Below are 57,671 nucleotides of genomic sequence, written 5' to 3'. Positions count from 1 at the left end.
CATCCGTTCCTTTGATATTCCCTTCATAATCACCTGTAGTAGGAATAAACTCCACATCCAGCTTCCAGTAATCCCTCACCAGCAATTTCAATAATGCCACTGAAGACCGGCTCTGATAATCCAGATAAATCCGCTTAATGTCATGCAAAGGAACATCCGAGAACAAACACACCGATGCAACCGGCCCTTCCGCTCCAATACAATAATCTGAAATAATGTGGTACTCCTTCATCTTCGGTATCACTGCCACTGGTACAAGTCCAACGTCTACACCCCCATCTATAAGCTGCTGGCCTATCTTAGCCGGATAATCCACACTCAACTCCATCATGTCCATCACCGGATGATTCCTAAATCCAAATAATAATGGCTTGGTATTCAAATAACTTACTGCCGCTACTTTTACTTTCCGTTCCAATTTCAGTAATTTTGCCGGCTAAATTAGGACATTTTAGCTATATGTATCCTGTAATGGGTGAAAACCACCTATTACTAAACAATAAAATTATAGTATGCAATTACAATCATTGACCGCCATTTCCCCGCTGGATGGGCGTTATCGCAAGCAACTGGAAGAACTGGCCCCTTATTTCTCTGAATTTGCACTCATCCGCTACCGCGTATTGGTAGAGATTGAATACTTCATCGCCCTCGGCGAACAGAAGTTATTCACCCTCCCCAAAAACCAGGTAGGGGCCCTGCGTAAGATCTATCAGGAATTTACGGTAGAAAATGCCCAGCTGATCAAGGAAACGGAGAAAGTGACGAATCATGATGTAAAAGCTGTAGAATACTTCGTTAAAAACGAGCTGAAAGGCTTAGGCCTGGAAGATAAACTGGAGTGGGTACACTTCGGTCTGACATCCCAGGATGTCAACAACACCGCTACCCCCCTGTTCTGGAAGGAAGCAATTGAACATGTATATATGCCAGCTATCGCTAACCTGGTTCTGCAGCTGAAAAAGTTCGGCAAACAATGGATCAGGATCCCCATGCTGGCACGTACACATGGCCAACCCGCATCTCCGACCATCCTGGGTAAAGAGATCCTGGTATTTGCTGAAAGACTGGAAGGTCAGATAAAACTGCTGGGAGATATTCCTTTTGCAGCTAAATTCGGCGGTGCTACCGGCAACTTTAATGCACACCACGTAGCATTCCCTAAGATCAACTGGGAAAAGTTCGGTGACAAGTTCGTGAACAATACCCTGGGCTTACAGCGTATGAAGTACACGACCCAGATCGAACATTATGACAACATTGCTGCGCAATTCGATACCTTAAAACGTATCAATACTATCCTCATAGATTTCAGCCGCGATATCTGGCAGTATATCTCTATGGATTATTTCAAACAGAAGATCAAGGCGAATGAAGTAGGCTCTTCTGCCATGCCGCACAAAGTAAATCCGATCGATTTCGAAAATGCAGAAGGTAACCTGGGTCTGGCAAATGCGCTGTTTGAGCACCTGAGTGCAAAACTGCCTATTTCACGTTTACAACGTGACCTCACTGACTCTACCGTATTGAGGAATGTAGGTGTGCCTTTCAGCCACTCTATCCTCGCATTGAAGTCCCTCGCAAAAGGCATGGAAAAGCTGATCCTGAACGAAGCGAAACTGCACGATGATCTGGAAAATAACTGGGCCGTAGTAGCTGAAGCTATTCAGACAGTACTGCGCAGGGAAAATTATCCTCAGCCTTACGAAGCACTGAAAGCGTTGACGCGTGGTGGTGAACAGATCACACAGAAGACGATGCATAAATTTATCGATGGGCTGAAAATAAGCGCAAGCCTAAAGAAAGAATTAAAGGCTATCACGCCTCACAATTACACCGGCATTTGGTAGCCGGCCGCAGGCCAACCGCCCGACCACAAATTTCTTTTGCCAAAGCCAAAAGAAATTTGTGGTCCTTTTTTAAAAACCACCTTCACCCCCACCCCTCAAAAACAATCCTCAAAATGCACCAACTCATGACTCCCATCCCTCCTAAAAGTAATCGCCACAATATCAAATCTTATCCGTTTCGGTAATTCCCTCATCCTATCCATATACCCATTCGCTACCGCCCGAATATGCCTGATCTTCCTCTCAGTCACATTCTTCTCAGGAAAACCCCAAATATCAGAAGCCAACGTCTTCACCTCCACAAAAACCAAACAATCCCCCTTCCTTACAATCAAATCAATCTCCTTCCGCCCCAACTTCCAATTGGCATGCAAAATGATATAATCCTGTGCTAAAAAATGCGCCCTCGCAATTTCCTCGCCTTTTTTACCTAAATCAAGGTAGGTTAACATTGGATTTTGAATATTTTTTAACTTCCTTTGGGGAAATTTTTTAGGTTCACTGTTATTGAAAATAAACAATTATAACGCATAACGTATGAGTGAGAAGAAACTATTCAGACTGGAAGGTAAGGTTCAAAATTATGCATGGGGAGGATTCCACTATATCCCATCCCTCCTGGGCATCCCCGAAACAAACAATCCCAGCGCGGAATACTGGATGGGTGCACACCAAAGCGCACCTTCAAAAATTGATACAGACGGTCAGACCACTGCACTCGACCAACTGATCAAAGCCAATCCTACCGCTGCCCTGGGCCAGAAAGTATGGGATCGCTTCGGTGAACTGCCTTTCCTGTTCAAAATCCTCGACGTAAAAGACATGTTATCTATCCAGGTGCATCCTACCAAAGTGGAAGCTGAAAAAGGGTTTGCCCGTGAAAACGAAGCTGGTATTCCTTTGAACGCATCGCACCGTAATTATAAAGATGCCAATCACAAACCTGAAATCATGGTAGCCCTCAGCGAATTCTGGCTGCTCCATGGCTTCCTGCCTGAAGATAAACTGAAGAATGTACTGACTACCGTACCTGAATTTGCTACTCTCGCACCTATCTTCGAAAAAGAAGGTTATTATGGGCTGTACAAAGCAGTGATGGAACTGCCACAGGAAGAAGTGAACAAATTCCTTCGTCCGCTGGCAGAAAGAGTATTGCCTGCTTACCAGGCAGGTACCCTGCACAAATCAGATCCTGCTTTCTGGACAGGTCGTGCCATCGCAAATGATCCTCAGGGTCTCGACAGACTGGATAGAGGTATCTTCTCTATTTACTTCTTTAATATTATGGAAGTACATGAAGGCGATGCAGTATTCCAGGATGCAGGTATTCCTCACGCTTACCTCGAAGGCCAGAATGTGGAACTGATGGCAAATTCTGACAATGTGCTGCGTGGTGGGCTGACACCTAAACATATTGATGTACCTGAATTGCTGAAACATACCCGTTTCGAAGCAGTACATCCTAAGATCCTGAAAGGAGATGCAGTAAAGGGCGGTATGGAAAGTATTTATGCCAGTCCAGCTCCTGACTTCGTGGTAACCCGTATCGGGCTGAAAGCGGGTCAGAAATATGAGCAGCATACCACTTCTACAGAAATTCTGCTGGTGCTGCAGGGCAATGCGACCGTTACCGGTGAAGGTGGTGTGAACCTGCCAGTGGTGAAAGGTCAGTCTGTAGTAGCATTGTATGATACCACTTACCAGATTGAATCTAAAGATGGAGTTGTTATTTACAAAGCTGGCGTTCCGGCATAATAGATTTGGCATTCCGGCCTAACAGATAACCGGCCTTCCAACCTAATCACTAATAAACGTTTTCCTGGCCGACCGTATGCCAGCTTCCCTAATCGTTAATAAACGTTTTTCCAGCCGGCCACAGGCCAACCCATACGAAAAAATCGCTTCTGCCAAAGGTGGAAGCGATTTTTTCGCTTGTTTCCCTATCTTTGCACAAATAAACTGATCAAATGAAGAAGGATACCCGTGAAAATATTATGATCGCTGTGCTGATCTTCCTGGCTATCATCAGCCGTGTCATCACCAACAATCTTCAGTTATGGAACTTTAACGCAATCGGCGCCGCCGCTCTTTTTGGTGGTATGATGATCCGCAATAAACGCCTGGCTTATCTTTTACCGGTCCTCACCCTTTTCCTGAGTGATCTTTTCCTCCAGTTCTTTACCAATGTACAGACCTTCTATGGCGCTTACATAGGCCAACTGTTCTTTGTATATGGTGCATTCCTGTTTATCACCTGGATCGCCACCCGTATCAAAAAGGCAGATGCACTCACCATTCTGATTGCCAGCATCGGCAGCGGTGTGGTGTTCTTCATGATCACCAACCTTGGTACTTTCCTCACTACTAATCTGTATCCGCATACACTCAGTGGCCTCATCGCCTGCTACGCAGCTGGTATTCCTTTTTACAAAGAAGGTGACCTGTTCAGCAGCTTTGCCCTGAATGGCATTCTTGGAAACGTATTCTTTAGTGCAGTACTGTTTGGTGCATTGTCGCTGATCAAACAGATTTCGTTCCAACCGAAGAAACAGCAATTAGCTTAAAAGATATGCTTATAAAACATCCATGAAAGAGGTTATTCACCAACAGGGATGAAAACCATTTTCAGAGAAAAAAGCCGGTAGCGACATTCGTTACCGGCTTTTTTATGCCTTTAAAAAACAGCATTTAATCTGTCAAAAGACTTGTTTTCGTACAAATTAAATAGGCTGTGTTGTTGCAACACAGCCTATCAATTATTTTAATACCTATTTTAGGAGACTCACTTAGTCATCCAGTTTCAACACCGCCAGGAATGCTTCCTGTGGCACCTCTACGTTTCCGATCTGTCTCATTCTCTTCTTACCTTCCTTCTGTTTCTCCAACAACTTACGCTTACGTGAGATATCACCACCATAACACTTCGCAGTCACATCTTTACGCATCGCACTGATCGTTTCACGCGCCAGGATCTTCGCACCGATCGCCGCCTGAATCGCAATCATAAACTGCTGACGTGGCAGCAATTCTCTCAGCTTTTCACACAACTTACGACCAAAATCCTGTGCACGGCCACGGTGAATCAACGCACTCAGCGCATCTACTTTATCACCATTCAACAGGATATCCATCTTCGCAATATCAGAATCCCTCATTCCGATTGGAGTATAATCAAATGATGCATAACCACGGGTCTGGCTCTTCAGCTTATCATAGAAGTCAAACACGATTTCTGTTAGTGGCAGTTCAAAGATCAGCTCTACACGGCTAGGCGTCAGATAACTCTGATTGATGAGCAAACCTCTCTTACCCAGACAGAGGGTCATGATATTACCAATATAATCTGGTTTTGTAATGATCTGTGCACGGATGAAAGGCTCTTCAATCCTTTCAATACGGCTTGGATCAGGCATTTCGGAAGGGTTGTTTACCTGGATCACTTCGTTCCTGGTCGTATACGCAATAAAGCTTACGTTCGGTACGGTAGTGATCACCGTTTGGTTAAACTCTCTTTCCAGCCTTTCCTGGATGATCTCCATATGCAGCATACCCAGGAATCCGCATCGGAAACCAAAGCCCAGCGCCTGGGATGTTTCCAGTTCGAAAGTCAGGGAAGCATCGTTTAGCTGCAGTTTCTCCATACAGTCACGCAGCTCTTCGAAGTCTTCAGTGTTTACCGGGAAAATACCGGCAAATACCATTGGCTTTACTTCCTCGAAACCTTTGATACTTTCGAGGGAAGGGTTTGCCATGCTGGTGATGGTATCACCCACCTTTACCTCTTTGGCGTTCTTAATACCGGTGATGATATAACCCACATCACCTGTTTTCACTTCCTTTTGAGGAGAAAGGCCCAGTTTCAGTACACCTACCTCATCGGCAAAGTATTCCTGACCGGTATTTACGAAACGGATTTTCTCACCTTTCTTGATGATTCCGTTATAAATTCTATAATAAGCAATGATACCTCGGAAGGAGTTGAACACGCTATCAAAGATCAGCGCCTGTAACGGAGCTTCCGGATTGCCTTTCGGAGCTGGAATACGGGTTACGATGGCCTGCAGAATTTCTTCGATACCGATACCGGACTTACCGGAGGCCAGTAGAATTTCTTCTTCCTTACAGCCGATCAGCTCGATGATCTGGTCCTTTACTTCGGGGATCATAGCCCCTTCCATATCGATTTTATTAATAACCGGGATGATTTCCAGGTCGTTTTCCAGTGCCAGATACAGGTTAGAGATTGTCTGTGCCTGAATACCCTGGGCAGCGTCTACGAGCAACAGAGCGCCTTCGCAGGCAGCCAGTGCGCGGGATACTTCGTAAGAGAAGTCCACGTGACCGGGGGTATCAATGAGGTTAAATACATATTGCTGTCCATTGGACGTATAGTTCATCTGGATGGCATGACTCTTAATAGTAATACCCTTTTCTCTTTCGAGATCCATATCATCCAGGACCTGCGCCTGCATATCCCTTTCGGAAATGGTCTTGGTATGCTCTAATAGCCTGTCGGCCAATGTACTTTTACCGTGGTCAATGTGCGCAATGATGCAAAAATTCCTGATATTCTTCATATATGCTTATAAAACAAGACGTTTCTTCCGCCCCGCGTCAAGCCGCAAAGGTATTTAAATTTTGCTATTCCTGAATATGTCGGGCCCGGGTATTTCATACTATTTTGGCTATATTTAATACAAACATATAATATGGACCTCAAAGCACAATTCGAAACCGCCGTTGCCGACAGCAAAACATTGTCTGAAAAGCCCTCCAATGAGGTATTATTACAATTATATTCCCTATATAAGCAGGCAACGGAGGGCGATAATACGGCTGAGCCACCAGCAAACCCTTTTGACTTTGTCGCAAAAGCAAAGTATCAGGCATGGGAGGAATTGAGAGGAAAAACTTCAGATGCCGCTATGGAAGAATACATCCAATTGGTAACAAAACTCAAAAACTAATAGCCGCTTTTTAGCCAGCCACTTTATTTGACTTTAGCCGGTCGCAGGCCAATGTGCACCGCGAAAAAAATCGCTTCTGCCAAAGGTTGAAGGGATTTTTTCGCCAACCCTTCTCTATAAACCGTACTTTTGTAATGTATGTTACAATCATTCAAGATAAGTGAAAAGACCCGGCATTACCTGGACCTGGAAGAACAATACGGCGCACACAATTACCACCCGCTACCTGTGGTACTGGATCGCGGCGAAGGCGTATTCCTCTACGATGTAGACGGAAAAAGATATTATGATTTCCTCTCCGGCTACTCCGCTGTCAACCAGGGGCACTGCCACCCGATACTTGTACAGGCACTCATTGATCAGGCGCAGAAACTGACCCTGACCTCCCGTGCCTTTCACAATGACGTGCTGGGTGAATATGCAGCATTTATCACCAACTACTTTGGCTATGACAAAGTCCTCCCCATGAACACGGGGGTGGAAGCTGTCGAAACAGCCCTCAAGCTGACCCGCCGCTGGGGATATGTCGTAAAAGGCATTCCTGAAAACAAAGCAAAGATCATCGTATGTGCCAACAATTTCCACGGCCGTACCCTGAATGTCATTTCTTTCAGCACTGATCCCGGTTCGCGTACAGACTTTGGTCCCTTCATGCCCGGCTATGAAGTGATTCCATATAATAACCTGCCTGCTCTTGAAAAAGCGCTGCAGGATAAAAACGTGGCTGGATTCTTATTAGAACCCATCCAGGGTGAAGCAGGTGTAGTAGTACCTGATGAAGGCTACCTTTCCAAAGCCCGCCAGTACTGCGAAGATGCCCAGGTGCTCTTTATTGCCGATGAAATCCAGACCGGCCTTGCCCGAACCGGCAAAATGCTGGCTTGTGATCATGAAAATGTACATCCGGATATCCTCATTCTTGGCAAAGCCCTTTCCGGAGGTTTATTGCCCGTAGCTGCCGTACTGGCCAATGATGAGATCATGTTGACTATTAAACCAGGAGAGCATGGTAGTACCTATGGCGGTAACCCTCTTGCCTGCAAAGTAGCGATCGCTGCCCTTACCGTGCTCAAAACGGAAAAAATGGCGGAGAATGCCGCTGCCATGGGAGAATTGTTAAGAACGGAACTGGCCGCATTGGCCTCCCCACATATCGGAACTATCAGGGGGAAAGGTCTCCTCAATGCCATTGTCATCAATCATCCAAATCCGGAAGCTGCATGGGATCTATGCCTGACGCTGAAAGAGAATGGCTTGCTGGCAAAACCAACTCATGGAGATAAGATTCGGTTTGCACCGCCTTTGTTGATTACCGCCGCACAGGTCATGGAAAGCGTGGAGATCATCGGTAAGAGCCTGGAAATCTTATAGGAGCTGAGTGAATGAGGAAAGAAAAGGTTTACTTCCACCATGATTATAAAATCAGGTGGGTTCCTGAAATTTCATAACGTCAGGCACATTCCTTGATAACTTATTTCATTAAGTCATGCTCCCGAAATTTCGTAACGTCAGGCACATTCCTTGATAAATTATTTCATTAAGTCATGCTCCTGAAATAATACCATCAGGCATGGTAGCAAACGACTCATCTACAATCCTACATAACTGCATGTCCGAAAATATTAAAACTATCCGAAGCACCGGTTGGAAAACGGATTTCATCATCGGCTTTCCGGAAGGCCTGCTATTACTGTTTTTCACCACCTTCCTGTCACACGACCTGAACATTACTATACAGCGATTCTATACCATCAATACCCTGATCTGGCTCGTTGGCAGTCTACTCGTAATGATCACTGCTTTTTATGCTAACAAAGGCGACACCCAGCATGACGTTGGCACCCTCTCTGCCAAAGAGCGCCAGAAACTCGAAGACCTGGAAATAGGCCATCACATCATCGCCGACATTGCCAGCGAAATGGAAAAAGATGCAAATGACTGGGAAAATACTTTACAGGAGGAACAGGTGCAAGTGACCCATTTCAATCTGGGACGTGCACTGATGAGTGCAGTGATTACAGGGGTCTTCTTTCTGGTTGGAGGTATTCTGCCCCTGCTGCCTTATCTGAAAAATGAGAATTTCTATCGGGCAGCACAGAACAGTGTTACTTTCTGTTTCGTACTGATGATAGTATTTAGTTTTATAAAGTCCAAAATGACCAGCCAGCCGGCATTGCCAGTTATCTTACGGAATATCGGCTACACAAGTGCAGTGTATTTTGGCGCATGGATCATGGCCATGATCTTCCGCTAGTCTTTGATTTCAATGGTATCGGTAACGGAAATAATCTACTACGATAATTCCGTTACCGATACCAATATGAATCTTTCTTTTAATCGGAATTCCCTGCCGATAATTTTGGGCCTTCACTAAAGCTTTACCTAAGCATCTTTCTTTTCCGCCTTCCCATCAGTGGTAAACAACACACAGACAAACGCTCCCAATGCCGCTACAAAACACAGGAACAAAGCAATATGCCTGTCCGGACACACCCCCATCTCACATCGGCTAAACAACAACAGGTTCCTAAACGTCCATGCCGCCAGAAACGCCGCCAAAAACAAATTGAACCTTGGAGGCATTTTCCCCTTTATCATAAACAATATCCCTATCACCACCGCAAAAAAAACATTCACTTTCCCCGGCTCACCGAAATTAGAACCATAGGTCCGCAACCCGGTAAAAACAAGTTCCTTGCCCTCCCCCACAACTGTGATCCATGGCAGGAATGTGCACACAATAACGACAACGACTGATAACAGTCCAAAGATTTTACTTCTTGACATAAATTAAATTACCTGGCGCCCGGCGCACAATGTTCTTTCAAATAATTAGTATACAAAGTAGATAAATGTCTTCTGGTACCTTCCCCTTCACTGATACCATGCGTACGATTTGGATACGCCATGAACTGGAAGATCTTATCGTATTTGATCAGCTCATTCAGCAGCATCTCCGCATTTTGATAATGAACGTTGTCATCACCTGTACCATGTATATACAACAGGTTACCACGCAGGTTTTTCGCATAGGTGATCGGTGATCCCTTTACAAAATCTTCCCTGTTTTCTTCAGGCAATCCCATGTAACGCTCCTGGTAAATATTATCGTAAGTCAGCTGATTACCAACTGCCGCAATCGCGATACCTGTTTTATAAATTTCAGGATACTGGAACATGAGGTTCAGTGTCATTGAACCACCACCACTCCAACCCCATACGGCTACACGGGAAGTGTCCATATAACGGTGTTCTTTGAACAACTCCTTCGCTCCCATGGCCTGATCCCGGGCATTCAGCATACCGACCTTACGATAGATTGACTTGCGCCAGGTTCTGCCTTTTGGTTGAGGAGTACCCCTGTTGTCCATAGACACATAGATGTAACCATCTGCCGCCATATCGCCATTGTACAGGTGATTGTAACCCGCACCATATTGATCCAGCGTAGTAGCACCAGCCGGTTCACCGTATACATAAAATACAACAGGATATTTTTTCGTAGAGTCAAAGTTGTTAGGCTTCGCCATCCAACCGGTCATCGTCACGCCATCTTCGGTAGTGACATTGAAGAACTCCTGTTTATTGATACGACGGGAGCTGATAATATCTTTATAGATTGTTTCTCCTTCACCGGTATTGTGTGTGGCCAGTTTCACCACTTCTTCCTGGTTACGATAGTAGTGGTTTGAGAAACCATGTAATGCATATTGTGCATCAGGAGAAACTTCATAAGTATGCATACCTTCTTCAGACAACGGAGAGATCCTTTCTGGCGCACCTTTACCATCCAGCGATACCTTGTACAGGTACTGCTGGGTAGCATTGTCAGGAGATGCGAGGATGTAGGCCACTTTGTGGGCTTCATCTACTTTCAGCAGGTTAATCACATCGTAGTTACCCGGAGTGATCAGTTGCTCTTTCCCTTTCAGGTCTACCTTGTAGAGGTGACGCCAACCGTCTTTTTCACTTACCCATACAAAAGATTGTCCGTTGGACAACCAGTCCCAGCCACTGATATCGCGGTCATCCCAGCGGGATTTTACATCGATCCAGGCAGAGTCGTTTTCTTTATAGAAAGATGTGGCTTTGCCGGTAGCAGCGTTAGCGAGAAATAGGATGCTTTCATTCTGCTTGCGGTTCAGCTGTTGCAGGATGAGCTCATTTTTGCCAGGCACCCATTCCATACGGGGAATGTAGTGTTGTTGCGCATCGCCGGGCACCTGCAGCCAGGTGGTCTTTGCGGTGACAATATCTACTACACCAACACGACAGGCAGAAGGACTTTCGCCTGCCTTTGGATATTCTACCGGAATGGTATATGAATAAATAGAGTCTGTATTATCGATCATAAGGAAGTCCCTGATCCTGGTCGCGTCAATCTGCCAGTAGGCGATAGACTTACTATCAGGACTCCAGCGAAAACCATCGCGGCAGCTAAATTCCTCTTCGTATGCCCAGTCGAAAGTACCATTGATCAGGCGGCGGGTTCCGTCGGTAGTGAGGGCTTTGCGCTTGCCGGTAGCGATATCTTCTACATACAGGTTATGACCACTTACATAGGCAACCTGCTTTGCATCAGGAGAAAGTTTGGCGAACATCAATGAAGATTCTGGCAAACCTGTGCCCACTTTCTTCAGACTATTGTTGCTGAGGTCCAGTACATAATAGTCGCCGCGGGTATCGTAGCGCCATACACGTTTGGCATTGGTGTAAATAAGGAGTTTCTTTTCATCAGCAGAGAAGTCAAAATCGCGGATCCTGAGTGGGTAACCGCCCTGGGTTAATAATCGGGCAGGGATTTTTTCTGACTGGGAACCGTCCGAGAGTTTTACCGCAACGATAGAACTGGTAGATGGCTGATAGATATATTGCCCGTCACGGCTCCATTTTGTTGATTGCCCGGGCTGCGCCACTGCTGTGACAGCTGTGAGGCAGGTCAGCACCAGGAATAGATTTGTGTAACGAAGTTTGCGCATCTGCTATGTTTGAGGCGGCAAGATAACGATATTCAAATTTATATTGATGCCATCCATACCAGAATCAATGCATTCTTACGGATTGCCGGCTAAAAGCATCGCCTTAATAAAAGGAATCATTTTCATAGATGGAAAGCTATTTTACCCCTCCTTTGAGAGCTAAATTTCACTTATGGATAGCAGATTGTGGAAAAGTTTTATAAAAGTGAAATACAACTAGTTATTAATAAAATTTATATATTTACACAGGCATTCCAACATGGTTTGATTTTTGCCATTCAATGGGGACATATAATATAAATCATCCAATGAAAACTTTTTATTATCCTTTGTAAACGGGGATAGTCATGTACCCAACATTAAGAAGAAAGAAGAAGTCATTAATAATTTTATCATCCTTTGAAAATCTTAAACACTATGATCCAGGTTATCTATTCTTACAAAAACCGTGAATTCCATCAACTGGAAGATGCTGTCATGAACCAGCTTGCACAAATGGGCGTAAGACAAATGCATGCATTACTGGAGCCCTTTTCCGACACTTTGGTAAACGAAAATGGAAGGATTAAGATCAATCTTGACCAGCATCCAAAAATTGAAGTTGAAGGATTTAGTAATCCTGTGAAGGAGCATATTGAAATGGTACTGAGAGGTGAGGCGTAAGTGTTGCACTTGTAATAAAATACAACACTTCACATGCTGTACTACCGGGAGGTTATCATATCAATAGTACTTATACAGTGATTGCCCTGCAAAAAACTCAAATAACATCTTTTCACACTTCTACATCCGCAAGTTCGTAAAACGTAGCATTACGCAAAGGCTGAATGGGTCGTTGTTTAAACTCACTCCAGGCTTTTGTAAATGCTGCCCCATAGTAGAAGATAATAGAACTGTAAAAGATGAACAGCATCAATAATACAGCTGAAGCTGAGGCGCCGTATAAAATTCCTATATTTCCTCCGTACAGTAACCTTCTCAATGCAAATTTGCCAATTCCGAACAGTATCCCCGTAAGGAACGCTCCGGAAAAAGCCACTTTCCAGTCAGGCCGGGCATCAGGCAGGTAACGGAACAAAACCGCAAACCAGGCAGTGACAATACACAGCGATACCAGCTGTCCGAATACTTCGTTGAAGATCAGGTCTGCATTGGGAAAAAGGTCATGGATATAACTGCCCACAAAGGCATGTGCACTCTCTGTCAGTACACTGGCAAGGAGCAGAATACCCGCTGCTCCAATCACAATCAGGGAACGTAACCTCCCCATCAATGACATTACAAAACCCTCCCGCTCAGGCAGGCGGATCTGCCACAACTGATTGAGGGAACTACGAATCACTTTCAATAAGGTAGTCGCAACAAACAACAGGAATATAAACAGCAATGTCGCCACCGGCCAGGTTTTACCAAGGTTACGGAACCCCCTCAGGGTCACGATCACCTGTTCCGCACTGTCCGTCCCCACCAGCTCACCCAGGCGCTGAAATAACTGCTTGCCCAAATGTTTCCGATCGAATAACAGGCCCATCACCTGCAGGAGAATTAATAAAATAGGAGGTAGCGCAAAACTGGCAAAGAACGCGGTCGCGCCTGCCAGCCTCAGTGGGTCGTTACTTTGTAAAGTCCGGAACGCAGTCCGGAATGTGCTAAAAAAGTCTCTTGACATCGGGAATCATATGGTCAGGTTAAAAGCATAAAAAATCATGCCCTTTATCCCCTCCCATCATTCGTTTATTTGCTTGGTATAAAAATTCATAGCTGGTATCACAGACCAATCACCTGCCATTATAATAGAAATCCGCTTCTACCAGCCAACTATCCAGCCTAAAATCTCATCACCTGCCAGTATAAAGAAATCAGCTTCAGCCAACTATCTATCCTAAAATCCCCTCTCCTGCCAGTATAATAGAAATCCTATTCTACCAGCCAACTATCCATCCTAAAATCCCAATCACCTGCCAGTATAAAGAAATCCTATTCTACCACCATCCTATTTCTTCATAATAAAGTAATCCTGCGAAACCAACACCCTATCCGGTATCACATCCCCTTCATAAGACAACGTATTAAACTGAAAAGCAGAATCACTCAATGAAGTCACCACACACAACGTACTATCCAGCTTGAAATACTCCTGCGTCATATACTCATAACTCAAAGAATCCAGCTGGTTATTCATATACAGAACAGCCTTACCCGTCGTATAATCTGTCAGCTTGATTTCCAGGTAGGCAGTACTATCTGCATACGTGCTGGTTTCATTACGATAGAAAACAGTATCCCCATTGGTATCCGTGTAATACTGCTTACTTACCGTTTGCGTAATGAACCATTTGCCCGTATATTTGATAGACGTTCTGGTATCATCATTTTTCTTACAGGCTATCATCATAGCCAGCAAAACGATTGGCAGTAGTTTCCTCATGGATGTTAAAAATAATTAAGGCCGCAAAAATAGTTTATTTTCCCTTCCCTCAAACGCCGGCTATCCCTAATTTGTTACATCCTTAGCCTCTTCTTTCTTCTTACTCGCTAATTTTATTTTCACTTTGCCATTCCCATCGTCTGTAGCGTGTAGGTGCACCACGATCCCTTTGGTTCTCCGTTTAATTTTTAGTTCCTTGTCATCTATGCCTTCGTCTTTTTTGGGATTGCGCAGCGGCACATCTATGTAAAGGTCCGTACCGGAAGTCATTCCGTAAACCCCTGAAACGTCCATGTAAAGTACACTGGAATTAATTTGCATGGGTGGTACAAGCACCTTGTCTCCTTGTATGGTGAAGTTATTTTTTACATTTTCAAAAGTGATATTGCCCATGTCGCGCTTTCTGAAAGCGATATTGCCGATATCTTCCAGCAGCGAAACATGCACCAGCGCACCCTGTTTCAATTCAAAGCCCATAGTACCATACAGGGATTTGGGAGCAACTTTCCCATTGTCAAATATATTTCCGGAAAGGTTCGCTTTCGCAGTCAGGATCCCTCTCAGGTTTTTCGAATTTAAGGTCTGCATACCGAAATCATCAAAAGCGTAAAACAACTGATCTATGTGTACGTTGTTAATATCCGTATTGATCTTAAAACGGTTATTGTTCCCATCCTGGCGAATGTCTCCGCTCAGCCGGATGGATCCCCCGGCGTGAGACAGGGAGATCTGATTGAGTTTAATATCAGTTTGGGTCAATGAAAGGTCCGCTTTTACCTGTTGAGCTATAAAGCGCTGGTAGATTAACTTATCCACCAGTACATTCAGGTTCACATTACAGGCATTCAGCATCACATCCAGCTGACTGGTGATGCGGGTCATCTTTTTCCGCGCAGCCGCCCTGGTTTGTACCACCTTGTTTCGCCGCGCCAGGAAACCCCGGAATTCATTCAGGTCCACGATAGGACTACGTATTTTCCAGTCGAGCTGTAACTTTTCAGGAGCAGTAAAAAAGAGATTGGTTATATTCAGCACACTGCCCTCCATAAAGAGTTTGCTTTTGGCAGTTTGCACACTGATATTTTTAAGATAAAGGTCCTGCCCGGTAAAATCCAGCCTGGCATTGCAATCAGTAAACTGCAGGTTACGCGGAATGTAGGCCAGGGCACCGTGTAATACTTCTACAGTTCCCTTCAGGAAAGGTTTAATAGTATCGCCGGCAGTGATGCCACCCCTGTAAAAGAGGTTCGCTTTCGCTGTACCGCTGGTAAAATTGAAAACCCCGTCAGCATTGAGATCGGTCAGGGGAAAGTTAGCCCGGAAATAACCGGTCAGCGCCGGGTGTTGCAGATTGGAAATATGTACAGTATCTGCTGTCACCGGAATACTGAAGCAGCGGGTATTCAGGTCGTATAAACTAATAATAGAATTATCATCTCCATGCCCATTGCCCCGTATCCAATCATTGCTGTAACTACCACCGAAACTACATTCCGTTAATTCCAGCCCTTTGGTAGTGACATTGTTATTGGTTGTTTTCCAGATCACTTTCAGTAGCGGAGTTCCTTTTTCTGCCAACCCACCTTTTATCACACATTCTGCATCCAGTGGCTTTTCCATATGAATGCTGTCCAGCCTTTCTTTGATATTCGGTGTGAGCATGGTGGCGACATGCGCCAGAGATAGTTTCTCTGCTATGATATGGATCGTGAAAGCTTTATCATCGCCAAATGAAAAATTCGCACCTACATTCAGGTCCTGTTGATCATCTATCCGCAGTATTTGCTGAGGAATATCCAATACTTTTTTCTTTGTATTGAAATGTAATTCCAAATCTGTAGATAGGTCTTTACCTTTTAAGAAACTTCCCCTGTCTGTATTAAAAGCAAAAGAGTTCACCTTCAGATTCATATCCACATTAGCGGTCCAGCCGGAATCGTTGGTGAGCATACTCCCCTTCAGACGGGCGATATCGAAGTCAAAAGATTTGCCTTTGAGCTGATTATCCAGCACCAGTCTTACATTCTCTAAATTCAGACGGGTAATGTCTGTATTCGTGCTGCTACCTTTAGAGGTCTTTACCGTTTCGTCTTTTTTCTTTAGTACACTGGCATTGGAGTAACCTGTACTATCAGTATATAAATAGATTGTTCCTTTTTTAAGACTGATCTGTTTAATATCGAGTTGTTTTCTCAGCAACGCGAGGGTATTTACCTGTACAAAAAGACGAGACACCTTTACCAGTTCATGATTGTGCTGTGCAAAGAGACTATCCTTCACACTGACGTCATTTAATGAAACTGATACATCAGGGAAACTTTGTACGAGTGAAGGTTCCATATCTCCAATGGACAGCACTCCCCCGTGGAGGCGATCGTTCAGCTGGTCACTGATTTGCTTTAAAATATACGCCTTATGCGTATAAATATAAGCTGCAACGGCCAGCCAAAGCAATAGCAACAGACCTATGAGGCCACTGAAAACAATGATGGTTATACGAAGCCATTTGCGCATATATTCTTTAATATACGAAAAAAAATGCCAAACAGACTGCTTCATTGAATTCTTTACCAATACGATTTAGTTAAAAGCCCTGTCTGCCGGGCAATTTCGCCTCCTAAGCTAATCCGGAAATCCATTGTGGCCAATTCTGTTTCCTCTATTCCTCAATTGTGGAACAGCTTTTGTGTAAAGTAGGATCAATCAGTCAAGAAAGATGTAATTGAATATTATAATACTAAGCCGGAAAAGGAATAAGACTTATGGAAAAACACACCTATCAAACAGGTCTGATCGGTAACTGCGCCTTCCTGGCGCACGTGAACATCAACACCAATATCGACTGGCTTTGCTGGCCTCAGATGGATAGTACCTTCGTGTTCGGAGGCATGCTTGACAAGAAAAAAGGAGGGGAATTCTCGATCCTGCCCGAGGGTGAATACAATAGCCGCCAGTATTATCTTGAAAACACCAACATCCTGGTCACTGAAATTACCAGTGGCGATGGCAAATACAGGATCACTGACTTTGCACCCCGTTTTTATCAGTATGAAAGGTATTTCAAACCACTGATGCTGATCCGTAAGATCACACCACTGGAAGGTAATCCCCGTATCCGGGTCAAATGTGAACCTGTATGCGATTATGGTGGCCGCAAACTCAAAGCACAACGAGGCAGTAACCACATCGAATTCCTTGGATGCGATGAACATATCCGCCTGACCACCAATATTCCGGTGAGCTATCTTTTTGAAGAGGAGTTCTTTGTTTTAAATGAAGAAAAATACCTGCTCCTCTCCTATGGTCAGCCACTGGAGGCACCACTCAATAGTACTGCTGAACGTTTCCTTCGCGAAACAACTGTATACTGGCGTACCTGGATAAAACACTCCAATATCGCCAACTTCTACCAGCCGGCTGTGATCCGTTCCGCGCTGGCACTAAAGATTCACCAATATGAAGATACCGGCGCTATTATCGCCGCCAGTACCACCAGTTTGCCGGAATCTCCGGGCAGCGGGCGTAACTGGGATTACCGTTATTGCTGGCTCAGAGACACATTTTATGTGATAACCGCGCTCAACCATATCGGTCACTTCGAAGAGATGGAAAAATACTTTAGCTATGTGGCAGATATTTCTTTCTCAGGTGATTATCGGTACCAACCTCTTTATGGGATCACAGGCAAAAAGAACCTGATTGAGCAAATACTTCCCCACCTGGACGGTTATCTGGGCAATCAGCCTGTAAGGATCGGCAACCAGGCGTATGAGCATATACAGAACGATATTTATGGTCAGGTGCTCATTTCCATGTTGCCTTTGTATACGGACCACCGGTTTATCTTTTCAGAAAGAAAAGATTCTGCCTGGTGGATAGAATACCTGCTGAAAAAGATAGAGCGGACGATTGATGAAAAGGATGCAGGGATATGGGAGTTCCGCAACTTCGCAAACATCCATTGTTATAGTAATCTCTTCCAGTGGGCGGGTTGTTCTGCGGCAGAAAAGATGGCACGCATCATTGGCAGTAATGATCTCGCCGCACAGGCCACTGCGTTGAAGAATAGAGCTGCGGCGCATATAGAGAGTTGTTATGATCCGATTCGTAAAGTATATACAAATGCAACAGGCAGTTTGCACCTGGATGCAAGTACTTTACAGCTGATTATGATGAACTACCTTGATCCGGCTTCGGACAGGGCAAAAGATCACCTGGCGGCGTTGGAGAAAGAGTTGAAAACACCGAATGGATTATTTTACCGGTATTTGCATTCAGATGATTTTGGGAAACCCAAGACTACGTTCCTCGTATGTGCGTTCTGGTATGTGGAGGCGCTTGCGTGTGTGGGAAGAATAGATGATGCGGTACGGGAGTTTGAAAAGCTGATGCAGTATTCGAATCACTTGTTATTGTTCAGTGAGGATGTGGATGAGACGAATGGTAGTCAGTGGGGAAATTTCCCGCAGGCGTATAGTCATGTAGGGTTGATGAATGCAGCATACAGGATATCGATGAAGTTGGACACACCAATATTTAAATAGTTTATCTTAAGGTTTACAATAATGAAAAAGGCTACAGAGTTCTCTCAGTAGCCTTCTTTATTTTGGGAGCAAATCAGTAGTCTTTTTATTTGAAGCAATCAATAGCCTTCTTTATTTTGAAAGCGGCATTAAAGGGTTGGTGTTGCCAACCCTTTAATGCCGCTCCGCAAGTTTTATTTTTTTGGCGGGCTAATGCCGCAAAAATAATAAAACCTAAATATTTAAACTAGAATCAATGATTTCAAAAACGCTCTCACCTCCCTATGATTCCTCAAATAAAACCTCGCCGACGACACCTGACTACCTACCTTTATCGTCACTGCATCATGTGACAATGCCTTAAAGATATCTTCATCCGTATGATCATCACCAATAGCCAATGTGAAATCAAAATGCCTGTTTGCCAACCATGACATAGTAGCCTTGCCCTTATTGATCTCTACATTCTTTACTTCAATCACTTTATCCCCTGGCAATAATTGCAACCCTTTATCTGCTGCAAAATACCGCAGGGTATTCATCAACTCATTCGCACGCAATTCACCCAAACCAGCTTCCGCCTTGCGATAATGCCACACCAGCGAGAAGCTTTTCTCTTCTATGAACGAACCGGGTGTACGATCTGTAAACGTCTCCAGGATCGGCGCGATATCCCCCTTCCATTGATCCGTCAATCCGGGTAATTGCTGCCATTCCTCACCATATTTCTTCTGAAACGCACCATGTTCTGCAATGAGATCTAATCTCAGATGTCCCAGCCATTCTTCCAGCGTTTGGTATTTACGCCCACTCACCATCACCACCTGATTCAATGGATCAGCTGTCAGTTCTGTCAATAACTGAATGAGGTCCTGATCAGGAGAAGCCAGATCAATATTCGTCTGGAATCCTACCAGTGTACCATCATAGTCGAGGAAGATCACTCTTTCCTTCGCTGCTTTATAATCTTTCCTTACATGCACCTGCATTTCTAGGCTCATTCTTCTCGCCAGCATAGACTGCTGTAGCTGTTTCACTTCCTGTAATCTTGCCATAAATAATTTTACCCAATGTGAAATATTGAACTTAGATACAATCTGCTGCATCTGTTTCATTCTTCTCCGTTGCTCACCTTCCGGCATGTTTAATGCTTCATGAATCGCGCGTGCGATTGCACCGATATTGTTAGGGTTCACAATGAGTGCATCAATGAGCTCTTTGCTGGCGCCTGCCATTTCACTCAGGATCAATACACCATTGCTATCCTTACGGCTGGCAACATATTCCTTACTCACAAGGTTCATACCATCCCGCATCGGAGTCACCAGTCCTACATCTGAAAAGCTGTACAAAGCAGACAGTGTCTCTACCGGGAAACTGCGATAAAAATAATTGATCGGATGCCAGTTCAGTGTACGGAAGCGGGCGTTGATACCGCCTGCCAGCATATCGATAGCGTCTCTCAGTTCTTTGTATTGTGCCACCGAATCTCTCGATGGTACTACGATCATATACAATACGACTTTCTCAATATATTCGGGATACAATTGCAGGAATAATTCAAATGCCTGCAAGCGTTGTAGAATTCCTTTGCTGTAATCCAGTCTGTCAATAGAGAGGACCATGTGTGTACTCTGGAAATTCTCGCGCAGGCTTTCTACCTGTTTGAGTACTTCAGGGTCGAGTGATAACTCTTCAAATTTATTGTTGTCAATACCCATGGGGAATGTCTCTGCCACTACTGCACGGTCGTTCACCGTCACAATATTTGCAGTAGCATTCAATGGAAGCAAACGTGTCACTGCATTGAGGAAATGATGGCTGTCATCAAAGGTATGGAAGCCTAAGAGGTCAGCCCCCAGCATCCCTTCGAGCAGTTCTACACGCCATGGAATAAGACGGAATAATTCAAAAGAAGGGAAAGGAATATGCTGGAAATAACCAATGGCTACATCCGGCGCAGCGGCGCGGATCATGCCTGGAAGTAGTAGTAACTGGTAGTCATGAATCCAGATAATATCTCCGGGTTCTGCAACTTCTAAAACGGCGTCCCTGAATTTTGTATTTACCTGATAATAGTAATCCCAGTATACCTGTTCATAGCGTGCATAAACGGACATATAGTGGAAAACCGGCCACAGTACCTCATTCGAAAATCCTTCATAATAGTTGTTGATTTCATCCTGGGTCAGGTATACCGGCATAAGGTTCATGGTCCCCAGTTGTTGTTTGATTTGCCCCTGTGCTACTTCGTTTACGTCCACGCCGGGCCATCCAATCCAGATGTTATAGCCTTGTCTGTAAATGGACCCCAGCCCTGTAGCCAAACCGCCTTCACTCGGATTCAACACATATTCGCCATCTTTCTCAGTGATCTTTACCGGTAGCCTGTTCGATACAATAATGGTTTTACTCATAATACAGTTTTAGTCAAAAAAATCAATGCCGATTGAAGTATGGAATTCCACACATCAAAAAACGCACCTGAATAGTACGGGAAAATTGAAACCTGTCACAAATGTCAAATAAATGAAGGCCCCGGAGATTGCTAAGTAGAAGCAAGTAAAATGTATGTATGGGGATGTGATAGGTGAGGCGAAGGTACGAATAAATTATTTAATGGGTTTTGCTATAGGTTTTGTTGTAGGTTTTGCTATAGATTTTGCTATGGATTTGGTTGTAGGTTTTCCTCTTACGAAAAAATCGCTTCTGTCTTCTTCAGAAGCGATTTTTTCGCGCCGGCTTATCTGCATTACCTTTGGTCAGCCTGATAAGCTACTAAAGGATAGCGTATATCTATTATAGTTATTATTATAGTTATAATTCTAATTATAGTTATAGTAAACTATAGAATCAGAATTAAAGTTAAATCTTTGATACTTTAGATCTATAATACTATAATCGTTTTCCCCTTACTATTCAGCTTTTTTATCTCAGCCAATGCTGCCGGTGTTTCTTCCAATGTAATTTCCTTTTCAACAGGAATTTTCAATACCCCATTATCTGCCGCATCTGACAATGTATCTAACAATGCGCGATTCCCCTTCAATTCAAAATTACCACCCTGCAATCCCTTCTTCTTCAAATCCTCCTCATTCGCTACAAACGCAGTAGTTAATGCTACACCTCCTTTCTTCACAAGTGATGTCATCTCTTTAAAAGCATCCGGGGAACTGACCATATCAATCAATCCATCTACACCATCCGGATATTTACGCCTGATTTCATCTGCTACTGATACTTTTTTATAATTGATGGTTTCTTTTGCCCCCAGTTCTTTCACTTTGCTCGCGCCAGTTTCATCACTTGCAGTAGCAATTATATAAATCCCCTGCATAGCAGCTAACTGAATTAAAAATAATCCAACACCACCGGTAGCTCCTACTACAAGTAGGATCTGTTCATGCTTCAGACCAGATTTTTCCAACATCTGCAACGCGGTCATACCTGCAGTCGGTATAGCTGCCGCCTGCTTCAAAGGAATGTTCTTAGGGGCTAGTGCCAGCGCCGCTTTTTCAGGCACCACTACATATTCTGCAAAAGTCCCTTCACCTACAGGTGCATGTAAAAACTGACCATAGATGTGATCACCTACCTTGAAGAGTGTCACACCTTCTCCAACTTCTTCCACAATACCCACCGCATCTACGCCAGGTATCATAGGAAAATGATGCGGCATATGCCCATCCAGTATACCATCAATCATCTTGGTATCAAAAGGATTAATACCCGCTGCTACTATCCGTACAACCATACTACCGGGCTTTACGACCGGCTTGGGTTGTTCTGTCAATTCAGGTGTTGCTTTAAATTGGGGAATTGTAATGGCCTTCATATGTTGATTTTAATATGCTGATTTTAGATAGTAATATGCAACAAAAACTCTGCCGGGCCTATATCTTATTCCCATTTCTTTGAAACTCATAATCCCTGCTCAATATAGATCACTGCCGGACAAACACATTATTCCAATCTCTTACAAACTCATAATCCCTGCGCACTATAAATCACTCCCAAACAAACACATTACTCCCATTTCTTTGAAACTCCTACTCGCTGCGCACTATAAATACCTGCATGGCCACTGAAATAATAAGCTGTAAAACATGCCACTGCAAAATACAATGCATTGCTGGTGCCGAATAATTCCACCCCCATGAGGGTACAGGCAATCGGGGTATTGGTAGCCCCTGCAAATACAGCAATAAAACCCAGGCCTGCAAAAAGATCTACAGGTGCACCGATCAATACCGCTATAGTATGCCCTAAGGCCGCTCCTATAAAGAACAACGGTGTCACCTCTCCTCCTTTAAACCCCATGGCCAGTGTGACAGCAGTAAATAACAACTTCCACAACCACGCCCAGTTAGACATTTCCATATCTTTAAATGCATTGACTATGCTCACTCCACCGGGGTCTTTGCTATTTACCCCCAGACCAGTATAATCATCTGTGCCCAGTATCCAGCACATGGCAATGATAATAATACCACCTGCTACTGGTATCAACCAGGCAGGGCGAATAAATTGTGTACTGTATTTTTTGATCTGGTGCATACAGTTGGAGAAAGCAAAACTGGCGAGGCCAAAGGCGATACCAGCCAAAATCACTTTTGCCAGCAACAAATAATCGAATAGCGTTTCTGCCCTGGATAAGATCTGATAATGTGTATGATGAATACCCCAGGCACTGCATACCCAGTCTGCAAATACAGCCGCGATCAGGCAGGGCACCAATGCATCGTATCGGATCACACCTATTGCCAGCACTTCCAGCGCGAAAACGGTACCTGTCAGCGGTGTACCGAATACCGCCCCAAAACCCGCGGCAATCCCTGTCATCAAAAGAATACGCAGGTCTGCCTGTGACAACCGCATCCATTTGCCCAACAAACCAGCCATGCTACCGCCTATCTGTACAGCTGTACCTTCACGGCCTGCAGAGCCGCCGAATAAATGTGTAAGAATTGTTGTGATCAATACCAGTGGCGCCATTCTGGCTGGTACCCCACCGCCTGGTTCATGGATTTCATCCATAATGAGGTTATTCCCTTTTTCTGAAGTACCGCCGAGCTTATTGTACAGGAAATAGATCCCGATACCCGCAATAGGCAGTAAGTACAATAACCATGGATGTTCCCAGCGAAAATGTGTAACATAGTCTAATAGCCAGAGGAATAGAGCTACCAGTGAACCGACTACCAGTGCAACAGGAATAATAATAACAGTCCAGCGAATGAGCTGGTAAGCAATTGTGAATTGTTCTAAAGATTTGTTAAATTTCATCATGTTCCTACAAATATATAAATAGAACTGCTCGCTTGTATCGGCAGAATTATACACTATTTGTAGGCGCCATCAGACCCGAAGAATACGGGACAGTTCTGTGCAGGAAGACACCATTTCCTGGTTGTGCATGCAAATATACAAAAATTATTCAAACGTTTGTTTAGCAAAACCAGCCACGAACGTGTGATCCATGTGATTAAAATATTTTTTACCTTCAGAATCTCTACAGAATCTTTTTTTTGTTTTGTAGTATATATTCAACATTACGTTACTACCGCTAATCTGTATTGGATGAAAGTGAATTCTTTATGCCTACAACTGTTATTGCCGTTCGTTATAATAACCGGGGCCCACGCCCAACAAATTACAGTCGACTCGGCTGCTATACAAGTTAAAAAGGATACGTCCTTTTTAAAGCTCTTCAGGGGAACAAAAAAATATCAATGCTCCATCGCCAGCGTAGTTGTACCGGCAGCTATGCTTGGCTATGGAATCGCTACTTTTGAATATGGACCGCTCCGTAGCCTCGATCATACCACCAAAAACGAAATCAGGGAGGATAATTCTACTTTCCATACCAAAATAGACGACTGGTTGCGATATACACCAGCACTGAGCGTATACGCACTGAATGCAATGGGCATCCAGGGTGCACATAATTTCCGTGACCGGACTATCATTCTCGGTATTTCCAGCCTCCTGATGATGGGAACCGTAGGTGGGGTGAAAACATTATCTCACCGGCAGCGTCCGGATGGAAGTACTTTTAACTCCTTTCCTTCCGGTCATACCGCCACTTCATTTATGGGAGCAGAATTTATGAGACAGGAGTACAAAGATGTCAGTCCGTGGTATGGGGTCTATGGATATGCTGTAGCGACTGCCACCGGCGTACTTCGTATGTATAATAACCGCCACTGGCTCAGCGATGTTGTAGCAGGGGCTGGTCTCGGTATATTAAGTGCAAAGGCTGCTTATTGGGTATTCCCGAAAATGGAAAAGGTTTGGGCTAAGAAAGAGGGCAAAAATAGTATGCATCCTATTGCGATGCCTACTTACAGCCCGGATACGAAATCTGTTGGGATAAGTGTGGTGTTCTTTCCGGGTAGTTAAATGTGATTGCGGAGCTGAAGCCCATGAGCCTTCTATCCTTACGGGTATCTTAACAGGTACTATCAGCCATAAGCCTTGTAGCTTTACAGGTTTTCTAAAAATAATCCAGGTGCTACCAGCCCATGAGCCAGTAACAAAATTTCTTACTTAGAGTTAGAAATTTACCTGCATACACCAGACAAACAACTTAGTCGTTTCAAATCCGCCAATAATCCAAAAAACAAAAAGGGAGCCACTGTCAGGCCCCCTTTTTTTTTTCTCATCAGCGATATCTTTCTGATCATACTCACTCTCGTCATATCCTTCCAGCAAGTGGTTCTGATCATCATCATAATCCTTTTTTGCGGTTGTCTTTGCTTTTGGCGCCACTTCTACATTTTCTCTCTTCACTTCTTTAATCTTCCGCTTCAGGTTTGTTGATTTTTTCATAATACACCTTTTAGGAAGTATATCACAAAAATGCTGCCTACCTGATATTCATCCCCCAACCTGTTGATCATTTCCTTCCTGACATACATCTCTGGCTATTCATCCCCAACTTGTTGATCTTCTCCTTCCTGACATACATCTCCTCCTATTCACTTCCTACCTATTGATCATCTCCTTCTTGACATACATCTCCTGCTATTCACTTCCAACCTGTTAATCATCTCCTTCCTGACATACATCTCCTGCTATTCATCCCCAACCTGTTAATCATCTCCTTCCTGACATACATCTCCTGCTATTCACTTCCTACCCGTTGATCATCTCCTTCCTGACATACATCTCCTCCTATTCACTTCCTACCTGTTGATCATCTCCTTCCTGACATACATCTCCTGCTATTCACTTCCTACCCGTTGATCATTTCCTTCCTGACATACATCTCCTCCTATTCATCCCCAACCTGTTAATCATCTCCTGCTATTCATCTCATACATAACAACACTTCTTATTGTCATCCCAATACCGCCGATGAGCCCACTAATCAATACTCGTATTCTCCTTTATATCATCCGTAGCCGGTGCAATCACCTTATCCCCCGCCTGCAGCGAACCAAACACTTCCGTAGAATCATTGTGATGATTCCCCTCCTGCACATCTACCCAATGTGTAATCCCACTCCTCACCGCAATCACATACTTCTTTTCTGTAGAAGTTACAATCGCCGTAGCAGGCACGACCATCGCCTGTCGGCTCCCACTCACCGGAATCGTAATCTCTGCATACATCCCCGGTTTCAAGGTATGATTCGGATTATATACATCCACTTCCACCGCCTCTGAACGGAAACGATCATTTAATGACCCCGCCTGACGACTAATGCTACCTGTAAACTCCTTGCCTGGCAAAGCATTTACACGGAATGTAACGTTCTGCCCATCTGTCAGCTGTGCACTATAAATTTCTGGTACCTGTACGATCAGACGCAAACGATCTTCCTGCTCCAACATCAGCATAGGCCGGCCATCAATACTGGTCGTAGGCCCCACCAGTGCACCCGGGTGTACATTACGCTCGGTGATCACCCCATCAAAAGGAGCTGTCACCTGCAGATAACTCCTCGTTGCTTCCAGTGCCCTGAAATTCGCCAGCTGACTATTCACAATAGCACTATCCGCCATCATTTTTGCCCCGGACACTTCCAGATCATGTGGAGAAATTGTACCCGGTGTAGCACTTACTGCCATCGTACGTTCGTAGTTATCTTTCGATGCAGCATAGTCTGCTTTTGCCTGCAACCATTTCGCCTGTGCCGCATAGTATTGCTGTATCACCTCCGGTGCATCCAGCTCCAGCAGCATCTGTCCTTTCCTCACCACAGATCCTCTATCTACCATTACACTCTTCACAAATCCATTTGCACGTGGATAGATACTCACTTTCTGATAAGCATCCAGTACAGCAGGCAGCTGGATACTGGATGATAACGGCTCTTGTACCACCGTTGAAAAAGTATATTGACTACCGTGATGATTCTCTTCTTTCTTCTTTTTCGATGCAGCCTCCCGGCAAGCTGCCAGCATGGTGACTGCGGTACATATGATAACGATTCTATGTTGATTATTCATGGTCTGTAGTTTAGTGTTTTGTAATTGTAGTTTGCATCATGTGTGCTGTAGTTTTAGTTTGCGCTGAGTGTTATTCACTTCCCTCCGGCATCAGCGAAACCGCCTCAAAAGTCGTCCTGCGTTGCATACGCGCATACACCAATGGCAATATGAATAACGCTGCTATCGTAGAAGCAATCAATCCCCCAATCACCGCTCTCCCCAAAGGCGCCGTCTGATCTCCTGACTCCCCCATACCAGATGCCATCGGTACCATACCCGCGATCATAGCAAGACTCGTCATCAAAATCGGACGCAAACGAATTCCCGCACTCACAATCCCCGCCTTATACGCATCCCTGTAATCAATACGCAACTTCTCTGCATTCGTTACTATCAGGATCGCATTCGCTACAGATACACCTGTAGACATGATCATCCCCATATAAGATTGCAAATTCAGTGTAGACCCTGTAAGCAACAACATCAGCAGTGCTCCTGCTATTACCGCTGGCACCGTCACCAATACCACAAAGCTCAGTCTGAACGACTGATAATTAGCCGCCAGCAAAAGGAAGATCACCAGGACCGCCAGCATTAACCCATTCTGCAAACCATTCAATGTATCTGTCAGCAAACTCGAACTACCCTGTACATCCGCTATCAGACCACGTGGCGGAGGTCCCATCTCATCGATCTCATGCTGCACCGCTTTAGTCGCAGCCCCCAGATCAATGTTGGATATATTCGCACTCACCGTCAGGTAACGACGGGGACCAGAACGATCATATTCCCCCGGCACTTCGCTGGTACTAAAACTCGCCACATCTCCCAATACAGGTCTCGCCTGCCCGCGTACCAGTGGAATCTCCTGCAGGTCACTGATCGCCTGCATACTATATTCCGGGATCTGCACCTGCACCTGATACGTGTAAGCACCTTTCTCATCCAGCCACTGGTTCTTTTCAGAGAACCGGCTACTGGATGTAGACGCTGTTACAGAGCGGGCTACCTGATACACATTCAATCCCATCTGCGCCACTTTGAACCTGTCTACATTGATCTTGATCACAGGATAATGCAGGGGTTGTACTATCTGCACATCACGCAAAAACGAAATATTCTTCAATCTGTTCGTAAGCGTAGTCGCATACTTCTGGATCTGCTGCATATCCTTGCCTGCTACTCTTACTTCAATCGGTGTTGAAGCACCCTGCGCCATGATCTTCTCCGTCATATCGATCGGCTCAAATGATAACCGCAATTGCGGAAACTTCGCTGTTATCCGCTCACGCAACGTATCTTTCAGCGCTTCTATGTTTACTTTATAATCCTCATTCAGGTTCACCTGCAATACAGCTTCGTGTGTACCTGCATTAAATACATACAGGTTACTGGAACCATAGCTGGAAGGGATCAGCCCTACATAAGCAGAACTGATTTCCACATTACCATCCGTGACCTGATCAATGATGTTAAGCACCTGGTGTACCTTTTCTTCTGTTCTTTCCAGTCGGGTACCATCTGGCTCTTTGATACGGAGCTGGAATTGTCCTGTATTAATATGTGGCATCAGGTCTTTACCAATTACCACATAGGCAGTACCCGCTGCGCCAAAGGCAATTACTAAATACAAACCGATCACCAATGATGAACGTTTTCCAAGCCATTCCAACACCCGCATAAACCACGCTTTGAATTTCTCAAAGCCACTCAGTTTTTCAGGATGCGATTGCTGCTCCTGCATATGATCATTCACTTCTTTCACCTCTTCCTTATCCAATGCCAGCCCCGCATGTGCATGCTGGTACTTCTCCGCCCTGAGCCACCAGTTGGAAATAACAGGTACCAATGTTTGCGCTATAAAGAACGAGGCAATCATTGCAAAACCAATGGACAACGACAGTGGCAGGAACATGGCCTTCGGCACACCCGACATTATAAAGGAAGGCGCAAACACGGCGAGGATACACAACAGGATCAACAGCAAAGGAAACGCGATCTCTTCACAAGCCTCATATATCGCCTGCTTCTTTGGCTTGCCCATTTCCAGGTGCTGGTGAATATTCTCAATCGTCACCGTGGCCTGATCCACGAGTACCCCGATGGCCAGCGCCAATCCAGACAATGTCATCAGGTTAATGGTTTGTCCGGTGAGATATAAACCAAACACCGCAGACAATATTGCTATAGGTATCGTGATCACTACAACCATACAACTCCTTAAATCACGCAGAAAGAGCAATACCATCAGGCCTGTTAGTATCGCACCCAGTATACCTTCTGTCATCAGGCCTTTCACGGCATTGATCACGGCTACTGACTGGTCAAATTCATAGGTGATTTTTGTATCTTCCGGCAAGAGGTTCTGCATCTCCGGCAACTTTGCTTTCAGTTGTTTTACCACTTCCCAGGTAGACGCATCCGGGGTCTTTACAACCGGCATGTATACAGAACGTTTTCCATTCACCAGTGCATAATCCACCGTTACATCCGCACCATCTGATACCGTCGCTATATCCTTTACAAACACAGTGGAGTTACCATTCGTCGATATAGGAATATCTCCAAAATCAGTCACCTGTTCTTCCAGTGAGTTGATGGTAGTGAGGAACATTTTATTATTAATACGGATATTTCCTGAAGGGCTCATCGCATTGTTACGCGCAATGGCTTCCACCACCTGATCCGCACTCAGATTGTAACTACGCAGCCTGTCAGGATTTACGTTCACAACTACAGAACGGGCATTCGCACCAAATGGTGGCGAGGCAGACAAACCCGGTACGGTGGCAAACATCGGCCTGATACGGGTGGTCGCCATATCGTAAATATCTTTTAGCGGACGTGTCTGAGAACTGAATACCAGTTCACCCACAGGCAGTGAAGACGCATCGAAACGAATGACCTGTGGCGGTGCAGCACCCGGAGGAAAGAAGTTCATAGCACGGCTTACCTGCAGCGCTACCTGTGCCGAAGCCTCCCCCATGTCAGTACCTTCGTAAAAGGTGAGCTTGATCATGCTGAGACCCTGGATATTTTTACTGCTGATATTTTTAATACCATTCACATACAGAAACTGATCCTGTAAGCGGGTGGCAAAGAAACCTTCCATCTGCTGGGCTGACATACCTCCATATGGTTCTATCACATAGATAGTCGGCTGGTTCAGCTTCGGGAAGATATCGATGGGAATATTGATAACTGCCAGTATAGAAAAAAGGAACACGCCCAGTGTCAGTACGACAACCGAGATTGGCTTTTTTAAGGCAGTAGAGACTAATGACATATGTTACATTTTAGGTGTAGCCCTCTTAAGAGGGTGATAAAAATTTTGGCCTTTTCAGTGCGGAAATAAAAGTTTCACATTCTCAATACTGAATCAGGAGTTTCTTTCTTCTCAGACCAGAATAAAACCTTTCACTTCTCAACCCGAAATCAAAAGTTCTCCCTTCTCACAACATTAAAACCCTTCCCCTCCTCAATTCGAAAATGAGTCTTATTCCACCCTCGCCGCTTCCAGCTGCTGTACCAGCACTTGTATTGAATTCGTCGCAAACGCCTCCATAAAAAGCGATTGCCATGCATCATGGCGCGTCTGTATCAGATCATTCTCCGCACGGTTCAACACATAAAGTGCATTCGTCACATCAATAATGTTTGTCAACCCACCCTTATACAACGCCATTTTCTGAGCCGCCGCTGCTCTTGCCGCATTCAGCTGTGCCGGCATTTCATTCAATTTGTCTACCGCCGTATGAATATTCACCCTGGCCTGATTCAGCTGGTTATCCAACAGCGCATGCGACGATTCGAGCTGATTGGCCGCAGCCCGGGTACGTACATATTGCTCTCTCATTTTATCCCTTGTATGAAAAATGTCCGTCACATTATAAGTGATCCCGATCCCTGCCAGGTAGTTGTAACGATTGTACCCAAAACCACTGGCTAAATTCTGGTACTCATCATTGCTATTAATACTGGAACCTCTGGCCCATCCCGCTGCCATCACTATCACTTTTGGCATAGCCGTTTTACGGATCACCTGTTCGTGTTTTTGATTTTGTGTAAGCAGCGCATTGTAATAAACCAGTGCCGGATGTGTTTGCTCTACGGTAGCCGTATCGGACTGAGCCAGCAATATCTGCGGCAATCCTTTGTCATACAGGGTGTCTGGTACAATGGCCGTGCTGTCCAAACCTGTCAGACTGGCCAGGTGCATGCGCACCTTATTATACCCATTCTGGAAATCGATATAGTTCAGCCTGGCTTTTGACAGCTCTGCTGCTGCAATTGCACTATCCACCCCCGGTTTCAAACCATGCAATACAATCGAAGTCACCGCCTTTGACACCGATCTTGTACGTTCTATATTGTCTGCCTGAATACGCATCAGGTTATAATATTCTAACATAGACAGGTAGTCCTGGATCACTGACACAGTCAGATCGTTTGCCGTGATACCGGCATCGGCACCTGCTACCTGTTGTTGTTGCCTGGCTTCGTCCTTCCGTACTTTGTACAACCCGAAGTTGTAGACCTCCCATTGCAGTTGTGCCATACCTACATTGCCGGATACCGCCTGTAAGCTGTTGGCATCCCGGATACCGCCGGATGTAGAAGGAATAATGCTCATGGGAAAATAAGAACCATACACACCATTGTCAGTGCCCACGGTGGCTTCTTCCACCAGCTTCAGGTTAGGCCACCATTCATGCTTTACATCAGTTGTGTGCGCGGCCGCTGCATTGGAGATGGTATTCTTGACCTTCAGTGAAGGATAATTCTGCAGGGTCATATCAATGGCCTGCTTCAACGGTAATGTTTGTGCAAAGCAATGCGTGCCTATGCCAGCCAACAGGCATAGCAAAACCGCACATCGCCTTACAGTAATGTTCACATACATAACTGCGCGAAATGTTAATGCGCTGCAATAGCGCGTCAATAAGTAATTAAAGGAAATGCGTTATATGGAAATTATGCCATTGGAGGCCCTCGCCAGTCGCTGAGCGAAACGGAAACACTGATGATAGATGCAGCGAATCCTTTGTAGTGGGGATGTATATAAACAAACAGTGGCTTGATCCTGATACTGGAAACGATCAGGAAAAATTCATTAAAATCAATCAACCCACGGTTGCGTAAATTGAATTTATTGCCAGTAGCTGCCTTGTAATGCTGATTCCTGCAAAGGGAATGAAAATGACTGGTAGTAGTATAACTGAGTAACTGCGGCTGATCATGCGGAGAAGTGTATTCCCCGGATATTCCCCCGTATACGAACGGAAGAAATATGCATGATAATATAAGGATGAGCCTTTGCAGCTGTTTCAATTGAGACCTGATTTAGAATATGCAAGATATTTATTACATTTTAATTATAATAATCTCTCATCAAGTTTTAAGCAAATTATAATATAGCCTGTACTATTGAAAGCCCTTATATTTGCCCAATGAATTGCCTTATTGTAGACGACAATAAGCTGGCCCGCACTGCAATGAAACAATTGGCCAGCCACGTTGAACAACTGCATGTACTGGGCGAATGTGCCAGTGCCATCGAAGCCTATAATGTACTGCAAAAAGAAAAAGTAGACCTGCTCCTCCTCGACATCGAAATGCCGGGCATGAGCGGATTGGAACTAACCCGTAACCTGGGTAAGAAAGGTCCGATCATCATCTTTACCACTGTCAAGAAAGATTATGCCGTAGAAGCATTTGAACTGAACGTTGCAGACTACCTAATCAAACCGGTAAGTCCTGCCCGTTTCATTCAGGCCATCGACAAGGCGAAGGAGATCTGTGAAAGCACGGTACAGGAAGTCCAGAGCACAGACAATGAATTTGTCTTTATCCGGGACAATGGGGTGCTCAAAAGGATCCGCATAGATGAGATCCTCTACCTCGAAGCCATGGGCGATTATGTAAAACTACATACCGTTCAGAAGTTTCACGCCATCCATACCACCCTCAAAGCGGTAGAAGAGAAACTGCCCGCCGGCAAATTTATGCGTGTGCATCGCTCCTACATAGTGGCGCTGGACAAAATAGAGTCGATTGAAGACGGTACCATCATCATACATAAAAACGCTGTACCCGTGGCAGATGCCTACAGATCAGCGCTTAACAGTAAATTAAACCTGTTGTAAATACCTCCACCGACAGTTTTTCCTTTTTGACCGACGGCTAATGCCTGTTAACCCAAATCGAAATGACAGGTGGTCATCCCGGATGTACCTTTAGGTCATCAAACAAATTGATCACAAATAATAAAAACAACTGTCATGAAAAAGATAACAATGCTGATGGCCGCTGCCATGATGCTGGTAGGTACCGCCACTTTTGCAAACAACACTGTTAAAACTGCAAAAGCTACAAAGACTGCTCAACAGGCTGAAAAACCTGCTACTGAAAAGAAAGCGCACAAAGGTCATAAGAAACATCACCACAAGAAAGCAGCAGGTGCAGCAGCTAAGCCAGCTCCAGCTACCAAATAGTTTTTTAGTGGACATCTTTACAATACGATCGCTTCTGCCCAAGGCAGAAGCGATCGTTTGTGGAGAAAAATTGTACCTTGTATCATCAACGATATATGCAGCCTAAACATCTGAAATACTATTTACTTGGCGTGTTTATTTCAGGGATGATCCTGTTTATAGTACTCCAGTTCAATTCCTCGCAGAACATCCGCAAGCTGATCTCAGGAAATGAACAGTTGCTGAATGAACTGAACGTAAAGAATGAGCTGCAAAAACTCCAGACCAGTATAGCAAGGACCGACAGTAAAGTAAGAGGTACCGTTATCTCCCAGGACACATTGAATATTACCGGCATAGAAGCCGACGTAGCCCTTATCAAAGCCGACCTCAACGAAATTAATAAGCTCGTCATCAGCGACAGTACAGAGAAACTGCTGACCCAGCTAAACTACCTGGTAGAAGAAAAAAACCGTTTCAACGTCACCGTACTCGACTCTTTTTATACACACGGCAAATGGTCTGCTGAACGGCTCATCAACGCGCAGAAAGGAAAACGCCTTGGCGAAGCCATCGGCGTTATTTTGCATCAACTGGACAGTACCCGGCAGACAGAAGTAAACCGTACCGTACGACTCATCGATACCAGCGGACAGCGTGCGCAAAACTGGGGCTCGGTCATGATGATCTTTGCCTGCATCAGCAGCCTGCTCGCTTTTTTATATATTACCACACGCATTCATAAACAGGAACAACTCATCGAAGCACTGGACAAATCACAGCAACAGGAAAAGAAACTGGCTGCTATCAAAGAACAGTTCCTCGCTAACATGAGCCATGAGATCCGAACGCCCATGAATGCCGTACTTGGTTTTACACACCTGCTACAACAGCAACCCCTGAATGAAAAAGGAAGGGAATATGTCGCCGCCATCGAAAATGCCGGCGAAAACCTGTTGGAAATCATCAACGACATTCTCGATATTTCTAAAATAGAATCAGGCATGATGCGGCTGGAACCAGTCTCGTTCAGCCTGCGCGGGGTATTGCACGGCGTGCAGACCATGTTCCGCCTGAAAGCTGAAGAGAAGAAACTGGCCTTTAATGTAACCATCGATGACAATGTACCTGATATTCTGTACGGCGACGTCGTTCGGCTTACACAGGTATTGGTGAACCTCGCTAACAACGCGATCAAGTTCACCAACCAGGGGCATGTAAATATCATGATCAATCGGCTGGGAGAAAATGAACACACAGTACGTGTACTGTTTGCAGTGAGTGATACCGGTATTGGTATTGCCCCCGATAAACTACCCGCTATCTTTGACCGCTTTAACCAGGCAGAAGCCGATACGACCCGTAAATATGGTGGTACCGGCCTGGGATTGACCATCGTAAAACAACTGGTAGAACTGCAACATGGCGCACTCACCGTAGAAAGTGAACCCGGCAAAGGCAGCACCTTTATGGTAGAACTACCTTATGCACACGGAGAATTACTGCCTGAAAACGGGGAATCCATTAATGAGAATTTTTTCTCTTCTCTGCATGCAGATGTAAAACTGCTGGTAGCAGAAGACAATAAAATGAATCAGGACCTGCTGAAACACCTGCTGGGCAACCGGCAGCTGCATTATCAACTGGTCACAAACGGACAGGATGTGCTAAATGCCCTGACCAAAGGACATTATGATATGGTGCTGATGGATATCCAGATGCCGGAGATGGATGGGTACACCGCTGCCCGCAAAATCAGGCAGGAACTGCATTCCAACATTCCCATCATTGCCATGACAGCACATGCTATGGCTGGGGAAAGGGAGAAATGCCTGCAGGCAGGGATGAATGAATACCTCTCTAAACCGATCCGGGAAGAAGAATTATTCAGATTGATCCAGATCTTTACGGGTAAGTTCAGTCCTCCTGAGGTACATACTGCCCTTAACGGCCATTTCCAACCGCATGACGGACCTTTGGTACAATTACAATATCTGAAGACGCTGAGTAAGGGAGATACGGAATTTGAGCATGCTATGCTGCAACAATTCGTGACACAATTACCTGAAGATCTCGGGGCATTGAAAAAAGCCATTCAGGCTGAGGATGTGGCGGCCATCCGGAGTACGGCGCATAACCTGAAGACAACCATTTCCTTTATCGGATTGGATGGTATTTTATATCCTATTTTGGACCCATTGGAGTCACTGGACACTAACTCCTATCAGCCCGCGCTGGTAGCAGAAAAATTTGCCACACTGCGCGAGCTGAGTCTGAAGGCCATGGAAGAAACCATGGCTATCCTGTTATAGATGATTTTAACCTTTCCATCAGGGGTAATATCTCCACGATTACGATCCCGCACCATCCGGCCAGCAAGAAATTTTAACTGCAAAACAGGGTAATATCTCCCTCCATATAGTCACAGGTAAGCTTAGCTCCCTGTTTATCGTCTATTGTCTTATGAAGCCACGCCTGACCAGGTCTTGCTCGTACCATCGTAGGTGACATGAGCCAGGTAACGGTAAGTCCTGTTTTGATTAGGTATAGCATCAAAGGAACGCTCCTGTATAATATATAAGGAGAGCAAAATAGCAATGGTGAGGCCCATAGCCAGACCAAAGATATTTAAGACGCTAAACAGCCTGTTATGAGCCAGATTGAGCCAGGCAATTTTAATGGAATTTGTAATCATAGTCATGTGGAAAATGGCGTGTAATAAGTATCACGAACTACGCCAAAATCACAAACTACTGATATACAAAAGATTGAAAACGGGTACTACAGGAAAAGTATTCAACTTCGAACACCTGTTGTAATAATGCGAACACGTTAACACCCAATTTCCCTTTTTCAACGACACTTCGGCCTCATTCACCGAAACCGAAGGTTAAAGCGGGTCTATCAGGCTTAATTTTACGTCAGAAACTACAAACAAACAATTCAAAATTATTTAAAAACAAAGATCATGAACATCAAGAAAAGTCTTATTGTAGCTGCAGTATTTATGAGTGTTAGCGCTATCACTTTTGCACAGACTCCAGCTGCAAAACCAGCTAAGAAAGAAAAAGCAAAAACTGAAAAGCCAGCTGCTGACACTACAAAAGCTCACAAAGCACACAAAGCAGCTGCTACTGCAACTCCTAAAAAAGGTGCATAATCTAGCCAAGACACAAAAAGTCTTTCAGGGAGCTGGCCTTAGGGCCAGCTTTTTGTATTTTATAGCTACCCTAAGGGTAGATTAGTTCCCCAACCACCCTGATTCACTTGCACCGAAATTCCTCCTAATCTTACGTTTACCCCCCTTTTTCCTACGTTGATCGGTATTATTTCCTGAAAATTTCAGTTCGTATTTCCTTTACATAAAGATTATTACTAACTTAAATTTTTACCGCATGAAAACTAAGTGGATTTTCCTCGTTATAATACTGTTCTTTGCAGTGGTCATTTTTCAGGGATGCATTGCTTCCCTCCATCCGTTGTATACTGACAAAGACCTCGTCTTTGATAAGCGCCTGCTGGGTACATGGCATACCAGCGACCGTAATGAATCATGGACACTGGAAAACCTGATGGAAAAAGAACTGGCTCCTTATAAAGACCCTAAGGAGAGAAAGGAGAAGGAAACCTTCAAAAGCGTCTTTATCAATAAGAATAGTTACGCCCTTACATATATTCAAAATGGCGAAAAAGCCGAATTCCTGTTTAATCTCGTCAAACTGGGCACCCACTACTTCGTAGACCTCTATCCCGGCGAATTGCATGAAAAGAACGAGTTGCTGAAGAATCATTATTTGCCGGTGCACTCTTATGCTAAGATTCAGATTGACAATAATGGTTTTGAGTTGAATTATCTCAATACGGACCTGATTTATAAATTACTGAATGAGAATAAGATCAGGATTAAACATGAGTCTTTAGAATTTGAGAATGTAATCACCGCATCTACGGATGAATTGCAAAAATTCGTAGTCAAGTTCGCGGATAATAAAGAGTTCTTTAATGATCCGATAAAATTTAAGCACTAGGATGATTCTCATGATTTAATGACCCAATAAACCTAAACACTGGCATGATCGTCATGAAGAACTTAATCCTTCGCATTTTTCAAAACAGGATATTACAGCATATCCTGTTTTGGTGCTTATCTTACTATTGCCTGTTAATCTTCTTTTCCCCCGGCCCTCCGGAACGAATAGACATGATCTATACAGCCGCTTTCCATTTGCCATTAGTAATAGCTGTCTATATCAATCTCGGACTGCTCATTCCAATATTATTAAGAAAGGGAAGATATGTAATTTACCTCCTGTCTTTAGTAGCTTTAATGGGTGTCGCGGCTGGTTTGAATATCTTTCTTTTTAATGTGGTGATTGACTACCTTGTTCCCAGCTACTTCTTTGTTGCTTATTATAATTTCCCCGAACTGCTCCTTTTCGCAATTATACACCTTGGACTCACTACTTTAATTAAATTATCAAGGGGATGGTTCAGGTTACTCGAATCAGAAAACCAGCTGATTCGCCTGCAAAATGAAAAATCAGATACGGAACTGAAGTTTCTTAAAACACAGGTGAATCCGCATTTTTTATTCAATAGCCTGAATAGTATCTATTCCTTGTCGCTAAAAAAAGACAATCAGGCGCCTGCGGCTATCCTGAAACTGGCGGAAGTAATGCGGTATATGATTTATGAAACAGATGGAGATTTTGTACTGTTGGAAAATGAAATCAATTACCTGAAGAATTACATTGCATTGCAACAATTAAGGAATGGGGGTAATGTAAATGTTACATTTGAAATAAAGGGCGATCCGGCTCAACAACAGGTGGCCCCGTTTATATTTATTGTATTCGTGGAGAATGCATTTAAGCATGGAAAGGCATTTATAAAAATTGAGATTGAAATAAACCTGAACGATCATTTGTTGCTGTTGAATGTAACAAATGATAAAGGAATGCTGGATGATCCGGAACCGTTTGATTTTAAAGGGTTGGGGTTGGATAATGTAAAGAAAAGATTGGAGTTATTGTACCCAAAAGATCATCGCCTGCTGATTAGGGAGGAAACAGATTTGTATCATGTACAACTACGGATAGATTTATTAAATTCCTGACAGCATGAAAACAAAGCAGCTCATTACAAATAGCAAAGCCAATCTACAGAATGCCCACTTATACTTTGACTTTAAATCTATGACAGCATGAAAATCAGATGCCTTGTTACAATCTACATAACACCCACTTATATACTTTGACCCTTTAAAATCCTGACAGCATGAAAATCAGATGCCTCATTATAGATGACGAAACACTGGCACAGGACATCATTGAATCCTACATCAGGGAATTCCCCCTCATTGACCTCGTCAAAAAATGCAACAACGCCATCGAAGCGCTGGAAGCCCTCCAACAGGAAGATAATATCCAACTACTCTTCCTCGATATCAAAATGCCAGGTTTGTCAGGCATCAACATGTTAAAATCCATCCCCTATCCACCGTGCATTATATTCACCACCGCCTACCCACAGCATGCGGTTGAAGGGTTTGAACTCAATGCCGTAGATTACCTTGTAAAACCCTTCTCCTTTGAACGGTTTATGCTCGCTGTAAACAAAGTAAGGCATAAGATCGAACTGGAAAACCGATCTGGTACCGCACAGGGGTACTTTACAGTAAAAGCTGATAAAAGGATCCACAAATTAAACTTTGAAGACGTCACTTATTTTAATTCTATCGGGGATTATCTGAAGATATTTCTAAAAAACGGGAAGGTGATCATCACCAGTGAAACCCTGAAAAATATAGCTGAAAGCCTGCCTTCCAACCTGTTTTTAAGGATTCATAAATCCTACCTTGTGGCGGTCAGGTCCATCCTGTATATAGAAGGAAATCAACTGGTGATAGAAGGCGCCAGCCTGCCCATTGGGTTAAAATATAAAGATCAGGTGATCGATAGATTTGCCTGATGCAAAGGGAATGGGTTAATTCTTTTAAACCAACAAATGATCGGTCATTTAATCGAAATGATTGGCAAACTTGCTTAATACAAGGTTTTGTCTCCCTTTGCCTGCCAATCCTGGAATACCTTTATCGCAGCAGCCGAAGGAAATGCAATAAACGGAATACGCTTGTCTTCGTGGGCTATTCCTATTTCATTGTAAATAAAAGAATCGTCGAAATCAATTGCAGCTGCATCTTCTTTTGTATTCGCAAAGTACACGCGTTGCGGGCGGGCCCAGTAAATAGCGCCAAGACACATAGGGCAGGGTTCGCAGGAAGTGTAAATTTCACAGTCGTGCAATTGGAAAGTGCCAAGACGCTCACAGGCATCCCGAATAGCACTTACTTCTGCATGGGCAGTGGGGTCGTTGGTACAGAGTACCTTGTTCCAGCCACGTCCTACTATTTCATCACCACGTACTACAATTGCACCAAATGGACCTCCGTCGCCATGCTCCATACCTTCGCGGGATAAATTTATCGCAATGGACATGAAGTGTTTTTCTCTTTCTCCTATCATAATATCAATATCATTTTAACCCAATTTACTGAAAAAAAACCAGCAAAAGTTTTTGCAGACAGCACACACTGCCCGCAAAAACTTTTGCATGCGCGCGTTTGAATTGAATACCGCGAAAAGCGCCCTGCAATTTAAACGCGCACACCTTTATATAATTCAAACGCTGGTAGCATTCAATAATAACCACATTTAATAATGGCTACACTCAATGATAACCACAAAAAACCCGGGCAAAGAATTGCCCGGGTATTCGTAACTGTATATCGTCGTATTTGAATAAACTTATAATCTCTTACACTTAAGCCGAAACCGTCACCTGATTCCTGATCACCACTACCCCATCAAACACATCTACCAGCACAGGCTTACTCTTATCAATATCTCCCGCCAGTATCTTCTTACTCAACAAATTGATAATCTCCTTCTGTATCAATCTCTTCAACGGCCTCGCACCAAACGTAGGGTCATAACCCTGCACCGCCAGGTACTCAAGTGCATAGTCAGAGAATTCCAATATCATGCCATTCTGTGCTACCATCTCTTTCAACTGCTGCAACTGAATGTTAATTATTCCCTTAATTTCACTTCTTAACAACGGCTGGAACATAATCACCTCATCCACACGGTTTAAGAACTCCGGCCTGATGGTCTGCTTTAACAAATTCATCACTTCCGCCTTTGTTCCATCTACCACACTCTCCCTGTTCCGCTCATCGATCTTCTCAAAATTCTCCTGGATAATATGACTACCCATATTGCTCGTCATGATGATAATAGTGTTCTTAAAGTTCACCACACGGCCCTTATTATCGGTCAACCGTCCATCATCCAGCACCTGCAACAGGATATTGAATACATCCGGATGCGCTTTCTCTATTTCATCCAGCAATACTACGGAATATGGCTTACGTCTCACCGCTTCGGTCAACTGACCTCCTTCATCATATCCCACATATCCCGGAGGCGCTCCTACCAGTCTGCTTACCGCATGTTTCTCCTGGTATTCACTCATATCTATCCGCGTCATCATGTTGTCATCGTCGAACAGGTATTCTGCCAGTGCCTTTGCCAACTCAGTCTTACCCACCCCGGTTGTACCCAGGAAGATAAAGGAACCGATCGGCTTCTTAGGATCCTGCAACCCTGCACGGCTACGACGAATGGCATCGGATACCGCGATAATCGCTTCTTCCTGTCCTACCACCCGTTTGTGCAATTCATCTTCCAGTTTCAGTAATTTATCCCTTTCACTCTGCATCATCCGGTGTACCGGAATACCCGTCGCTTTCGCCACATTTTCTGCTATATCTTCTGCATCTACTTCTTCCTTCAGCAAGCGCTTGTGGTCAGTAGACATTTCATTCAGCTCTGCGGTATATTTCTCAATCAGTTCTTCCTGCTCTTTCACTTTACCATAGCGGATCTCTGCCACACGTCCATATTCTCCGTTCCTTTCTGCCTGCTCTGCTTCCTGCTTCAGGTTTTCAATCGCAGCCTTTGCATTCTGCAGTTTGTCTACCACCTCTTTCTCTTCCTGCCACTTTGCCTTGAAAGTACTCCGCTGCTCACCCAGTCTGGCGATTTCACCATTCAGTTCCCGCAGTTTATCTTCATCATTCTCTCTCTTGATCGCTTCTCTCTCTATTTCCAGCTGACGGATCCTTCTTTCCAGTTCATCCAGCTCTTCCGGCATAGAGTTCATTTCCAGCCTTAATTTCGCCGCACTCTCATCGATCAGGTCAATTGCCTTATCAGGCAGGAAACGGTCTGTAATGTACCTGTGAGACAATTCTACGGCTGCAATGATCGCCTCATCCTTAATCAGTACATGGTGATGGCTTTCGTAACGCTCTTTCAAACCACGTAGAATGGAAATCGCATCTTCTACTCCAGGCTCATTGACCATTACCTTCTGGAAACGACGTTCCAGGGCCTTATCTTTTTCAAAATATTTCTGGTATTCATTCAGGGTGGTGGCACCTATTGCGCGCAATTCACCACGGGCCAAAGCTGGTTTCAGGATGTTCGCTGCGTCCATTGCACCTTCCATCGCACCGGCACCTACCAGGGTATGGATCTCATCGATAAAGAGGATCAGCTGTCCATCGCTCTCAGTTACTTCCTTGATCACCGCTTTCAGCCTTTCTTCGAATTCACCCCTGTATTTGGCACCTGCCATCAGGCTACCCATATCCAGTGCATAGATGATCTTTGACTTCAGGTTGTCTGGCACGTCACCATTGATAATACGGTGTGCCAGCCCTTCTACGATCGCAGTTTTACCTACACCCGGTTCACCTACTAAGATCGGGTTGTTTTTAGACCTGCGTGACAGGATGTGCAGGGTACGCCTGATCTCCTCGTCACGACCAATCACAGGATCCAGTTTCCCGGCCTGTGCAAGTTCGTTCAGGTTCTTCGCATATTTCTGCAACGAGTTAAACTGGGTATCAGCAGTCTGTGAATTGACAGTACTTCCTTTTCTCAGTTCGGTGATCGCAGCTTTCAGTCCTTTCTCGGTCAGGCCTGCATCTTTCAGCACCTTGGCAGTCTCATCGCTGCCACCCAGCAGTCCGAGCAACAGGTGCTCTACGCTTACAAACTCGTCTTTAAATTCTTTGATGCTGGAACCCGCTCTCAGCATAGCATTATTTGCATCACGGCTTAGAACCTGTCCGGCATCGCCGCTTGCTTTTGCGTATTTATTAATCTGGTCGTCTACTTTAGACGCCAGGAAATTAGTATTGACATTGTTTTTCTTCAACAGGTAATCTATCGCACTATCCTCATCATTAAGCAATGCCTTCAGCAAATGCCCTGTTTCGATGGCCTGCTGCTGGTTATTAAACGCCAGCTGTTGGGCCTTTTGCAGTATTTCCTGCGATTTAATGGTGAAATTGTTCAAATTCATATCGTTATAATTTCTCCGGTTAGTGTTTTCATGCGTTTCACATGCAAAAAATATATATCAAAACCTGCTCCAAGTCTGCGAATGCGATATTTTGGCATAAAAAAATGCCCGGGACTGCTCTTTTAACAGCTTCCCGGGCATTCGACTGCTATTATTACAGGTTTACTGCTTCACAAGCACGATTTTCGCCCTGTCTACTTTGTAAACCGCATTATTAAACGCTGCAAAGTTTACCCACTCACTGGCTGGAAAAACTCCCGCCTTATGGCAGTAACTCCGGATATAGATGACCTGGTTGTCTTTTACCTGTATGTTAGAAGTATACTCCCCAAAGTTACTCTTCAGGATCACAGGCTGCGGCACTGACTCTGATGTATAGCCTGCCGGAATATTAATCACAACAGTATCTACCTTTTTATAAGGAGAATAGACATTTACTGTTGAAACCCTGGGCTCCGTTGTTTCCAGTTTTGAACCTGCCTTGCTCAGTAAATTTGGCTCCAGGAACATCCGCTTCCCACTCACTGTTGCATAGTTATGTGCATTGATTTCCATCTCTTCGTCCATCGCGGGCACTAATCCCGCTATTTCTTTCGCCTCGTATTTATTTACATCATAGCTGGGCATCAGGTGATCTTCCCGTAACTTCTCCATAATTTTGTCATGAGAAAGGGCATGATTCATGCCATGCGCATAGTCTTGTTGCAACGCAGTAGAATGCGTATTGATTTTCACCAGCATATCGCCCGTCTCTGAAACTGTCGCTGTAATACGACGGACTTTCAAATTCTGATCCATGGTATATGCCGGGGTGCGTACCAGTTTGCTCCCCTGGTCTGCAATCACCAGCACCGGCCTGTTGGCCGTAAAACTACTCAGGTAACCCGCAGGCAGCGTACTGTTTGTACATTCCAGCCAGGTGGTATCACCATTGCAGGGTACGCAGGCGATCACATGGTTAAACTGGGTAGACGGGAAATCCTCAACCAGTTCTAAATTCGTATCACCTGACCGCACCAGCACAGAATTGGCCGGTATACCCGCTTCCTTCAGCAGCGCTACCATGTAATTGGACAAAGCTTTACAATCGCCATATCCTTTTGCTGCCACAAAATTGGCATCAAACGTCTGCCAGCCACCTATACCCAGTACAATCAGGATATAACGGGTATGCTGCTGTAAATAGCGATAAAGGATATCTATCTTCTCCTTCTGAGACTTGCCATCTGTCAGTTCATGCACCGTCTGCTTTATATGATCAGGCAGTACATCGCGACCCTGGTTGAGGGTATAAAAAAAGTGCCCCAGTTCTTCCCAGCTATCCATATTGCCTTTAAAATCCTGCAATTCAAAGTTGGAAGGCGCCAGCATTACCGTGGTCGTTCTATCATAAGGTTCCGGAATATAATCTTCTTCCGGCAGTGCTACCATACCTTTTACTTCCCAGGTGTAGTTCAGGTTTTCCTTCCCATTTGCCACTACTGGCTCCCCATTATAATGGAAGGACTTAAAGCGCAGTTTATAACCGGCAGGTACGCTTACTGTCAGTTTCGCCTGTTCTACCGCATAGTTTTCAGCTTCCTGTGGCGTCCAGGCAGGCAGGTAAAAGGCATGGTTGTATTTTACCTCTGTCTCTACATCTATCGTATAAGGATATACTTTATAACCAAAGCCGAAGATCTTATAACGGGTATCCGACATCAATGCCTCATCGCCTACCCCGCTCACATCAGAGAGATCACTTTGCCTGAACCTATATACCTCCACCCCTTCTGCACTTAACAGGCGGCCTTTGATAGACCGCACATCTCTTAACTTATTATAATACTCGTAGACGCTGGCGTATTTATCGCCTTTGGCATCCAGTATAGTCAATACATAATGCCTGGTCACACGTACTTCACCAGGATTAACCAACCGTACCGTGACTTCTTCCATGCGCTTTACTACATGGGCTTTTTCTTTCAGGTTCGCGGGTATAGCGGATGCCGGATACTCCGGATCTTTTGCCTGCGATGTTAACAGGTATCCCATGAATAACAGGGCCAGTCCGATTGATTTGTTAATCATGGGTTATGCTTTCTTTTTCAGTACAATTTGTTCAGATTGTTTTTTCACAATCAAATCGAAGAAGTCACGCAGGGTGGAATAATCATCCGGCGTAAATGTCGCTTTATTCAATTGAACCCTGCAGCGGAATTGAATGGTATTTTCATTTTTCTGTATCAGGTACTGGAACTGGCCTTCATCTTCATTCAGTTTTACCATGGTTGATTTTGGCAGCTCTTCTATTACATAGCCTTCAGGTACGATCAGGTTCAGCGTATACACCTCGTCCATCAGGTACGGCATTTCCACAGGGTAACGACGCTCCAGTGATTTAAACGGATTACTTTTATAAGCTTCCATCAGCATCGGGTTCAGATACAACATACCCGCATCGTCCGGGGTCATTTCAAAATCATACTTTACCGATAATGGCACTTCGTAATCATCCATGTCACTGATCTCTGCATTGGATATGGTAGTTTCCATAGAGAAGTTTTTAGCAATCGGCTTAAAGTACGCATCCTTGCCATTCTTCACGATATCTGCTCTCATTTTGCAGGACTCATAGTAAGTCGGCTTCTGGGAAAAAGAGCCTTTGATCTTACCACTATCGCCCACCAGCGTCACATAAGTGCTCTTGGCTTCCAACAGGGTATTGGGATCCAGTGAAACCGGGATGACTTCAGGAGACATAATTCTTGCATGCCCGTTATAGCAGGTATAATCCAGATGGCCAAAGCCCAGGTAAGGCTCGGAAGCATCCAGGAAATACCACTCCTCACCGGTATTCAGGGCCGCAATCGTATAATTGAAACGGCCTACCATTGGGTACATTTCATAAGTAACACCATTGTCGCGGGTGCTCAATATGAGGGGATACACGTTCAGACCCGCTCTGCGCAACATAGCTACCAGCAACAGGTTGATGTCGGCATCATTCCCGCTGTGAGAGGAATAAATGGCTTTTAATGATTGGGACAAATACAGGTCGTCGTGACTGGTGCAGGTAAAATTACTTCTTACATAATTATAAATGCGGCGAGCTTTGGCTGTATCATCGGTAAGCCCTTTGATCAGCTCATCTACTTTATCACCCAGGAAACCGTTGTTTTTGTCCAGACCATCGCCAAAGTATTCAGACTTCTTCAGCTCCTCATACAGTTTACCCCAGGTACCCAGTACCGGTTTTACAGGTTGATCCGGATACCTGTAGGCAGAAAGCTGGAACTGGATCATAGATACGTGGTTCCAGATACTGGTAGTGAATTCCTCTTCACGCAGTGCAGGCACATTCTCCGCCTCCCATTTATAGATATTGGTAACGGAGTTGATGGTGTAATACTGGGTATGACCTGTTTTACCGCCATAAGCGTTCTCTTCATCATAAGCGATGGTAAGGGACTGATGCCCCTGCGACTTATTTTCCTTAACAGGGATATAACCAGATCGCAGGAAGATGTATTCGTAAAACTCCGGCACTGTTACCTCATACCTGTTATAGATCGTAGGGTAATTGGTGCTCTGGAACTGCCAGGGGTGCAGGCGCATCTTATAAGGAGTGGCGAGGGTGTAAGTGTATTCAATGATACTGCCTTCTTTTACAGCAGGCAACGTGAACTTCTGCACGACATCGCCTTTTTTGTCAATTTTATCTGTGAAGATGCTTTTGCTGTCCATCTTCGTTTCTACCACCTTTGTCCCTTCCAGGTTATAGGTAGTCGCTTTGATGTCTTTGAGTTTGTTTTCGTCTGTTTCTCCTTTGTAATAATGGATCTTTACAGTGGCGGCATCATAACCGTTTTTGTCCAGAATGCGGATACGGGTGTGACGTTTAAATACCAATACCAGGCCATTGACCCTTTCTGATTCGAACGAAGCTTCGCCGATATCAGAGATAATCACCGCATGGGCACCGGTATCCTGCTCAAAACCAGTTTTGCTGAAATCTTTTGGATCAACTTTCCCAAATTTAATTTTGTCCTGGGAAAACACATTCAATGACAATACAATGCCCATAAACAGGGCAAAGGGGAACATTCCGACTTGTTGTGGTCGCATACTCGAAGTAACTAAGGTAATAGGATTGATTTACGTAAATGAAGATATGCAAAAAGTAGGTTTTCCATAAAAAATTTCATTTTTCTTTACCTTGCAGGTCACATGCAATTGGCAGAGACACATACAGCATTTATAAAAGCGCAGGCAGCGGATCTGGGATTTGATCACTGTGGAATAGCCCGTGCCGTACAGCTGGATGACGATGCCCGAAGACTGGAAACGTGGCTGAACAAGGGTATGCATGGAAATATGAAGTACATGGAGAATCATTTTGACAAGCGGATTGACCCCAGGAAACTGGTGGATAACGCCCGGTCGGTGATTACGCTATTATTAAACTACTACCCCTCGGAACAGCAGGTGCCCGATGCCCCCCGGATCTCCAAATATGCTTATGGAAAAGATTACCATGAGGTGATCAAAGCGAAACTGAATACCTTGCTGGCCAGGATGCAGGAGACCATGGGCGAAGTGAGCGGACGGGGATTTGTCGATTCGGCACCGGTATTGGAAAGGGCCTGGGCGCAAAAGAGTGGGTTGGGATGGCTCGGTAAAAACGGGAATCTCATCCACAAGCAGGCAGGGTCGTTCTTTTTTATTGCTACACTCATTACGGATGTGGAGCTGGTATACGATAATCCTGTAGGAGATTATTGCGGGTCCTGTACCAAATGCCTGGATGCCTGCCCTACAGGGGCGCTGGTAGCACCGGGCGTGGTAGATGGTAGCAGGTGCATCTCTTATTATACCATAGAACTGAAGGAATTGCTGATTCCTGAAAAGATGCAGGGGCAATTTGATAACTGGATGTTTGGGTGTGATACCTGTCAGGATGTATGCCCCTGGAACAGGTTTTCAAAACCGAATCAAACGGCAGAGTTTACGCCTATACCTGAAATACTGAATTTTTCCACAAAGGATTGGGAGGAGCTAACGGAGGAAGAGTTTAGAAGGATTTTTAAACATTCACCCATGAAACGATCGAAATACGCCGGCATCAGGAGGAATCTGAACTTTTTGGAATTTTGAGGAATTTACTAATGCTGGCAGCAGAAGGAATCTGAACTTTGGGAATACTAAAGAGTTCACTAATGCTGGCAGCAGAAGGAATCTGAACTTTTTGGAATACTAAAGAGTTCACTAATGCTGGCAGCAGAAGGAATCTGAACTTTTTGGGAATACTAAAGAGTTCACTAACGCTGGCAGCAGAAGGAATCTGAACTTTGGGAATACTAAAGAGTTCACTAACGAAGTCTTCTAAATTTCCTGAAATTTTAAAACATTCACCCGGCCCACAGGCCAATCCCCCATTTATTTTAACGTTATTTTATCTTTTCTTTTCCGTAAATTGTATGACTTGCCAACAAACTTACTCTATCGGGGGTTACTAAAAAGAGTCTTATTTTATTATGGAAGAAGTACAGGTTTTAACTGCTCCGGGATTGTACGGATCGGGGCCGCAACACTGGCAGACAATATGGGAAAACCTGCCGGGTGTAAAGAGAATAGAACAGAACAACTGGGATCAACCCGAACTAAACGACTGGATCAACAGCATAGAAGATGCGGTATCCAAAGCAGGTCCTGATGTAGTGATCGCAGCACATTCCCTGGGATGCCTCGCCCTTGCCCACTGGGCACAGCACACAAAATTGAAGATCCGCGGCGCGCTGCTGGTGGCTCCACCAGATGCTGACCGAACGGGATTTCCAACAGTAGCGAAAAGCTTTGCGCCTACGCCGTTACAGCCATTACCTTTCAGGAGCATTGTGGTTTCGAGTACCAATGATGAATATGCTAGCCTGCAACGGGCAAAGACATTTGCGAGTGCATGGGGAAGCAGGTTTGTGAATGTAGGGGAAGCGGGCCATATTAATGCGGAGAGTAATTTAGGGGAATGGGAAAATGGGCAGACGTTGGTGGAGGAGTTAGTGAGGAATTGGGAAACGCTGTAAAGTTTAAATGCAGACTAATACAGGCAAATCACTAAAACCATCAAATTATTTAAAAAATGAAAGGCTGGAAGATTCCAGCCTTTGTTATTCCACGTCATCTATGGCGTTATGCCAATTCTTTTATCGCTGACCTTTTAACAGGTAGATAGCTTCATTCCATCTCAGCTCATTCCTGAACTGGTATAAATCAGTGCCCTTACCAATCTTCACATACTCGATACCCGCCATGTCGGCAAAGTCCTGCATATGTGCACTACCCAGGTTCTGGCTATATACGGTATGGTGTGCGCCACCAGCCTGAATCCATGCGGCACAACCTGTACGCATATCTGGCAGTGGTTTCCACAACACTCTCGCTACCGGCAGTTTAGGCAGGTCCTGTACAGGTTTCACGGCTTCCACTTCATTTACCAGCAAACGGAAACGGTTGCCCATATCAATCAAAGATGCATTGATGGCAGGTCCCGCGTCTACATTGAATACCAGTCTTACAGGATCGGCTTTGCCGCCGATACCCAGTGGATGGATTTCGCAGCTTGGCTTACCATCTGCAATAGAGGAACAGATTTCGAGCATATGTGCGCCCAGTACGAGCCTGTTAGCCGGATCGAAATGGTAAGTATAGTCTTCCATGAAGGAGTTACCACCAGGCAGTCCACTACCCATTACTTTCGCCGCTCTTACCAGTGCAGAAGTTTTCCAGTCGCCTTCACCGCCAAAACCGTAACCATCTGCCATCAGGCGCTGTACAGCGATACCTGGCAGTTGTTCCATACCATGGAGGTCCTGGAAAGTATCTGTAAATCCTTTGAAGTTTCCATCTTCCAGGAATGCACGCAGCCCTAGTTCGATCTTAGCAGCTGTACGCAGAGAAGCATGTTGTGCACCACCTTTTACAAGGGTAGCACCCAGTTTATATACATCTGCATATTCAGCCACCAGCTTGTCGATGCTGGCGTCGGAAACCTGGTTCACGAAAGCCACCACATCGCCGATACCATAACCATTTACGGAATAACCGAACTGTAACTCAGCTTCCACCTTGTCACCTTCAGTAACCGCTACTTCGCGCATGTTATCGCCGATACGGGCAAATTTTGCACCCTGCCAGTCGAACCAACCTGCGGCTGCTCTGAGCCAGGTATTCAGTTCGCCGATCACATCAGGATCCTGCCAGTGGCCACATACCACTTTGCGCTCGATGCGCATGCGTGACATCATAAAACCAAACTCTCTGTCACCATGAGCTGACTGGTTCAGGTTCATGAAGTCCATATCGATCTCACCCCATGGAATATCCCTGTTGAACTGGGTATGGAGGTGTAATAAAGGACGTTGTAATATTTTCAGCCCCCTGATCCACATTTTGGCAGGAGAGAATGTATGCATCCAGGCAATCACACCGATACAGTTTTTTGCGGCATTGGCTTCCTGGCAAATGGCATAGATCTCTTCGGGGGTTTTTACAGTAGGCTTGAATACGATCTTAACGGGAATGTTCGGATCGGCGTCCAGGGAGGCAGCGATGGTTTGTGCATGCGCAGCTACCTGCTGCAGGGTCTCTTCTCCATAAAGGTGCTGGCTACCGGTCACGAACCAGGCTTCAAGTTGCTTCAACTGTATCATATGCTATTGAATTTTTTTGTGATTAGTATTTATGGTTGTCCGTTTACGGAAATTGGATGATAGGTTTCGTATCGGATTACAGCTATCTTTTTACTGCTTAACGATTACAGGTTTCGAATTACAGTTACCGGATTTTCATTTACCGGTTACCTTTATCGAATTCCTGTTTTCTGATGACTAGTATCGGATTACAGCTATCTTTTTACTGCTTAACGATTACAGGTTTCGAATTACAGTTATCGGATTTTCATTTACCGGTTACCTTTATCGAATTCCTGTTTTCTGATGACTAGTATCGGATTACAGCTATCTCATTACTGTTTACCGATTACAGCCTTCCGTTACTGTTGCCCGTAATAAGAATCCGGACCATGTTTCCGCTCAAAATGTTTTTTAATCAAAGAGTCCTTCAGGCGGGGGCATGAAGGGCGGATGGTTTCCGTGAGATAAGCCATTCTCGCTACTTCTTCCAGCACGGCGGCGTTGTACACTGCTTTGTCTGCTGTTTTTCCCCAGGTAAAAGGGGCATGATTGCCTACCAGGATCATTTCAATCTCTTCGTAACTGAGGTTACGCTCATTCAAACAGTTCATGATCTGGAAGCCGGTCTCATGCTCATAGTTACCCTTGATCATATCATCGTGCATGGGTGGTGCACAAGGCACATCGCTGGTCAGATGATCTGCATGGGTCGTGCCATAGATCGGGATATCCCTTTGTGCCTGTGCCCAGGCAGTAGCGTAGGTAGAATGCGTATGCACAATACCGCCAATGTGGGCCCAGTGCTTGTAGAGCACTGCATGGGTTTTGGTATCTGACGATGGCCGTCCATTGTTCGTAACATTGTTTGCATCGAAATCGACAATCACCATTTTCTCTGGCGAGAGCAGGTTGTAAGGCACGCCGCTGGGTTTGATGGCAAATACCCCGGCTTTGTGGTCGGCTACGCTGACGTTGCCAAAGGTGAAGAGGACCAGCCCTAAAGCGGGCAGTTGCATGTTAGCGTGGTAAGCCTGCTCCTGAAGTTCCTTGTATGGATGGCTCATTTATATAATTTTTCAGTGAACGCTCCTGTTTACTTGAATTTTTTGATAGGACGCATTTAATCAGCTTTTCTGTAAATGCGCCTATTCCCCTGAATTCCCTGAATTGACTCACTTAAACAGTTTTTCTGTAAATGCACCTATTCCCCTGAATTTCCTGAATTGGCTCACTTAAACAGCTTTTCTGTAAATGCGCCTATTTCCCTGAATTCCCTGAATTGGCTCACTTAAACAGTTTTTCTGTAAATGCGCCTATTTCCTTAAACTTCTCATACCTATTGGCATAATAAGACACATTTTGCTCCCTTGGGAACCAGGTAGTTTCAAAACCAGAGGTCATGGCAGCCTGCGCAGCATCAATATCAGGGTGAACACCCGCTACCACAGCGGCAAACATGGCCGCACCCAGTGCACAGGCATTTTCGCTGTTTACAATGCGGATAGGTCTGTTCATCACATCGGCCAGTACCTGCATGGCATAACCTGATTTTTTAGCCACACCACCCAGTGCAATCACTTCCTGAATAGGAATGCCTTCCTGAACAAAGCGGTCCGCAATGGCTTTGGCACCAAAGGCCGCCGCTTCTACGAGCGTTTTGAAAAGTTGCACCGCATCGGTACCCAGGTGTAAACCAGTAATAGTGCTCTTGACAGTATGATTAGCATCAGGTGTACGACGGCCGTTGAACCAGTCCATGGCTATCGGGTCGTTGTCACGCAATGGGAGTTGTTCTGCTTTTTTTGACAGGTAAGCAAGGAGTTTGCCTTCCACTTCCGCCAGTTTATCTTTTTCTTCCGGCATGAGGTCGTATAATGGTCCCATGATCAGTTTACGAAGCCATGCAAAGATGTCGCCGTAAGCAGACTGGCCTGCTTCCAAACCAAGCATATCGGGCACCACAGAGCCGTCTACCTGACCGCAGATACCTTTTACCAGTTTGTCGCTGGTTTCTTCCAGCGGAGCGATGAGGATATCGCAGGTGCTGGTGCCGATCACTTTACAGAGGGAGTATGGACGGATACCGCCACCTACCGCACCCATGTGGGCATCGAAGGCGCCGGTGCCGATCACAACATCAGCAGGCAGCCCTAATTTTTCTGCCCATTCAGCGGTGATGGTACCTGCAGGTACAGTGGCATCCACTGTATCGGTGTACATCTGATCGTATTTATCGAGAACAGGGTTCAGTTTGGAAAGGAAGTCATTTGGCGGCAATCCTTTCCAGGAAGCGTGCCACATGGCTTTGTGACCTGCGGCACAACGGCTGCGAAGCAGGGTATCGACACTTTTGTTGCCGGTGAGTACGGCCGGGATCCAGTCGCAATGTTCTACCCAGGCAGCGGCTGCTGCTTCGATGGCAGGATCTTCGGTTACGACATGGAGTATTTTGGCCCAGAACCATTCGCTGCTGTATATGCCACCGCTGTAAGCAGTATAATCTTTGCCATTGCTATGGGAGATGTCATTAATCAGAGCCGCTTCCGAGTTGGCAGTATGATCTTTCCAGAGAACGAACATGGCGTTGGGGTTTTCTTCAAAACCGGGCAACAGGGCCAGGGGCGTACCTTGTTCGTTGACAGGGCCGGGGGTGGAACCGGTGGTATCGACGGCGATGCCTTTCACCATGGCGGCGGTGCCAGCCGGGCATTGTTTCAGCGCGTCTTTAATACTGTTTTCCAGCCCTTCCAGGTAATCTTTAGGGTGCTGGCGGTATTGCTGGATGGCGGGGTCACAGAAGAGCCCCTTTTTCCAGCGAGGATAAAAATACACGGCACTACCGGCTTCCTGACCGGTCTGCGTATCTACAACAAGGGAGCGGACTGAGTCGGTGCCGAAGTCGACACCTATAACATATGAATGTTCCATAACGATCGGCCCTTTCCAACAACCTAAGGCGGCGGAAAGTTGTTTTAAAATGAAAAATAAATAATGCCTTTATTGTCAGTTTGACATTTATAAAACGTGGTAAAAAAAGACGATATGAGGGAGACCCATATCTATCATTTTTTATTATTTAAGATTACCCGGATCGGAAACGAAGTTGAGGAAGGCGTGGAATTTGGCGCTGTATTTTCTTTTATCCAGCTTGTAATAGAATGCTCCCCTTTTGGAAGTAGCCCTCTCTTTTTCTTTTTGTTTGATCAGTAAACCCGTGGACAATACTTTACGGCTGAAGTTCCTTTTGTCAAAGCCGGATTCGTATACGGCTTCGAAGAGGATTTGCAGCTGTGGGATGGTAAATTTGGCTGGCAACAGTTCGAACAGCAGCGGGTGAATAGCTGCTTTGTAACGTAAGCGTGCCAGTGCTTCAGATACCATCTGTGCATGGTCAAAAATCAGTTTTGGCGCCTCTTTGAGAGGGAACCATTCTGCCTTGTACTCATCGCTCAGCTGTTGTTTGTACTGATTGATGTCGATCAGGGCATAATAAGCTACAGACAAGGTTCGCTCCACCGGATCGCGGTTAGGGCCACCATAGGCATTGAGCTGCTCCATGAAGACGCCATCCAGTCCTGTCAGTTTGGTCAGTGTACGGGTGGCTGCCTCTTCGAGGCCTTCGTCCGCCTGCACAAAACCGCCCATCAGGCTCCATTTTCCTTTCTCCGGTTCAAATCCACGCTTGATAAGCAAGAGCTTAAGATCCTGTCCGTCAAAACCGAAAATTATACAGTCTACTGCTATCAGCATCCGGGTTTGCCGGGAATAACGTGTCATACTTTCCTGGTGTTTAATTCTGCTAATATAAAACTCCCCGTTGATATTCCCAGCATTTAGTGATATTGATAGCTATAATATGAATGCAATATAAAAAATTAAATGTCATTTTTACAATTATTTATCCCGCCTTTTTTAATATTTCTTTTTTAGCAGCCCGCAGGGGATTGCGCCAAAACAGAAAGCTTTTACTGTAGGCAAAAGCTTTCTGTTTTGGGAGGGGATTTTATGGAAAAAGAAATTCTGTTTATAGCTATGAAGGGGATAGTACCTCTTTATAGATCTGAAGGGGATAGTTACATTTGTAGATTTGAAGGGGAGAGTTCTATTTATAGCTATGAAGAAGATAGTCTCCCTTTATAGCTCCGAAGGGGATAGTTCCGTATAGTCGCTTATAAAACGAATAATATTGTTATAAGCTGCAAACTCCTCTTTAGTATGCATAGTAGTGATCACCACCGCTTTCATACCTGCATTCTGCGCGGCTTCTACACCTTTAGGTGCATCTTCAAACACGATGCAGTCTTCGGGTCTTACCCCCATCTTTTCAGCCGCCTTCAGGAAAGTTTCCGGATGAGGCTTGCTGTCTACCACGTCATCGGCGGTTATAATTGTCTTGAAATAGGATCTCAGGTGCAGATTATCAATTGTAAAATCTACATTGAATGGGATCGCGGCGGTGCCGATACCCATTGGGATGCCCAGTTCACGCGACTGATCCAGAAATTGCTGTAATCCGGCAATCAGGCCAAGGTGAGGGCGGTAAGCTTCCTGGTAACGGCGCTCTTTTTCGAGGGCCAGTTGGTCCATTTGTTCGTTTGTGAATTTGCCTTTGCCAAAGATACGGATCAGGACTTCCTGGTTTTTGCCATACATTTCCTTTTTTACTGCTTCGCGGCTGAGGTTTGCACCAAGGTCGTCGTTGAGGATATTAAACCAGCCATGTACATGATACTCCATATCATCTATCATAGTGCCGTTCATGTCGAAGATAAATGCCCGTTTCATAGTCGTTGTGCTTTGGGGCAAAGGTAGAAAAATAAAAGCGGGGATTTGATGGTTGTCCTCCGGACAATCATCAAATCCCCGCGGGCCGGAGGGTAAGGCCATCCCCAGGATGGCCTTACCCTCTGGAAGAATGAGCATACCCTCTTGGAAGATGAGTACACCCTCCGGGAGAATGTGCATACCTCCCAAGAAGATGGCCTTACCCTCCGGGAGAATGAGCAGACCCTCCGGCGGGCAGTACAACCCGGATATTAAATTTCGATCTACCACCACCGCGGGTCTCCCGCGGAACTCTTCCCTGCAAAACCACTGTCCTTAATAGTAAAATTCCCATTCGCCGGATCCATCCACAGATCTGTCACCGTACCTGCATACACCGTCAATCCCACAATCGCATTTCCACTCACCACATAATCCGATGTGTTGAAACTACTACTTACATTAATCAACGTGGCAGCATTCGCCCGGATCCCACGTACACTCGTACTTCCTCCGTTATTCCGCCCGACACCGATGATACAACTCTTCAGACTGATACCCGCAGTGATATTGTTGGTCGCTGACTGACTATAATCCACCAGGTAAGCCGATCCCCCACCCTGCGGCGCCTCATTAAAGGTGCAATTACTCAGTACCACTGAATTGGAATTCTGTTTACTGGTCACCACTTTTTCCAGCTTATATAATGTACTGTTCTGTATTGTGATATTCTGTATCGCACAAGCCACATTATCACAATTCACCACTCCATAATTCGAAATACTGTCTACCACACAATTATTCACCACAAAGTCACCCACCTTTGTACCACCGGTAGCAGAAGTTTGTAACCTTACCACACCACGGAATATTTCTACATGACAATCTTCAAAAAGGATCTTACCAATGGTTGCTACATTGCTGGCATTGATCACGTACCTGCTGGCATAGTCATTACTCCGTAAAGTCAATCCCCTGAATACAACAGAGTCGATCACACTCCCCGCCGTCACATTGAAGTTGTTGGTGAAATAGATCAATGGTAACTGTGTATTGAAGCTGTTCTCACTCACGAATGATACGGCTTTGCCCAGTTCCATCGCAATATCGATATTATACGTCTCCCCTCTTTTCAGGATGATAATACTCCCCGCTCCCACTTTCGGTAAGGTATCTTCCAGGATACCCGGCACGCCTGTGATACCTGTCAGGTCTATCACATTCGGTCCGGTCGCCACACCGGCTTTGGTCGTAAAGGTCAGTATCCCCTTACTCACTTCTTCTTTAAAGATCTCTACTATATAGGTTGTCAGTGGTTGCAGACTATCTACCTGCAATTTGCCCGCAATACTCTGTTCTTCCGACAATCCAATTGTTCTGGAAACACCGCCAGTTGTGAAGACCAGCTTCGTCAACCCCTGTGTCGATTTCCATAACAGAATGACAGATTTATCGATAAGATTACTATCTGCCAATGGTAGCAACAACTGCTCACCTGTAATGGAGAAACTTTTACTATACACCCAATTGGATGCACTGGCCGTATCTTTGCCATTCGTTCTTACACGGGCATAATACTTTTTACGTACTTCCAGGTATTGATCTGAAATCCTGATTCCAGTGGTATCTGTTGCAAAACTATGCGCCGTGGTCGCAAAAGTAGAATCCTGTGAAACCTCGACTGCATATGTCACTGCCGTACCGGAAGTGAACAATGCCGCTTTCCATGTGAGTGTAGCCAGCGTATCTGCCGTACTGATAGAGATATCACCCGATGGCATAAATTGCCTGGACAGACTGAGTTCATCTTCTTTTTTCTTACAGGCCAACAGGCTGATGAACAGAAAAAATATTACATAACGCATATAAGTCATTTTAATAGCCTTGATTTTGTACCCGCTTGTATTTATTGTTCAAAGCATCTACAAAAATTGGTAGCCCTGATTTTGTACCCGCTTGCTGTTTTTGTTCAAAGCATCTACAAAAATTAGTAGCCCTGATTTTTGTACCTGCTTGTTATTGCTATTCAAAGCATCAACAAAAACTAATAACCTTGATTTTGTACCAGCTTGTAATTACTATTCAAAGCATCAATAAAAATTAATAACCTTGATTTTGTACCAGCTTGTAATTGCTATTCAAA

45 protein-coding genes and 1 riboswitch (1 of these 46 only partly in view) are annotated in these 57,671 nt (G+C 44.8%); of the genes, 18 read left to right on the top strand and 27 right to left on the bottom strand.

All coding sequences use genetic code 11. The features are described from left to right. Positions 1-418, bottom strand: the 5' portion of a protein-coding gene (locus BW716_RS13520; RefSeq protein WP_083723097.1) for a menaquinone biosynthetic enzyme MqnA/MqnD family protein. Its footprint begins 323 nt before the window's first position; only the first 418 of its 741 coding nucleotides appear in the window; the start codon lies at positions 416-418; the stop codon falls past the left edge of the window. 94 nt (positions 419-512) lie between these two features. Between BW716_RS13520 and purB the strand changes: the two genes are divergently transcribed. After that, positions 513-1,850, top strand: coding sequence for an adenylosuccinate lyase (gene purB, locus BW716_RS13515; RefSeq protein WP_083723096.1), 1,338 nt, complete (start codon positions 513-515; stop codon positions 1,848-1,850). Positions 1,851-1,945: 95 nt separating this feature from the next. Here the strand turns inward: purB and BW716_RS13510 are convergent, their stop codons facing one another. Beyond that, on the bottom strand, positions 1,946-2,371 hold the full coding sequence (locus tag BW716_RS13510) for a YraN family protein (RefSeq protein ID WP_143708845.1): 426 nt from the start codon (positions 2,369-2,371) through the stop codon (positions 1,946-1,948). Positions 2,372-2,387: 16 nt separating this feature from the next. Between BW716_RS13510 and manA the strand changes: the two genes are divergently transcribed. Both manA and BW716_RS13500 read left to right on the top strand, forming a co-directional pair. Continuing rightward, entirely contained in the window at positions 2,388-3,605 is a 1,218-nt protein-coding gene (manA, locus tag BW716_RS13505) for a mannose-6-phosphate isomerase, class I (RefSeq protein WP_083723094.1), read from the top strand. Positions 3,606-3,817: 212 nt separating this feature from the next. Beyond that, a complete protein-coding gene (locus tag BW716_RS13500) occupies positions 3,818-4,414 on the top strand; it encodes a SoxR reducing system RseC family protein (protein ID WP_083723093.1) in 597 nt (198 codons plus the stop codon). 222 nt (positions 4,415-4,636) lie between these two features. Here BW716_RS13500 and lepA read toward each other — a convergent pair whose 3' ends face one another. Beyond that, complete coding sequence (gene lepA, locus BW716_RS13495) at positions 4,637-6,427, bottom strand: translation elongation factor 4 (RefSeq protein ID WP_083723092.1); 1,791 nt, start codon at positions 6,425-6,427, stop codon at positions 4,637-4,639. Between the two features lie 132 nt (positions 6,428-6,559). Here lepA and BW716_RS13490 point away from each other — a divergent pair, with 132 nt between their 5' ends. The 3 genes from BW716_RS13490 (at position 6,560) to BW716_RS13480 (ending at position 9,071) form a co-directional block, all read left to right on the top strand. Beyond that, positions 6,560-6,817 carry an acyl-CoA-binding protein gene (locus tag BW716_RS13490; protein WP_083723091.1) on the top strand — a complete coding sequence of 86 codons (258 nt, stop codon included), beginning with the start codon at positions 6,560-6,562 and terminating at the stop codon, positions 6,815-6,817. 138 nt (positions 6,818-6,955) lie between these two features. Further along, a complete protein-coding gene (rocD, locus tag BW716_RS13485) occupies positions 6,956-8,188 on the top strand; it encodes an ornithine--oxo-acid transaminase (RefSeq protein WP_083723090.1) in 1,233 nt (410 codons plus the stop codon). Positions 8,189-8,426: 238 nt separating this feature from the next. Continuing rightward, positions 8,427-9,071 carry a VIT1/CCC1 transporter family protein gene (locus BW716_RS13480; RefSeq protein ID WP_179091123.1) on the top strand — a complete coding sequence of 215 codons (645 nt, stop codon included), beginning with the start codon at positions 8,427-8,429 and terminating at the stop codon, positions 9,069-9,071. A 128-nt stretch (positions 9,072-9,199) separates the two neighbouring features. Here the strand turns inward: BW716_RS13480 and BW716_RS13475 are convergent, their stop codons facing one another. Next, positions 9,200-9,604 carry a hypothetical protein gene (locus tag BW716_RS13475; RefSeq protein WP_083723088.1) on the bottom strand — a complete coding sequence of 135 codons (405 nt, stop codon included), beginning with the start codon at positions 9,602-9,604 and terminating at the stop codon, positions 9,200-9,202. An 8-nt stretch (positions 9,605-9,612) separates the two neighbouring features. Beyond that, entirely contained in the window at positions 9,613-11,796 is a 2,184-nt protein-coding gene (locus BW716_RS13470) for a S9 family peptidase (RefSeq protein ID WP_083723087.1), read from the bottom strand. Positions 11,797-12,213: 417 nt separating this feature from the next. Between BW716_RS13470 and BW716_RS13465 the strand changes: the two genes are divergently transcribed. Then, on the top strand, positions 12,214-12,459 hold the full coding sequence (locus BW716_RS13465; protein WP_083723086.1) for a hypothetical protein: 246 nt from the start codon (positions 12,214-12,216) through the stop codon (positions 12,457-12,459). Positions 12,460-12,571: 112 nt separating this feature from the next. Here BW716_RS13465 and BW716_RS13460 read toward each other — a convergent pair whose 3' ends face one another. The 3 genes from BW716_RS13460 to BW716_RS13450 form a co-directional block, all read right to left on the bottom strand. After that, complete coding sequence (locus BW716_RS13460) at positions 12,572-13,465, bottom strand: YihY/virulence factor BrkB family protein (protein ID WP_083723085.1); 894 nt, start codon at positions 13,463-13,465, stop codon at positions 12,572-12,574. A 324-nt stretch (positions 13,466-13,789) separates the two neighbouring features. Then, the gene (locus tag BW716_RS13455) at positions 13,790-14,224 is read right to left on the bottom strand and encodes a hypothetical protein (protein WP_083723084.1); all 435 of its coding nucleotides are present in this window, start codon (positions 14,222-14,224) and stop codon (positions 13,790-13,792) included. A 66-nt stretch (positions 14,225-14,290) separates the two neighbouring features. Then, positions 14,291-16,738, bottom strand: coding sequence for an AsmA family protein (locus tag BW716_RS13450; protein ID WP_179091122.1), 2,448 nt, complete (start codon positions 16,736-16,738; stop codon positions 14,291-14,293). A gap of 248 nt (positions 16,739-16,986) precedes the next feature. Between BW716_RS13450 and BW716_RS13445 the strand changes: the two genes are divergently transcribed. After that, positions 16,987-18,768 (top strand): glycoside hydrolase family 15 protein, encoded by a 1,782-nt coding sequence (locus BW716_RS13445; protein WP_083723082.1) that lies wholly within the window; start codon positions 16,987-16,989, stop codon positions 18,766-18,768. Positions 18,769-18,989: 221 nt separating this feature from the next. On the opposite strand, the gene BW716_RS13440 is transcribed toward BW716_RS13445, so the two are convergent. The 3 genes from BW716_RS13440 to BW716_RS13425 form a co-directional block, all read right to left on the bottom strand. Then, positions 18,990-21,164 (bottom strand): bifunctional alpha,alpha-trehalose-phosphate synthase (UDP-forming)/trehalose-phosphatase, encoded by a 2,175-nt coding sequence (locus tag BW716_RS13440; protein WP_083723081.1) that lies wholly within the window; start codon positions 21,162-21,164, stop codon positions 18,990-18,992. Between the two features lie 470 nt (positions 21,165-21,634). Next, positions 21,635-22,582 carry an NADP-dependent oxidoreductase gene (locus BW716_RS13430; protein WP_083723079.1) on the bottom strand — a complete coding sequence of 316 codons (948 nt, stop codon included), beginning with the start codon at positions 22,580-22,582 and terminating at the stop codon, positions 21,635-21,637. A gap of 191 nt (positions 22,583-22,773) precedes the next feature. Beyond that, the gene (locus BW716_RS13425) at positions 22,774-24,036 is read right to left on the bottom strand and encodes a voltage-gated chloride channel family protein (protein ID WP_083723078.1); all 1,263 of its coding nucleotides are present in this window, start codon (positions 24,034-24,036) and stop codon (positions 22,774-22,776) included. A 53-nt stretch (positions 24,037-24,089) separates the two neighbouring features. Beyond that, positions 24,090-24,163: riboswitch (Fluoride riboswitch) on the bottom strand. Positions 24,164-24,327: 164 nt separating this feature from the next. Here BW716_RS13425 and BW716_RS13420 point away from each other — a divergent pair. Further along, positions 24,328-25,149 carry a phosphatase PAP2 family protein gene (locus BW716_RS13420; protein WP_083723118.1) on the top strand — a complete coding sequence of 274 codons (822 nt, stop codon included), beginning with the start codon at positions 24,328-24,330 and terminating at the stop codon, positions 25,147-25,149. Between the two features lie 153 nt (positions 25,150-25,302). On the opposite strand, the gene BW716_RS13415 is transcribed toward BW716_RS13420, so the two are convergent. From BW716_RS13415 to BW716_RS36145, 5 genes are all read right to left on the bottom strand, one after another. Continuing rightward, on the bottom strand, positions 25,303-25,578 hold the full coding sequence (locus BW716_RS13415) for a hypothetical protein (RefSeq protein ID WP_083723077.1): 276 nt from the start codon (positions 25,576-25,578) through the stop codon (positions 25,303-25,305). A 537-nt stretch (positions 25,579-26,115) separates the two neighbouring features. Then, positions 26,116-27,204, bottom strand: a complete 1,089-nt coding sequence (locus BW716_RS13410) for an efflux RND transporter periplasmic adaptor subunit (protein WP_083723076.1) — start codon at positions 27,202-27,204, stop codon at positions 26,116-26,118. Between the two features lie 70 nt (positions 27,205-27,274). Beyond that, a complete protein-coding gene (locus tag BW716_RS13405) occupies positions 27,275-30,472 on the bottom strand; it encodes an efflux RND transporter permease subunit (protein ID WP_083723075.1) in 3,198 nt (1,065 codons plus the stop codon). Positions 30,473-30,682: 210 nt separating this feature from the next. Then, positions 30,683-32,089 carry a TolC family protein gene (locus tag BW716_RS13400; RefSeq protein ID WP_083723074.1) on the bottom strand — a complete coding sequence of 469 codons (1,407 nt, stop codon included), beginning with the start codon at positions 32,087-32,089 and terminating at the stop codon, positions 30,683-30,685. A gap of 71 nt (positions 32,090-32,160) precedes the next feature. Further along, positions 32,161-32,517 (bottom strand): hypothetical protein, encoded by a 357-nt coding sequence (locus BW716_RS36145; protein ID WP_143708844.1) that lies wholly within the window; start codon positions 32,515-32,517, stop codon positions 32,161-32,163. 119 nt (positions 32,518-32,636) lie between these two features. Between BW716_RS36145 and BW716_RS13395 the strand changes: the two genes are divergently transcribed. The 3 genes from BW716_RS13395 to BW716_RS13385 all read left to right on the top strand — a co-directional run bounded on the left by BW716_RS13395 (position 32,637) and on the right by BW716_RS13385 (position 35,971). Further along, positions 32,637-33,332, top strand: coding sequence for a LytTR family DNA-binding domain-containing protein (locus tag BW716_RS13395; RefSeq protein ID WP_083723073.1), 696 nt, complete (start codon positions 32,637-32,639; stop codon positions 33,330-33,332). Between the two features lie 135 nt (positions 33,333-33,467). Continuing rightward, positions 33,468-33,680: a hypothetical protein gene (locus BW716_RS13390; RefSeq protein ID WP_083723072.1), complete on the top strand. Its 213-nt coding sequence runs from the start codon at positions 33,468-33,470 to the stop codon at positions 33,678-33,680. A 95-nt stretch (positions 33,681-33,775) separates the two neighbouring features. Next, on the top strand, positions 33,776-35,971 hold the full coding sequence (locus BW716_RS13385; protein WP_083723071.1) for an ATP-binding protein: 2,196 nt from the start codon (positions 33,776-33,778) through the stop codon (positions 35,969-35,971). A 149-nt stretch (positions 35,972-36,120) separates the two neighbouring features. Here the strand turns inward: BW716_RS13385 and BW716_RS13380 are convergent, their stop codons facing one another. Further along, positions 36,121-36,360, bottom strand: coding sequence for a hypothetical protein (locus BW716_RS13380; protein WP_083723070.1), 240 nt, complete (start codon positions 36,358-36,360; stop codon positions 36,121-36,123). 267 nt (positions 36,361-36,627) lie between these two features. Here BW716_RS13380 and BW716_RS13375 point away from each other — a divergent pair, with 267 nt between their 5' ends. From BW716_RS13375 to BW716_RS13360, 4 genes are all read left to right on the top strand, one after another. Continuing rightward, positions 36,628-36,819 carry a hypothetical protein gene (locus BW716_RS13375; protein ID WP_083723069.1) on the top strand — a complete coding sequence of 64 codons (192 nt, stop codon included), beginning with the start codon at positions 36,628-36,630 and terminating at the stop codon, positions 36,817-36,819. Between the two features lie 235 nt (positions 36,820-37,054). Next, on the top strand, positions 37,055-37,687 hold the full coding sequence (locus tag BW716_RS13370; RefSeq protein ID WP_083723068.1) for a hypothetical protein: 633 nt from the start codon (positions 37,055-37,057) through the stop codon (positions 37,685-37,687). A 53-nt stretch (positions 37,688-37,740) separates the two neighbouring features. After that, a complete protein-coding gene (locus BW716_RS13365; protein ID WP_179091120.1) occupies positions 37,741-38,775 on the top strand; it encodes a sensor histidine kinase in 1,035 nt (344 codons plus the stop codon). Between the two features lie 161 nt (positions 38,776-38,936). Beyond that, entirely contained in the window at positions 38,937-39,629 is a 693-nt protein-coding gene (locus BW716_RS13360) for a LytTR family DNA-binding domain-containing protein (protein ID WP_083723066.1), read from the top strand. Between the two features lie 74 nt (positions 39,630-39,703). Here the strand turns inward: BW716_RS13360 and BW716_RS13355 are convergent, their stop codons facing one another. The 4 genes from BW716_RS13355 to BW716_RS13340 all read right to left on the bottom strand — a co-directional run bounded on the left by BW716_RS13355 (position 39,704) and on the right by BW716_RS13340 (position 47,201). Beyond that, the gene (locus BW716_RS13355; RefSeq protein ID WP_083723065.1) at positions 39,704-40,183 is read right to left on the bottom strand and encodes a nucleoside deaminase; all 480 of its coding nucleotides are present in this window, start codon (positions 40,181-40,183) and stop codon (positions 39,704-39,706) included. Positions 40,184-40,481: 298 nt separating this feature from the next. Continuing rightward, the gene (gene clpB / locus BW716_RS13350; protein WP_083723064.1) at positions 40,482-43,094 is read right to left on the bottom strand and encodes an ATP-dependent chaperone ClpB; all 2,613 of its coding nucleotides are present in this window, start codon (positions 43,092-43,094) and stop codon (positions 40,482-40,484) included. 162 nt (positions 43,095-43,256) lie between these two features. Beyond that, complete coding sequence (locus BW716_RS13345) at positions 43,257-45,164, bottom strand: DUF3857 and transglutaminase domain-containing protein (protein WP_083723063.1); 1,908 nt, start codon at positions 45,162-45,164, stop codon at positions 43,257-43,259. A 3-nt stretch (positions 45,165-45,167) separates the two neighbouring features. After that, a complete protein-coding gene (locus BW716_RS13340; RefSeq protein ID WP_083723062.1) occupies positions 45,168-47,201 on the bottom strand; it encodes a DUF3857 domain-containing protein in 2,034 nt (677 codons plus the stop codon). 102 nt (positions 47,202-47,303) lie between these two features. Between BW716_RS13340 and queG the strand changes: the two genes are divergently transcribed. Beyond that, positions 47,304-48,230: a tRNA epoxyqueuosine(34) reductase QueG gene (queG, locus tag BW716_RS13335; RefSeq protein ID WP_083723061.1), complete on the top strand. Its 927-nt coding sequence runs from the start codon at positions 47,304-47,306 to the stop codon at positions 48,228-48,230. Between the two features lie 380 nt (positions 48,231-48,610). Further along, positions 48,611-49,156, top strand: a complete 546-nt coding sequence (locus BW716_RS13330; RefSeq protein WP_083723060.1) for an alpha/beta hydrolase — start codon at positions 48,611-48,613, stop codon at positions 49,154-49,156. Between the two features lie 120 nt (positions 49,157-49,276). On the opposite strand, the gene araA is transcribed toward BW716_RS13330, so the two are convergent. From araA to BW716_RS13300, 6 genes are all read right to left on the bottom strand, one after another. Next, entirely contained in the window at positions 49,277-50,782 is a 1,506-nt protein-coding gene (araA, locus tag BW716_RS13325) for an L-arabinose isomerase (protein WP_083723059.1), read from the bottom strand. Positions 50,783-51,123: 341 nt separating this feature from the next. Continuing rightward, positions 51,124-51,828, bottom strand: coding sequence for an L-ribulose-5-phosphate 4-epimerase AraD (gene araD / locus BW716_RS13320; RefSeq protein WP_083723058.1), 705 nt, complete (start codon positions 51,826-51,828; stop codon positions 51,124-51,126). A gap of 220 nt (positions 51,829-52,048) precedes the next feature. Further along, positions 52,049-53,692, bottom strand: a complete 1,644-nt coding sequence (locus tag BW716_RS13315; protein WP_083723057.1) for a ribulokinase — start codon at positions 53,690-53,692, stop codon at positions 52,049-52,051. A gap of 144 nt (positions 53,693-53,836) precedes the next feature. Continuing rightward, positions 53,837-54,541, bottom strand: coding sequence for an NUDIX domain-containing protein (locus BW716_RS13310; RefSeq protein ID WP_083723056.1), 705 nt, complete (start codon positions 54,539-54,541; stop codon positions 53,837-53,839). A gap of 357 nt (positions 54,542-54,898) precedes the next feature. Continuing rightward, positions 54,899-55,549 carry an HAD family phosphatase gene (locus tag BW716_RS13305; protein WP_083723055.1) on the bottom strand — a complete coding sequence of 217 codons (651 nt, stop codon included), beginning with the start codon at positions 55,547-55,549 and terminating at the stop codon, positions 54,899-54,901. A gap of 263 nt (positions 55,550-55,812) precedes the next feature. Continuing rightward, complete coding sequence (locus tag BW716_RS13300; RefSeq protein ID WP_179091119.1) at positions 55,813-57,393, bottom strand: DUF5123 domain-containing protein; 1,581 nt, start codon at positions 57,391-57,393, stop codon at positions 55,813-55,815. Positions 57,394-57,671 lie beyond the last annotated feature (278 nt).

It is taken from the genome of [Flexibacter] sp. ATCC 35208, assembly GCF_001975825.1.
Lineage (GTDB): Bacteria > Bacteroidota > Bacteroidia > Chitinophagales > Chitinophagaceae > Chitinophaga.
This window is presented reverse-complemented; position numbering and strand designations above follow the sequence as displayed.

Excerpts from the sequence above, each read along its gene's own strand:
- purB (WP_083723096.1), top strand. The coding sequence starts at position 513 with ATGCAATTACAATCATTGACCGCCATTTCCCCGCTGGATGGGCGTTAT.
- manA (WP_083723094.1), top strand. The coding sequence starts at position 2,388 with ATGAGTGAGAAGAAACTATTCAGACTGGAAGGTAAGGTTCAAAATTAT.
- BW716_RS13500 (WP_083723093.1), top strand. The coding sequence starts at position 3,818 with ATGAAGAAGGATACCCGTGAAAATATTATGATCGCTGTGCTGATCTTC.
- lepA (WP_083723092.1), bottom strand. The coding sequence starts at position 6,427 with ATGAAGAATATCAGGAATTTTTGCATCATTGCGCACATTGACCACGGT.
- BW716_RS13490 (WP_083723091.1), top strand. The coding sequence starts at position 6,560 with ATGGACCTCAAAGCACAATTCGAAACCGCCGTTGCCGACAGCAAAACA.
- rocD (WP_083723090.1), top strand. The coding sequence starts at position 6,956 with ATGTTACAATCATTCAAGATAAGTGAAAAGACCCGGCATTACCTGGAC.
- BW716_RS13480 (WP_179091123.1), top strand. The coding sequence starts at position 8,427 with ATGTCCGAAAATATTAAAACTATCCGAAGCACCGGTTGGAAAACGGAT.
- BW716_RS13475 (WP_083723088.1), bottom strand. The coding sequence starts at position 9,604 with ATGTCAAGAAGTAAAATCTTTGGACTGTTATCAGTCGTTGTCGTTATT.
- BW716_RS13470 (WP_083723087.1), bottom strand. The coding sequence starts at position 11,796 with ATGCGCAAACTTCGTTACACAAATCTATTCCTGGTGCTGACCTGCCTC.
- BW716_RS13465 (WP_083723086.1), top strand. The coding sequence starts at position 12,214 with ATGATCCAGGTTATCTATTCTTACAAAAACCGTGAATTCCATCAACTG.
- BW716_RS13460 (WP_083723085.1), bottom strand. The coding sequence starts at position 13,465 with ATGTCAAGAGACTTTTTTAGCACATTCCGGACTGCGTTCCGGACTTTA.
- BW716_RS13455 (WP_083723084.1), bottom strand. The coding sequence starts at position 14,224 with ATGAGGAAACTACTGCCAATCGTTTTGCTGGCTATGATGATAGCCTGT.
- BW716_RS13450 (WP_179091122.1), bottom strand. The coding sequence starts at position 16,738 with ATGCGCAAATGGCTTCGTATAACCATCATTGTTTTCAGTGGCCTCATA.
- BW716_RS13445 (WP_083723082.1), top strand. The coding sequence starts at position 16,987 with ATGGAAAAACACACCTATCAAACAGGTCTGATCGGTAACTGCGCCTTC.
- BW716_RS13440 (WP_083723081.1), bottom strand. The coding sequence starts at position 21,164 with ATGAGTAAAACCATTATTGTATCGAACAGGCTACCGGTAAAGATCACT.
- BW716_RS13430 (WP_083723079.1), bottom strand. The coding sequence starts at position 22,582 with ATGAAGGCCATTACAATTCCCCAATTTAAAGCAACACCTGAATTGACA.
- BW716_RS13425 (WP_083723078.1), bottom strand. The coding sequence starts at position 24,036 with ATGATGAAATTTAACAAATCTTTAGAACAATTCACAATTGCTTACCAG.
- BW716_RS13420 (WP_083723118.1), top strand. The coding sequence starts at position 24,328 with ATGAAAGTGAATTCTTTATGCCTACAACTGTTATTGCCGTTCGTTATA.
- BW716_RS13415 (WP_083723077.1), bottom strand. The coding sequence starts at position 25,578 with ATGAAAAAATCAACAAACCTGAAGCGGAAGATTAAAGAAGTGAAGAGA.
- BW716_RS13410 (WP_083723076.1), bottom strand. The coding sequence starts at position 27,204 with ATGAATAATCAACATAGAATCGTTATCATATGTACCGCAGTCACCATG.
- BW716_RS13405 (WP_083723075.1), bottom strand. The coding sequence starts at position 30,472 with ATGTCATTAGTCTCTACTGCCTTAAAAAAGCCAATCTCGGTTGTCGTA.
- BW716_RS13400 (WP_083723074.1), bottom strand. The coding sequence starts at position 32,089 with ATGTATGTGAACATTACTGTAAGGCGATGTGCGGTTTTGCTATGCCTG.
- BW716_RS13395 (WP_083723073.1), top strand. The coding sequence starts at position 32,637 with ATGAATTGCCTTATTGTAGACGACAATAAGCTGGCCCGCACTGCAATG.
- BW716_RS13390 (WP_083723072.1), top strand. The coding sequence starts at position 33,468 with ATGAAAAAGATAACAATGCTGATGGCCGCTGCCATGATGCTGGTAGGT.
- BW716_RS13385 (WP_083723071.1), top strand. The coding sequence starts at position 33,776 with ATGCAGCCTAAACATCTGAAATACTATTTACTTGGCGTGTTTATTTCA.
- BW716_RS13380 (WP_083723070.1), bottom strand. The coding sequence starts at position 36,360 with ATGACTATGATTACAAATTCCATTAAAATTGCCTGGCTCAATCTGGCT.
- BW716_RS13375 (WP_083723069.1), top strand. The coding sequence starts at position 36,628 with ATGAACATCAAGAAAAGTCTTATTGTAGCTGCAGTATTTATGAGTGTT.
- BW716_RS13370 (WP_083723068.1), top strand. The coding sequence starts at position 37,055 with ATGAAAACTAAGTGGATTTTCCTCGTTATAATACTGTTCTTTGCAGTG.
- BW716_RS13365 (WP_179091120.1), top strand. The coding sequence starts at position 37,741 with ATGAAGAACTTAATCCTTCGCATTTTTCAAAACAGGATATTACAGCAT.
- BW716_RS13360 (WP_083723066.1), top strand. The coding sequence starts at position 38,937 with ATGAAAATCAGATGCCTCATTATAGATGACGAAACACTGGCACAGGAC.
- BW716_RS13355 (WP_083723065.1), bottom strand. The coding sequence starts at position 40,183 with ATGATAGGAGAAAGAGAAAAACACTTCATGTCCATTGCGATAAATTTA.
- clpB (WP_083723064.1), bottom strand. The coding sequence starts at position 43,094 with ATGAATTTGAACAATTTCACCATTAAATCGCAGGAAATACTGCAAAAG.
- BW716_RS13345 (WP_083723063.1), bottom strand. The coding sequence starts at position 45,164 with ATGATTAACAAATCAATCGGACTGGCCCTGTTATTCATGGGATACCTG.
- BW716_RS13340 (WP_083723062.1), bottom strand. The coding sequence starts at position 47,201 with ATGCGACCACAACAAGTCGGAATGTTCCCCTTTGCCCTGTTTATGGGC.
- queG (WP_083723061.1), top strand. The coding sequence starts at position 47,304 with ATGCAATTGGCAGAGACACATACAGCATTTATAAAAGCGCAGGCAGCG.
- BW716_RS13330 (WP_083723060.1), top strand. The coding sequence starts at position 48,611 with ATGGAAGAAGTACAGGTTTTAACTGCTCCGGGATTGTACGGATCGGGG.
- araA (WP_083723059.1), bottom strand. The coding sequence starts at position 50,782 with ATGATACAGTTGAAGCAACTTGAAGCCTGGTTCGTGACCGGTAGCCAG.
- araD (WP_083723058.1), bottom strand. The coding sequence starts at position 51,828 with ATGAGCCATCCATACAAGGAACTTCAGGAGCAGGCTTACCACGCTAAC.
- BW716_RS13315 (WP_083723057.1), bottom strand. The coding sequence starts at position 53,692 with ATGGAACATTCATATGTTATAGGTGTCGACTTCGGCACCGACTCAGTC.
- BW716_RS13310 (WP_083723056.1), bottom strand. The coding sequence starts at position 54,541 with ATGACACGTTATTCCCGGCAAACCCGGATGCTGATAGCAGTAGACTGT.
- BW716_RS13305 (WP_083723055.1), bottom strand. The coding sequence starts at position 55,549 with ATGAAACGGGCATTTATCTTCGACATGAACGGCACTATGATAGATGAT.
- BW716_RS13300 (WP_179091119.1), bottom strand. The coding sequence starts at position 57,393 with ATGCGTTATGTAATATTTTTTCTGTTCATCAGCCTGTTGGCCTGTAAG.